Raw genomic sequence first — 48,374 nt, 5'->3', positions numbered from 1 at the left:
AGCGACCCATCGAACGTCAGCACCGTGCTCAAGTGATAAACCGCGCTGCCCGGATGCAACTGCTCGAAAAACCACAGCCTTTGCTGGGCAAAGGAAGTGGGAAAGAGAAATGCTTCGCTGTAGGCCATGCCAGGCTGCCGCCCTTCCCTTTCGATCATTACTGCTCCCTTGGGGAAAATGAGTGGGTCCTGCTCGTCTGTCTTATTGCTTCTCTAAGGATAGAGCAACAAATGCACGACGAAAAATGAGGCGACGAAATCTCGTGGGTGATTGCCTCCGTTTCAAGCAGAATGCCAGAAAAAATTTCGCCGGGGCATAAGCGACCAAACTTAGCGGCTGCCAACCTTGCCCTTAGCACCGCACACTTTACTTCCGGTAAGTTTGGTCTCATACAGCCTTGTGCTGTCCTAGGCTGCTTTAGCAAGCGATCAATCCTGCCTGCCAGCTTGAGCCTTCACCAGTGTACTTTTGGTATGCCAAGCAAATTAATTAATAGCCAGCGGATGAGGTGTTAGCCAACGATGATGGAAAGGTATAAAGCTGGTTCATTTGCATTGAAGTACTGATCTGGACTGGTTAATGTCGAGTGTCCCGGGTTGATCAGTTGATTCCAGCCGGTATCAGAACGAATCCTAGCTCTTGAACACGCTCAGCCTTGACCGCATCAAGCTCCGGTAGATTGCCGGGCTATAATGATTTTAGTAAAAATTGGACCAATTTAACGTTCAAATTCGGCTAGACCAGAACAGCTCAGATTCGACTGTGATAGTTTTTTTCGATATCGGTCGCAATCGCGCGGTACAGTGGCCGCAAATTGGATCGCATATTATTAATGATAGCGCTGATACCCATCATTGAAGGGACGCGTTTCCCGTGATGCTCAATCTGTTGGCCAATATATTGAAGTTGAAAGCCCAATTTATCAAAGTGATTCGCCAGCCGTTCCTCCGTCAGAACAAAAAGTGTGTCGATCCCATTCAGACGGGCCAATTCCGTAGTGCCCAGATATAAGCCAATTGGAATGAAGGGAAACCGCGGCTGTTTTGGCGTGCCAAAATCTTCGCTTGAGATGCCTACTGCACTATTTTCCTCGCCTTTGCGCCTGCGATACCCGGCGACAACCGCGAGCCGTGACACCTCGGCAATATGATGACGAGGCAATTTGGCTGGATCAACTATCGATCGGTCCAGTGCGGCCGCGCAGCTTTTTTCGAACGGTAATTGATAGTGGGGATCCCCTTGCCTGGGCCGGACAATGCGAGTGCAACCAACGAACTCGCCTGTCTTGACGTTGCGCATCAGCAGATGCAGTGAATTAGAATCATGCTCATCAGTTTCGCGTCTGTCCGGTCGAACCGGTTCAAACCCCAGGTCTTCACAATAAACCTGATGCCGCACGCGATAAACCTCGTCTTTGAGCGCGGTCGAAAACGCCGGTACAATTTCGAAGTACTGTTTAAAGGCATCGCCTAGAGTAAATCTTTCGGGTATAGACATGGCTCAGTCAACGGTAATTTTCCGCAACACTTTAGCGTCGAGCAAAATATTTTTACATTTTGCCAGCTGTCTTGCCGAGGCAGTTTCCGGAGTGTTTGACATTCACCCGAACAATGCTAACAACTGCAAGAAAAATCGAAACTCCTGTTCTTCTATTGATACGGCGCAAACAACACAACCATCAAACCCGGGAAACGGGTATTCAATGATGGGGAAGCGCCCATTTATTGTTGTTGCTCGGGTTAGATTCCGCCTCATCCCCGGGATGCCAAAATTCATGGGGCCAAATAACGTTATGAGCGCTTTTTTTCCGGTGGAGTTCGTTGTAGCTACTCCATTTTTTTCAAATAATCCTTGGTGAAAACCTTGTCTGGTAGATCCCGCAGTTTCATTGCTGAGTATTCGAGCACAGACTGCTCGCCCTTATGCAGCGCATCTTCCATGACCAGGCGGGTTGGCCGCTGCTGTCCGAGTACCAACTGATAGTTTTCATATCGAGCGGTTTTGAGCAGGCGATCGGATAACGAGTAGAACTCGGCACGGTAGGGCCAGAAATTCGATTGCCGTACCCAGTATAAGACCTTATGATATGTAACACCCCGATCAACACCAGTAAGTTCCAGCACATAGTATTTTTCGCTATCAATGGTGTCGGTGCGCAAAATTGTAGCATTATAGTCGCCGGCGAAGTTTGCTCGTGCCACATCGCCGTTTGCCACCTGGCCGGTCAGCCGTTGTGACATTGAAAGACGCACAGGTTGTGAGATATCCGGCATGAATATCCACAGATCGCGTCCTTTCATCAACAATATTTGGCCGCGTTCGGAAGCGGGCTCGGTGGTCATCACCAGGCCGTTTTCATTGCCCTTGGATAAAACCCTATATTGATGCATATCCGCTGGCTGGCCGGGGGCGGTAGTATGAATGGTGACGTCAACCTGGAAGCTCGCACGGGGAAAGCGTGTCTGATCAGACTTTTCTAGAATGCTTTGAGCCGATATGGTATCGCCGGACGCCGCAGACACCGTGGTGACGAATATGCAAATTACTGTTAACAATAAGTATCGCGAAGACTTTTTTTTCATTTCAGTTCCTGTTATGGAATGCCGTTTACACTGAAAGTGCATAACTAAGGGTCCCATGAGCATTGTACGCCTTGAGCATGTATTCAAAGACTACACCTTGGGTGAACAGGCGGTCCAGGCACTCAAGGATATTACTTTGAGTATTGACGATGGTGCCTTCCTTGCGATCGCGGGCCCATCGGGAAGCGGCAAATCGACCTTACTCAATCTGATCGGTTGTATCGATACCCCAACGCTGGGAAAAATATTAATTAACGGACAGGATGTCAGTGGGCGGACGCCCGATGAACTGGCCGATCTCAGGGCGCGAACCATCGGTTTTATATTTCAGACATTCAATTTGTTTCCCGTGCTCTCAGCTGAGGAGAACGTGGAGTACCCCTTGCTGCAACTCAAGGAGATAAGCGCCGCGGAACGCCGCAACCGGGTTTCCCAATATCTGGCCATTGTTGGGCTGTCGAAACTTGCAAGACATCGACCAAACCAGCTTAGCGGTGGCCAGCGACAGCGAGTCGCGATCGCGCGCGCGCTTGCGACACAACCAAAGATTGTACTGGCTGATGAGCCAACTGCCAATCTTGATCATAAGACGGGTGAAGGCATCCTGCAATTGATGAAGGAGATCAACGGCAATTTCAAGACAACCTTTATATTTTCTACGCATGATTCGCGTGTTATGGAAATGGCGGACAGATTGGTGCGTATCGAAGATGGCCAGATCGTGAGGCAGGACGTCGACGATAACGAAAATTGGACATCATGACTGAGCAACGCCGTACACGTAATGCTCAAGTCGAGGATACGGATTGAACAGGATGGATGGAACACCGGCGTAAATTATTTGGATATGTCGTATTTATTACGGCATCGATAGTGTTGCCGGCACGCAGTCTTGCAGAAACTGCGGCATCTAGTTACGCAGCCGTCGCCATCCCGGCATCATCCAGCTTGCTGCCTAATAATACCGATGAGCAGCCTTTATTTTTGTCCTTGTCTTTATCCCTGGCCCCGCTTTCTGCTCGCAAAGTGGTCGAACTTACGGGTAAAAGTAACCCTGCTGCGCTCGATGAAGCTGAAGATGAGTCCTTACTTATGCCTCTGTCTTTATCCCTTTCCTTGCTCTCAACCCGGTCATTAATCAACGGCAATAAAGATAATGCTGCGCAAAATAAAGATGACGATGAAATTGAAAGGGAGGCAGGTTTCCGCGAATCGCTATTCGGCAGTATTGAACCCGCGGCGGAAGTGTCACCATCTACGCCCATATGGAAGCAATTAGTAACAGGATGGAGAGGGTTTTCGCAGCTCGAACTTGCCGACAACTACAGCAGTCCCGAACACTTTTCCAAAGCAAAGCTTCGAACTGAACTTTCACGTACCGGACAATTCAACGAACACATAAAATGGAAAATCAGCGGCCGTTTCGATTATGACGCCGCCTATGATTTGTCCAATTTTTATCCGGAGGCGGTTCGCCAGAATCAGCGCGCTCAATTTTTCGTCCGGGAAAATTACCTGGATGTCTCTGCTGGTAATTTTGATTTCCGTCTCGGCCGTCAGCATGTCGTTTGGGGGGAAATGGTCGGATTGTTTTTTGCCGACGTTGTGTCGGCCAAAGATCTGCGGGAGTTTATCCTGCCTGCGTTTGACATACTGCGGATACCCCAATGGGCGATACGCGCCGAGTATTCCAAGAACGACACACATGCCGAGGTATTGTGGATACCGGTACCGACCCTTGATGAGATTGGCAAGCCCGGTGCTGATTTTTATCCTGGCCCATTGCGTGGAACGGCCAGTTTTCTGGGTGAAGACCGTTCCGGGCGGAATATTGGCAATTCCAATTATGGGTTCCGCTTATCGCAACTAAAAAACGGATGGGATATGACAGCCTTCTATTATCATAGCCTGGATGCCTCTTCCACATTTTATCGGGTCAGCGGGCCAGCCGATCCTCTTGTTTTCCAACCGCGGCATGACAAGATCGACCAGGCAGGCGGAACCGTTACCAAAGATTTTGGCTCGATTGTATTTAAGGGTGAACTGGTCTACACGGACGGGCGCAGTTTTAATGTCGCGCGGCCCTCCGCAGTGAATGGGCTGGTCAAGCAGAACACCCTCGATTACGCGTTAGGGCTGGACTTCAGCTTGCCCGCCGAAACCCGCCTGAATTTACAATTTTTCCAGCGGGTTTTTTTTGCACATGACCGGGACAGTTTTTCAGACGCGGTAGAGAGCGGTGGCAGTATATTGCTCGTCGGCAAGGTCTGGCGGAAACTGGAAGCGCAAACCCTGCTCATCCATAGTCTCAATCACAGCGACTGGATGTTTCGGCCGAGGCTGTCCTGGAATTTTGAGAGGAACTGGCGCTGGGCCGTGGGGGCGGACATTTTTGGCGGGAAACCAACGGGTTTGTTTGGCCGTTTCGATCATAATGATCGCGTTTATACTGAGCTGCGCTACTCATTCTGAAGCTTATGACCACGACTTTCCCCCAACTCAGTTAATATCTCGGCTCGTAAACTCCTCTAACGGAATCAGAAATTCTGCCTTAGCGCCTCGACGACGGGCATTCGAGAAATATGCCTTGCCGGAAGGACAGCTGCCAGAATCGTCGCGCCGGTACCAATCGCACAGGATATCAGCAATTCCGACGGGATAATCTGAATTTGGGCCGTATAGCCGAGGTTCGAATTCGGTAGCGGGGGCATAGGGATACCCATTGCAGAAATGACGAGCGCTAGTGCCACACCAAGTCCGAGCCCGAGGCTGCTGCCGATCACTCCGAGTAACATGTTTTCGATGAGGATTTGCCGAAACACCTGGCTACTGCGATTACCGAGCGCCATCATGGTGCCGAACTCCCCTACCCGTTCGAAGACGGTCATATTTACGCTGTTGGCAACACTCAGCACAACCATAATCAGGATGATCAGCTGGAGAAAACCGAATTGTCGTTTATAAAGCTCTACCGCTTTTTCGTAGAAGTCATTCAGCTCGACCCAGGTCTTGACCTCCAGGCTGGAAGCGCCGAGTTGTTCTTTTAGCCGGGCTGCGACACGATCTGTGTCATCGGTTTTTTTCAACGATACGACGAGCGCGTTCACATCTTGTGTGCCGAGCAATTCTTGAGTTGCGGCAAGCGGGATTTTTACGGCTCGGGCGTCGTAATCGCTGGAAAAGCTCTTGAATACGCCGATGACCTGCAGATCCATACTATTCAGCGCGCCGTCGAGCGTATTCACCAGCAAGGTTACATAATCGCCGGGTTTCAATTTCAGTCCTTGGGCGACGCCGTAACCGAGCATGATGCCAAACGCGTCCCCGTCCGCCAATTGACGTCCTGCGGTGATCGAGACAGAACTTCCTAGCAGGGTCTCTTGTCCCGGTTCCACTCCTTCGCCGATGATCGGCAAATCACTGCGGCCATTGTTGAGCAGGCCTGAAAAGTTCAGCCGCGCCATCACGTTGGCAACGCCCCCATCGGCGGCAACACGTTGTTTTACCGCACTGGGAAACGCTATCAGGTACTTCTCGGGGGCGCGTGAACCCGCAGCAAAGTATCCGGCTTTATAAACTTGCAGATGCCCTGATTGTGAGTGAATAAGGGCCTCCGATAGGGTCAAGAACATATTGTTCACCCAGCCGCCGGCAAGAATAAGGCCCGCCACACCGCCCATAATTGCTGCCAGCGTCATTGCAGTGTGCGATTTCTGTCTAAAAACGCTCCGCAGGGCAAGTTTTAGCATGGGATTTTTGATTACCGATTATGGCGCAGGGCATCAACAATTTGCATACGTGACGCTCTCCAGGCTGGATAGACGCTGGCGGCCAGAGTTGTGCCGACAGCAAGCGTCAGCGATTTAAGGGCTATGTCCCAAGTAACGAGAATCTGCCCTGTGTAGCCACGCGCCATCCCCGGGGGTGGCGGCATTGGGATGCCAACGCTGGAAATCGCATAAGCCAATATCAGCCCCAGCAGTAAACCGAGCAGACCGCCAAGGCAGCCGAGTAAGACGCCCTCACTCAGGAATCGCCGCATGACACCGGTGCGCCTTGCACCGAGTGCCATATAAGTGCCGATTTCACCAATCCGCTCCATCACACTCATCATCATGGTGTTGGAGATGCTGAGCAAGATGATCACGGCAATTATCAGTCGGACCCCATTGATTTGTCTGGTGTATAGCGCCACCGTTTTATTGTAGAAATCCGCCAGGTCATACCATGGAACAATTTCGAAATTATCTTTTTGTAGTTTCTCGCGCAACTCTGCGAGTACGATATCTGTCTGCGCGGTGTCGTTCAGCAACACTATCCCGACATGCGAGCCCTGTGTGCGAAGCAGTTGGCGCGCCGTTTCAATAGGCATACGCAGAGCTGAATCGTCATAAGACTTGGTGACAGTGGAGAAGAGGCCCCGAATGGTGACCTCCACCGCATTAATTCCTCTCGAGGCGGTGCTTGCCAGTAGTACGACTCGGTCACCAACATTGGCGCCGAGATTGCGTGCAAGTCCCTCACCGACTATGATTCCCAGCAGATCATCAGCAGCAAGATTACGGCCTTCGGAAATCTGAAGGGCGTCACCGAAGGCTTCTTGCTGTCTGGGGTCGTCACCATCGCCAATAAATGAAATGGTTGATTCACCGTAGCTGACAAGGCCGCTAAAAGAAAGGCGCGGAGCCACGGCTTTGATTTGCCGTGGTTCGTTTGGCGTTTCCAGTTCAGGTATGACGTCTGGCAGAAGAAAGGCATAAGGGTCCGCTTTTCCTGCGCCATGATAGCCGGGGCGGACGATTTGCAGGTGACCCAGTTGTGACTTGATTGTAGATTCCCTGAAATCCAGGAAAATCCATTCGATAAAACCATTCGCCAGAATGAGCGCGGTAATACCAAACCCAACAGCACCTACTGCGATGGCGCTACGGCGCCTTTGGCGCGCAATATTGCGGAACGCTAAATTAAAGTCGAGCCAAAATGTTCTCAACGGCAATAACCCTTCTACACATATCTCCCGCCGTCCCGCTCAAGCCAAGAAATCGATCGAGTAAGGGGATGGGTATTATTCATTCTTCCCGCGTTATCCCGGTACGCGCGATTGTGGTAATGTTGCCAGGGATTTTACCAGCCCTTTCGAGGCCGTATTGCTATTCTTCAGGATAGTTGGTCCCGCATGTCCCGAAAGTATCCCTACTGATGCCCAATAAATAAAAGGGACTGAAAGCTATTACGCCCAAATGGTGGCAAGTAGCGTAGTGTCTAAGCAGGCTGAATCGCTGATCCCTCGTAACGACCTTCGGTTATCATCACAGGCTATCAACCTGGGCGGAAGCGTCACGGCAGATTGTAGCGTCCCGGAGCGATGATGTTATCAGGGTCGAATACCTGCTTGAGAGCGCGGATTTTCTTCCAATAGTCCGGGTCCGACGCGACAATCTGATCCATCATATCGGCTCGCGCGCGATACGGTTCAAGTTCCTTGCTGCGTATGTAGGCTAGCAGAGCATCGGCACAATTGTGAGCGCGCTCCACTTCCTCCGGGGACGCCCGGTCGAACAGCAAATTGATTATTGCGACCAGAGAGGTTGTCGTTTCAATGTTAAGCGTCATGTAGAGTGTATGGCCGTAACGTGACGCGACCGATTTCATTCCTTCCACTATCTCAGCAGCAAACCGGCCCTCTAACGGCAGAGCCGGGTTGACGAACAGCAATCCACAACGTGACCGGTCAAGCTCGGCGGCGCGATTGTTTGAATGACCGAATTTCCAGAGCAGGTTCTCGATTGCAACGTCGGTTGGAACCCCCAGAGCGAGTTTGTGAAGCGGGCGCATGGCCGAAATCGCCGCAGCATTTGCGCGCGCAAAAGGAATGAAGCGTAGGAAGTGCGCGATGGCATAGCCCAGATCCAGGAACTTATCTGTAATAACCATCAGACGGGCAAGACTGCGGGTTCTGCGACGGATCTCCTGCAGCGCTGCCTTCACCTGTCCGCCGTTACCCGTTACGGATGCCAGACTCGTCCACTCGTCAGTGACAATGGCGTTTATTGCCTGGTCAGCTTCCTTGATGGCGCCCGCGCGGCTGAAGCCACACTCATTCTCCAGATAACGGGTGATGCCGAAACTCAGCGTAGAACGTGTCCTTGCGCGGTTCGCAATATGGGTCACCGAGGTGAGCAGGCCATCACGCTTGAGGTGCGCCAATTCGTTTATGAATTGAGGCAGATCAGAAGTTTTGTGAAGCGCGAGAGAAACCGCAACCTCTTTTGGGCGCCTTGGAGACAGGCGGAAACATGCGCTAGTGACGATGCCGAAATTGCCTTGAAAGAACAAACCGTCGAGAATCGGCCCTAGGCCAAACGGATGGTTGTGCGCAAGAGGAGATGAATCGCCGAGCCGGCGGAAGCCGGTACGAAGAATTTCCCCGGTGCCTGTAACAACTTCCAGACCGAAAAGATCATCCTTTCGCGGCCCCATGTATCCTACGCCGCGATCGAGTGCATTGCCGATGATGCTGGTATCCCGGCCCGAGCCGGTCACGTTAAAGGTTAAATCTGGGCAGCGTTTTTGCAGGAACTCGTAAAGCTGAATTTGAGTTACTCCTGGTTCGATCACCGCAATCGGATTATTCGCCGATATGCTTACCGCATTGAGAATCCGGTTCATTTTTCCGAGATCAAGCAATGCACAGTTCTCGATTACGGGAGATCGTGATCCGTAACCCCAGTTGAACCCTTTGGAAACCGGATACAAGGGAGTACATGACGACCGGGCGGAGTGGACAATCCCAACTATCTCCTCGACGCTCGTTGGCTCGTGAACGGCATAAATTGTTTTTGACCGTCCGGTTATGTTATCTGTTGGGTTGGATGCGATCACAAAGATTCTCCATTCCATTCGCGCTAATTCAAGCGTCATGCCAAAGCCGGTGCGGCCAGATTAATATGTTTGTCAGCGACTGGCGACGGATCGTTCCAGCCGGGCGCGCGCAAATCGACGTTCGCCACGAAAGGAGTCATCACTTGAAGCATTGTATTTGGGGTTTTTGCATGTGTGTTTAAAGTCTATAGGGCATCAGGGTGCGCTCCATAAATGGAAATACAGTTCTCCCAAATCTGTATCTGAGCTGTATCCGAGCCCGCTTTACTGTCGGAATTTCTTACACATAGGGCGGGTCTGAAAGCTGCTATTTTTGTAATCAATTGATACTATACGTTTATTGAAACGTGGCACAAATCCTGCTTCTTAACCAAGGAAAGCAAATTCGCTTTTCTGTACTTTAGTTTTACCAACTCATAGTTACTTGAGCAGTTCATATTCATTTAAGGGAGATCAACCATGAAACTACCGTCCACGTATAAGACATTACAAACAGCCGGTGCCGTAGCAATTCTAGCGCTGGGGGTCAGCTCACAGGCGTTCGCATTCCCGCTCTTTACCGTCGACCCGAATGCTGCTTTCGGGGCAGGTCACGGCACCGGCCCCTTCCAGGCCGATTTCATCACAGGTAACTCGTCCACCCTCGTAAGCACACCTGGCGCACCTAATCAACATGCGTCAGGATGGGTCAATTTTACAGCCTTCACAAATGGTGGCACTTCTGTGCTCGGTAGCGATAGTGGTCTAAATAACAATTGGCAGATGTGGGCTGAATTTAATTTTGATTTGCAGCTGGCTAGTGGTCCATATGCCCAACCCAATAGCACCTACACCGTTACCGCCCTGCATGTGGATTTCTGGGTCGATCCTTCTATAGGGTCTGCCACCACCTTCACTTCGGCAAACAACGCCGGTGGAGCGGCCACCGTTAGCCATGGTGCGGGCAGCTTTATGATTGCAACAGCAGATTTGATTACTGGTGTTGCGAACATTAACGCCTTGGGAGGGACTGGTTTTAACTCGACAAACACCTTCAACCTTCTCAATCCTGCGGGCACCAGCTTGTTTACGGCCCCGATCCCGTTTTACAACATACAGTTCGACGAATTCAATAATACCACCCAGGGCGTGTTCATTGATCCTGCCGGTCACTTTATAGTGATCAACCAAACGACTGGGGGCATCGATTTCAATAGGGTTCCAGAGCCCGCCACCTTAGCTCTGCTCGGTATCGGTCTGTTAGGTATCGGCGCTTCGAGACGCCGTAAAGCCTGATACGAAATCTAGAAAACATTATAAAAAAGCCCCTCTTGCTATGCAAGTGGGGCTTTTTTTATGCCCGGGAGGCGCTCGCTGGGCAGTGGAACCTCTGCTCGCCCAGCCATGAGAAGAGTTAGCTGAACGGCGAGATTGCGAAATTGGGGAGGAGTTGAAGGCAAAGCGTGTCGCAATAGGGGCAGCGGGGACATAAATACAGTTAATGAAGGCCCAGGGTTTGGGACAAGTCGCTCGCTCTTTTTTGGGCGATTGTCCGCTCGAAGCGACTCCTCAATGTATGCGCTCACGGGAGAATGCAGGAAAATCCGACAACCTTCCAGCCTATCCAACCTTTGCTGATATTCAACTTCAGTTAAGCTCGTGCTCATGCGCCACGTTTGATGGAGCCTCCTCCGATCATGGCAAGCTGAGTATGGCGTCGGATTCCTATCCCTTCTTGAGAGCGGTAAGCAGGTCAGTTATAACCTTCCCGTCATCCGATTCAAACCACCGGTTCGGGAGGAGTTGCAAATTACCTACAGGTATAGGGCAGCTGTTCTCGCCTCGTATCAAGGCTTGGAAAGATCTCTAATAAGCCCAGGTCTGCTCGCTTGTTGGCCAACTGCACAGCACGGCCGACTGGATTAAAAGTCGCTGTTCAGTTAATGTTCTGGCTGTTATTGGCTAACCATCCCTTTTGGTGAGCGGAACAGTAGGGGTAGATGGATCGTTCCCCAGGTTTTCGCGAACCAGCCAGGGAAGCAATCTGATCACCCACGTAATCCAGTTCCAGATGCAGTAACACAGCAGGTGCGCCCACACGCGGACAGGTGCGCATTTCACTAATCTGGCGGAATCCAAACATGCGTTCGTGAGATCTGGCATGGCGGGGATTAACCTCGCCAAATAAGTCAGTCGCGTTGTGAATGATGCGTCCATAGATATAAGCGAGGTGAAATAATGAGGCAATTATCTCTCTCGAACTGTGTTCCGGATCTATAGCGAATTTCGACAATTCACAGACCTTTCTCCCCTTCTCGCGAAAGGCATTGATCTCTCGCCCGTAAAGTTCATCGGCAAGCAAATACCCCTTCGAATCCAGCCCTAACGTTACTGTGCCGACAATATACTGAGCTCGGGTCGCTACAAACGTAAGTTGATTATGTAAAGAAACCGCGGCGCTCTCTGTATCATACCCGCGCCAGGAATACATTCGCTTGACGAGCGCGACCGCCTTATTGCGAATCTGGGAAGAATCAGCCAAGTAGATATTGTAGTCACCACGCTTCAGAATGTATTGTTCGCCAGAAATACTTTCCGAAACCTTTTTAGTTGGTAGTTCTCCTGGCATTGGCAGCTCGTATAACGTGGAAAAATTCCCAATTTTTCCGGAGGAGGAAGAATGAGCTTTGTCGAAGTTAAGGCTTTCATTGCTGTGTGATAACATATCGATAATTCCAAGAAGATTAAGGTAGGTAATTAATGTTTTTGGATAAGGATTAAGCTAAACTCCATGGACCTGCATAGGTAGCGCTTTATTGTTGTAGCTCTTCACAATAGCGCCGAGTAGTAGGGCAAATAGGCAGGTTGCCCGCCTTATTAACAGGCGGGCTGCGTGACCGCCTCGCGTGAGCTGATCAGGTCGAGAGAACGACATGGGTACTATTATCTAGATCGCGCTACATTAAAATGCATACAGCAAACTATTGCTCATCTTACAAACCTGCTTGCCCGTACCAAGCATAATTCATGCCAGGCTTGTCAGATGATGTTTAATCAAGCAATTAACAGGCACGCGCGAGCACTTTTGTCGCCAATTCTGACCCTTATATCTCATCAGTTCTATAACTAGCTGTTTATTTGTGTATTTTTATGTCGCTAAAAGGAGACATTTGAAAGCAATACTGCAAGGCGATCATGCTGGTCGATCGTTTTCTGCCTTGACAGATGACGTAGAAGGATAGTTAACTGTTTATATATACTTCTGTTTTTGTGTAAGAAAGATGTTCCCAGCTTGGCGGTAAGGCGCAATAAAGTGTCCGCCATCCGAACGGATGGAGCCCTCTATATCTCAATAAAAAGGAGCCTGAAATGAGAGTGATTAGCCGGTTGATTTTCGTAATGCTCGCCATGTGTGCGTCCACCTTAAACTGGGCTGCCTCTCCAAATCCCCCCGCTCTCTATGTGTTTGGCGATAGCTTGTCAGATATTGGCAATGACACTATTCTCACCAAGGCCCAAGGGATATCCCCGGCAATACCGCCATCTGTAAGCCCTAAGAGAACCTACTACCAAGGCCGCTTTTCCAACGGCCCGGTTGCGGTTGAGTACTTGTGGCAGCTATTAAAGAAAGATCCCAGCGCGTCTCTTGCCCCATTTTTATCCAAGCAAGGCCTTGTACTATATGGTGCCATTAACTTTGCCTTCGGCGGTTCAGCATCGGGATATGTAAGTCAAACACCAGGCAAGTTTTATGTGCCCGGGGTCCTCGGCCAGATAGAGATGTTCCGCACAGCCTTAAGGGGAAAAAAACCTCAAGCGGGCGCACTTTATGTAATTTGGACAGGAGGAAATGACTATATTGGGGGCTTGACAGATCAACCGGCCGAAGTCGTGGGGCACATCTCCAAGGCTGTGGAAACTCTCTATGCTCTTGGTGCGCGAAATTTCCTTATACCAAACCTGCCCGATTTAGGCACCGCGCCGATCGCTCAGGCAAGGGCACAGGAGCTTTCGCTGCTTACCGAAAGTCATAACGATCTATTGCTTGATGCTCGTGATGAATTGGCAACTCGACTACAAGGCGCTAGTATCACCCTCGTCGATATTTATGCGATAACGCAGAATTTATTCCAAACGGGTACCGTCTTTGGTTTACCTGCCTTGGAATCCATTGCTCCTGGAACAGGTGCTGTCAGCTGCCTCTTTACCAATCCCGCAACATGTCCGGATGTCAATCTCAATGTCACTATTACTCCCGGAACACCTACTTTTTATTTCTGGGATGTGCTGCACCCAACGACATTTGTTCATATCCACTATGGGAGAGCGATGTTTAATAGCCTGAATAGTCGCCCCTGACAAAGTTCGGTTTTAGCCGCGTGGATTAGCGGTTCAGCAGGTGTTAAGTATCTGTTATGTCTCTGTCTGCCGAAGTTATAGGTCATCAGAAAGGTTTGCTGCATGCCCCGAGGTCATCACGTGAGCTGTATAGAGGTATGGCTTCACGCAACTCCTTGATCGTGTCATACGTTGGAACTGGCCATTGGGCTACGGACGATTGACCTGGGTCGTGCGTTGCTCAATATCATGGTCACGGCAGCATAGACGGAACATCGGGGTAATATATCTGGCTGCCGGGCCGTTGCGGTAACACCGTCGAAAGCAGAACTGGACCTAGTTATCGGTCAGAACCATATATCTTCTGTGTTATTGCTTTGATCAGGCTGCATAAGAAGAGCGCCGCCGACGCTGCCCGGTCCCATTGTGCGTGCAGTTCGGCTAGGCGAACTTGCTTGAGATTAAGATGAGAAAGAATTTCTTGAGTAAACCATTGTGGAGTCGGAAAAATGTGCCTAGTAAGCGGAATTACCGATGTGCCCGCACCCAGTCCCGCCATTGTATGAATAAACCCCGGTCCAAAGCAGCGATGACGGAACGCTGCCAAATCGGCTCCGCCCAGAAATCATCCTGATCAAAGCCGCACATGTGGCCGCCGGCTTCTTCCAGAATCAGACAGCCGGCGGCATAATCCCATAGTTTCTGTCCGCCATGGAGGTAGAGGTCAAAACGGCCGGCCGCGGTGTAACACCATTCGAGCGAACATGCTCCGTAATTACGCTGGGATGAAAAAGGCCGGGAGGAGCAAATTCCCCCGGCCAGCTTGTGGCTGAGGCGCTTCAAATCCACATTGGCGATCGCGCTGCGTAACGCCGGGACATGTTCCTTGATGGGTAGTCTTTCACCATTGAGGTAAGCCCCTTTGCCTTGCTCAGCGTAAAACATTTCATCTGCAACCGGATTGTAGACTACCCCGAGCACGCTTCTGCCTTTTCGCATCAGCGCGACTGAAACGGCAAAATAGGGCAGGCCATTGACAAAATTGGAGGTGCCGTCTATGGGGTCCATACACCACAACCCGGCGTCACCTGCGCCCCAGCGGTCCACCTGCTCTTGCTCTGTCATTTCCTCACCCACCACAGGGCCCGGGAAAATCTTGCGCAATTCCCGCGATAGCACCTCCTGCGTGACGACATCGGCTTCCGTAAAAAGGCTGCCATCAGCTTTACGCTGGCGCGCAACCCGTAGGTAGCGGGGCAGAATTTCCTGTTGTGCAACTGCCTTAACGGTAGCGACGACTGCCTCGAGCACCTGTTATTCCGCCCGCCATTTAATGGAGCACCCGATACTTGGGACCTGCGTTTCAGGCCCGCGGCCCGTCTGAGCAACTTGGCGCATAGCCTCGAAGAGGTCGCGGCGTACGTCGGGCGGCGCGGCTTCCTTGCGGGAGGCATCCAACCGGCCGCGGTATTGTAATTCGAGATTATTATTAAATCCGAAGAAGTCCGGGGTGCATACCGCAGCATACGCTTTCGCAATTTCCTGTGTTTCATCCCATACATAGGGAAACGGGAAATGATATTCACGCGCCACACGCACCATATTATCGAATGAGTCCTCCGGATAATCGGCGGGATCATTTGACATGATAGCGACGGCACCTATGCCATATGTGTGCAGCTCGGCCACGTCGCGGACAATGCGATCGCGAACTGCCTTTACGTAAGGGCAATGATTGCAGATAAACATTACCAGCAATCCATTTTGACCTCTTACCGATGCGAGGTCGTATCGCCTTTTATCCACCCCAGGCAAATCGAAATTCACAGCTTTCCAGCCGAAGTCACAAATAGGTGTTTCCAGACTTGCCATGTCCCCTCCAGAACAATCAAAAATACGTCATTTAATACTCTTCCAGAACATCCTGAGCAAGACTAACGCCATGAAATATGCGAGTAGAGGATATAATCGGAAAAACAGGGATCCAGGAGTTTTCGATAGGATCAAAAACAGAATTCTTGGTCAGCCACCAATATTACCATGATAGCCGGGCTTAAATTGCGCTGCTCCTGAAACGATGGCGCTTCCTCGTTTTTACTGTCCCGAAGAAATGTCGGCTGGCAACATTGTCGAATTGCCCAGAGAGGCCGCTCACCATGCCATACGGGTATTGCGGCTTGAACCAGGCGCTCCGCTAATTTTATTCAACGGAAAAGGTGGCGAATTCCAGGGCGTTATCGAACGGATCGGTAAAAACGGGAGCGCGGCGTTAATTGAAAAATACGTGGATATCGAGCGTGAGTCTCCACTTGAGATTAGAGTGGCTCAAGCAGCATGCGCCAGCGATAAGATAGATTGGATTGTACAAAAAGGAGTTGAGCTTGGGGTAAGCAACATCCAGATTCTCACTACAAAACTCAGCGTGATAAAACTATCCGGCGAGCGAGCAGAGAAGCGCGTCAGGCATTGGCAGCAGGTGGCCGTTTCCGCGTGTGAGCAGTGCGGTCGAAATCGTGTTCCTCAAGTAGCGCCATTGACATCATTTTCCTGCTGGGTTGGCGCACAAATAAATGAACGTAAGCATTCGACCGTGAATACCTCGGCCGATTTGCGCTTTATGCTTTCACCCTGCGCAAAGAAGGGCTTGCGGGATTTTTCAGGGTCTTCCCCTATCTCCTCTATAACCTTGCTGGTTGGGCCGGAGGGCGGCTTTACGCCGGATGAAGGGGCTGCCGCGATGGCGGCAGGATTTGTCCCCCTGGGTCTGGGCCCTCGCATATTTCGTGCTGAAACTGCGGCGTTGGCAGCCGTTTCCGCAATACAGGCGCTATGGGGAGATTATTGATCTGCCGGCAATGTTTGACCGCTGTTTTCGGGCCAAGGGGTTGTCCGGAAAGCTTTCGGATTTTGGTTTTAATACTTGCGTACAGCGAGCCTTAAAAAATTAATAATAGTCATTAAATATACGTAACGTGAGACTCAACATCGATTTTGTAACCTGGTTCCGTTCCGTTGCGCCATATATTAACGCATTTCGCAACAAGACATTCGTCATTGCCTTTGGGGGCGAAGTAATAGCGGACGGAAAATTTGTTGAGTTTGTTCATGACCTCAATTTGCTGGCGAGCCTGGGTGTTCGGCTGGTACTGGTGCACGGCGCACGGCCACAAATTGAATCGCGGCTGATGGAACGCAACCTGCAAGCCTTATATGTCAAAGGGATGAGGGTCACGGATGCCGCCACACTGCAATGCGTGAAGGAATCCATAGGGCGGATTCGTGTTGAAATCGAAGCATTGCTGTCCATGGGACTGCCAAATTCCCCCATGGCAAACGCAGCTATTCGCGTGGCGAGCGGAAACTTCGTGACTGCGCGCCCCGTGGGTGTGATAGAAGGAATTGACTTAATGCACACCGGTGAAGTGCGTAGGGTGGATACGGTAGGGATTCGCTCGCGCCTGGAGCAAGGTGAACTGGCACTGCTTTCCCCGCTGGGTTATTCCCCGACCGGGGAAATCTTTAATCTGACTTTGGAAAACGTCGCGGCCGAAGCGGCAATCGCGCTCAAAGCGGAGAAACTCATCTTTCTTATGGATGACGAAGACATAGAAATGGAAGCTCTTTCCGCGCTCGGGGCAGCACTGATGCCTGAACTGACTGTAGCGGAGTGTAAGGCCTTGCTTGCGCGCTGTACGGATGATCGTCCCCCGAAGTTGAGCGACGATGCGCAGTTGTATTTGCCGTTTGCTGTGCATGCCTGTGAAAGCGGTGTCGCGCGCGTACACCTCATTAGCCGGCACGTGGACGGTGCGGTGCTACAGGAATTGTTCACCCATAGCGGTATCGGGACCATGATCTCGGAAGGCCCATTGCAAAATTTGCGAAATGCGAAGATAGAGGATGTCGGCGCAATTCTGCAATTGATTGAACCGCTGGAAGCTGACGGAACGCTGGTTCGCCGCAGCCGCGAATTACTCGAAATGGAAATCGACCGGTTTGTCGTAATCGAGCATGACTGCATGATAATCGGGTGCGCAGCGCTATATCCTTTTCCTGGTGACAAAGCAGGAGAGTTGGCGTGTCTTACGGTACATCCCGATTATCGCAGCACGGGTTGCGGTGACGCGTTACTCAAGAATATCGAATTAAGGGCCAAGGCGCAGGGAAGCACGAAATTATTCGTATTGACCACACGAACCGCGCACTGGTTTGTCGAGCGTGGTTTCCTGGAAGCCGATATCGGGGAATTACCGAAAGCCAAACAGGGATTATACAATTACCGCCGCCGTTCCAAGGTGTTCATGAAAAAACTGTAGAGATATATGGATGAGCTGTACTTGCGCTGGTCGATGCGGAAATCTGTACTGTTATAGCAATAGGTACAGGGTAACCGCAACTCGACTCATCATGATTTCATCTTACGGACTTTATTTGGGGAAGATTAATGGCCAGACGTGTTAGATGCATTAAACTCGGGCGGGAAATGGAAGGCCTGGATTTTCCACCCTATCCGGGCGAGCTGGGCAAGCGAATTTTTGAAAATGTATCGAAAGAGGCCTGGGCCGGATGGATCAGACATCAGACCATGCTGGTGAATGAATATCGCCTGAATCTGTCGGATATCAAGGCACGCAAATACCTCGCCGAACAGCTTGAGGCATATTTCTTTGGCAGCGGCGCGGAGCAACCCCTGGGCTACGTACCGCCGGCGAAATAAGCGTGTAAAAGATAAATTTCATATCGCCCCAATTCTTTCGCTTAGCCATGTAGGAAAATGGTTTTTTCATGACAAATAACCCAACTGGAAGCCAATTCCTCAACCGTGAAGTTGGCCAGATCGAATTCAATCGACGTGTGCTTGCTCAGGCCGCAACCAAGGATGTTCCGCTTCTTGAGCGCTTGAAATTTCTATGCATAGTCAGCAGTAATCTTGATGAGTTTTTCGAAGTTCGCGTCGCAGGAGTGAAGGAGCAAATCAATCTGGACACGCCGGGCTTTGGACCGGATGGGATGTTGCCGCATCAGGTATTCAAGCGAGTTTCCGAGCAGGCTCATGCCCTGGTGACGCTCCAGTACCAGTTATTGAATCAGGAAGTTCTGCCGGGGCTCGCAAAAGAGGGTATCCACTTCCTCCGTCGTTCCGCCTGGAGCGACACGCAACGTGAATGGATCAGGGCGTTTTTCTTCCGCGAACTCATGCCCGTGCTGACTCCGATTGGACTCGACATCGCACACCCCTTCCCTCGTGTGCTGAATAAGAGCTTGAATTTTGCGGTTGAGCTGGAAGGCAAGGATGCGTTTGGGAGGAGTTCCGGTACGGCCATCGTTCAGGCGCCGCGGGTATTGCCCCGCTTGATTCTGTTGCCACGTGAGATCAGCGACAGCGAATATAATTTCGTGTTTTTGTCATCCATTTTGCACGCCCATGTAGGCGAATTATTCTCAGGCATGAATGTACTGGGCTGCTATCAGTTCCGCGCAACCCGTAATAGCGAATTGTTCGTGGACGAGGAGGAAGTCAAGAACCTGCGCATCGCCTTGCAAGGCGAGTTACCTCAACGGCATCTAGGCAATGCCGTACGGCTGGAGGTGGCGGACAACTGCCCGAAACACATGTCGGATTTTTTACTTGAGCAGCTTGGTCTCTCCCATGATGATTTCTATCAGGTGGAAGGTCCGGTAAATCTGGTGCGGCTCATGCAGGTTCCCGATCTGATCGACCGCCCTGACCTGAAGTATCCGTCCTTTATTCCCGGCCTGCCCCAAACGCTTCAAAAGAAAAAAGCCGTCGATATCTTTCAGATGATACGCAATAATGACATTTTGTTACATCATCCGTATCAATCCTTCCAGCCCGTCATTCATTTCATCCAACAGGCGGCGGTCGATCCCGATGTTGTGGCAATCAAACAAACCGTCTATCGTACCGGAACCGATTCGTTGATAATGACGGCGCTCATCGCCGCCGCGGGTGCCGGAAAAGAAGTCACAGTAGTGGTGGAGTTGCTTGCACGTTTCGACGAAGAAGCAAACATAAACTGGGCAAGCCGGCTGGAAGAAGTGGGCGCGCATGTTGTGTATGGGGTAGTGGGTCACAAAACCCATGCAAAAATGGCCATGGTGGTACGGCGTGAGGAAGGCAAACTGCGGCGTTATATACACGTAGGAACGGGTAATTACCACGCCAGCACTGCACGGCTATATACCGATTTTGGCTTGTTCAGCTGCAATGAGGAAGTTTGCGCCGATGTGAACGAAGTGTTCATGCAGCTGACCGGCCTTGGCAAGGCCGGAAAATTAAAACATCTTTGGCAATCTCCGTTCAGCCTCCACAGTCAAATGCTGGCAACCATCAATAACGAGGCTCAGAACGCCATTGCAGGGAAACCCGCGCGCATTATTGCCAAAATGAACGCATTGCTTGAGCCGGAAATCATCAAGGCACTCTATGCTGCTTCAGGCGCGGGAGTAAAAATCGATCTCATCATCAGAGGCGTGTGCGCGTTGCGCCCCGGCATTAAGGGTTTATCGGAAAACATCCGGGTGCGCTCGGTAATTGGGCGTTTCCTTGAGCATAGCCGTATTTTTTATTTTCGCAGTGGCGGAGCCCACGCAATTTACCTATCCAGCGCGGACTGGATGGATCGGAATTTTTTTCGCCGTATCGAAATATGTTTTCCCGTCCTGGAAGAGAAGCTCAAAAAACGCGTACTGTCGGAAGGCTTAAGTATCTACCTCAAGGACAACAGGCAGGCTTGGGAAATGGATGGCGATGGTCATTATCATATCAAGACCGCTCGCAGGGCAAAAAGGCTCTGCGCCCAGGAAACACTGCTTACTCAGCTGGCGGCGGCAAAATAACGTTGGGGCTCGGGCCTCGCCTACAAGTCATGCCCACCGAGATCGAACCCAAATTGCGCCTGCCGCCGAACAGCGCTGCTCGATTGCGGCGCAATTCATTGCTAAAATCCTTGAGTATTTCTAGTCAGGGTAACCACAAGCTCTACAGTTTTAGGAACAATAAACGACACTGCCGCGGCCGAAGGCCTCCTGGGTGAAGCGCTATCGAAGTGAATCAATGCGGTGAGCGAGAACCAGCCGGAATCCTTCTGGGCTGGGTCACCGGCCCGGCATACATGAAAAAACGGGAACTGAGCAAAGCTTGGGCCGACTTCTATAAAAACAATCCCTTTTGGTAACTACAGTTGAATGTAGCCTGAGTTGATACAACCGAGCGAACAACTGAGCGCTAAAAATGAGAGATTTAAGCTGAAAGTCTCGCTTTTGCGTCCCAATTTTGGTGAACGAGAGGCCCTCGCAGAGGGGGCCTCCTGATTAGCCGGTGCCCCGGGTGAAAAATCCCCTGGGCCGTGCGTCGGGTTCTTACTTGATAACGGCCTTCAACTCGCCTTTGGCGTACTTGTTCGCCATGTCATCCAGTTTTGCAACCTTGATCTTGCTGGCCTGGCCGGCACTACCAAACGCCTCGAACCGTGCCTTGCAGATATCTTTCGCCGCCGCCGTGGCATCCTTGAGGTACTTGCGCGGGTCGAACTCGCTCTTGTTCTTGGCGAGATGTCGCCTGATGGCCCCGGTCATGGCAAGGCGAATGTCGGTATCGATATTGACTTTACGCACCCCGTGCTTGATACCTTCCTGAATCTCCTCCACGGGAACGCCGTAAGTTTCTTTCATTTCACCGCCATATTCACGGATAATGTCGAGCCATTCCTGAGGTACCGAACTGGAGCCGTGCATGACAAGATGTGTATTGGGAATACGCTGATGGATTTCCTTGATTCGCTGAATGGCAAGAATGTCACCGGTTGGCTTGCGTGTAAATTTATACGCGCCGTGGGAGGTTCCGATGGCGATTGCCAAGGCATCTACGCCGGTTTGTTTGACAAAATCCGCAGCCTGTTCGGGATCGGTCAATAATTGATCATGGGATAACTTGCCTTCGGCGCCGTGACCATCTTCCGCTTCCCCCATGCCGGATTCAAGCGAACCCAGGCAGCCCAGTTCGCCCTCCACGGAAACCCCGACCGCATGTGCCATTTCCACTACCTTGCCGGTGACTTCAACATTATATTCATACGACGAAGGGGTCTTCGCGTCCGCCTGCAGTGAGCCGTCCATCATTACACTGGAAAACCCGCTACGGATGGCATTGATGCAAACTGCAGGGGATGCGCCATGATCCTGATGCATAACGATAGGGATATGCGGATACGATTCCACCGCTGCCGAGATAAGGTGGCGTAAAAACGCTTCACCGGCATATTTGCGCGCGCCCGCTGACCCCTGCATGATCACAGCGCTGTCGCATTCATCGGCTGCCTGCATGATGGCATGGATCTGCTCCAGGTTGTTAACATTGAAAGCGGGCAGGCCATAGCCATTTTCCGCCGCATGGTCCAAAAGTTGACGCAGTGATACGAGTGCCATTTGAGCCTCCTCCAAGTTAGAATCAGTTGTGAACCATAAGTGGTGAGCTTAGGAAATCCTCAGAATAAGCGGTATCCGGTCGGGAGAGCAACTGTCGAAAGATTGTCACCATGAAAAACAGCATTTCTCCTTCAGGTTGATATGGCGTCATTCAAGCCTTTCTGTATTCCCCTACTTTAACGATCTTCATGGTATTGGTGCCACCCGCTTTGCCTACCGGCTCGCCGATAGTCATTATAATCAGGTCACCGTTACGCACCACGCCGCGCTTGAGTAATTCATTTTCCGCGTGATTAAGGATGATCTCGGGATCATTCGAGCCGCCGCCGAATTTCACCGGATAAACTCCCCGAAATAGGGTCATTTTCCGACGGGTGTCCTCCTGGGGACTCAACGCGAATATAGGAACGTTGGAGCTTCTGCGCGACATTAGCAATACTGTTCTGCCGCTCTGGGTGAGCGCGGCGATGGCCCGGATTTTTAAGCTCCCAGCGGTGAACATGGTTGCGCGCGCAATCGCTTCTTCTATGGTTTCCGGGAGGCCACCCTGCAGCCTGCGCAGTTCATTGCTCGCCAGATATTCCTTTTCTGCCTCAAGGCAAACCCTGGCCATGGCTGCGACCGCCTCCACGGGATACTGTCCTGTCGCAGATTCCGCCGATAGCATTACCGCATCCGTGCCATCCAGCACCGCATTCGCTACATCCGATACCTCTGCGCGGGTGGGAATCGGGCTGCTCACCATCGATTCCATCATTTGTGTAGCAGTCACCACCAGCTTATTGTTGGCGCGCGCGGTGCGGATCATGCGCTTTTGTAAAGCTGGTACCACTGCATCCCCCACCTCCACCGCCAGATCACCGCGGGCCACCATAATTGCGTCGGATGCCTGCAAGATATCATCCAGAGCCAGAATGGCTTCGGAACGCTCCATTTTCGCCATCAGCAGGCTTTTCCCCCCGGCTTCATGCATCACATCGCGTGCCCAGCGCATATCCTCGCCGGAACGCGGGAACGATACCGCGAGATAGTCCGCCTTGAGCGCTGCAGCGGTCCGGATGTCCTCTACGTCCTTATTAGTCAGCGCAGGCGCACTGAGTCCGCCACCTTTGCGGTTGATGCCCTTATTGTTGGACAGCACGCCGCCCTGCTCGACAACGCAAGAGATCTCCTGCCCTTTAACATTGGAAACACCAAGAACGATACGCCCATCATCCAGCATCAATGTCGCCCCGGTTTCGACGTCATTTGGCAGCTCTTTATAGTCCAGCCCTACTCGCTCCTGGTTGCCCAGGTTGCATTCCGCATCAAGAATGAATTTATCGCCGGTTTTGAGTACGATCTTGCCCGTTTCGAATTTACCGATGCGGATCTTGGGTCCCTGCAAGTCTGCCAGAACCCCCACGGCATGGCCCGCGGCGCGGGCCAACGAACGGGTCAATTCGGCATATTCAATATGCTCCTCCCGCGTACCGTGAGAGAAGTTGATCCGTACTACGTCTACTCCGGCATTTATCATGCGCTCCAAAACTTTGGGGTCGCGGCAAGCGGGCCCGAGTGTTGCCACAATTTTTGTTCTTCGAATCATACTAAGTAGTTAGAGCCGGATTGAGTCTATCAAACGCAGACAATTAACGTCCTCGCTGTTCAAGTATTTCCACTGCGGGAAGCTTCTTGCCTTCAAGAAACTCAAGAAATGCCCCACCCGCGGTGGAGATGTACGATACCTTGTCATAAATATCGTATTTCTGGATCGCAGCGATAGTGTCACCGCCACCGGCCAGCGTAAACGCTTTGGTATTGGCTATGGCCATAGCGATCGTTTTGGTCCCGGCACCGAATTGGTCAAACTCGAACACACCAACCGGTCCGTTCCACACAACGGTACCCGCTCGCATGATGATGTCTGCCAGCTCTTGCGCGCTCTTCGGGCCGATATCAAAAATCATGTCATCATCGGCAACCGCATCCGCATCTTTCAATACCGCTGGTTCGCTCGCATCGAATTTTTTCCCGACCACGACATCGACCGCAATAGGGATGGAAGCTTGGCGCTTCGTCATCTTTTCCATCAGCATTCTGGCTGTGGGCACCAGGTCATCTTCGCACAATGATTTCCCGACATTCTTGCCTGCGGCTTTGAGGAAAGTGTTGGCGATGCCACCGCCAACCACCAGTTGATCCACTTTCTCCGACAGAGACTCAAGGACGGTTAGCTTGGTTGAGACCTTGGAACCGCCGACGATTGCAACCATGGGATGCGCCGGATTCAGCAGGGCTTTGGTGAGCGCCTCCAGCTCTTCCATCAGAAGGATACCTGCACAGGCAATAGGAGCATATTTCGCAATCCCATGAGTCGAGGCCTCCGCACGGTGCGCTGTGCCGAAAGCATCCATTACAAAGACATCGCAAAGTCCGGCATATTTTTTTGCAGTCTCATCAGCGTTTTTTTTCTCACCTTTGTTGAAGCGGCAATTTTCCAAAACGACCAGTTCGCCCTCTTCGAGCTCGAAACCACCTTCAACCCAATTCTTGATCAAGCGGACAGGCTTCCCCAGACGTGCGGCGATATTATCCGCGACCGGCTTAAGCGAGTTCTCTTCCGACCACACGCCTTCCTCGGGGCGGCCGAGATGCGATGTCACCATCACCTTGGCCCCTTGGTTGAGGCAGTGATCGATCGTCGCCATGGAAGCAGTGATGCGCGCGTCCGAGGTAACCCTGCCATCTTTAACGGGAACGTTGAGATCAGCACGGATGAAGACACGCTTACCTTTAAGCTCGAGGTCGGTGACTTTAATGATTGACACGTGAAAACTCCAATTTTTTATGGCTTGAGGACGGCACACCCGATCCTTATGCCTCATCAAGATGGGAAGGGACGATCGAGGAAAAGGGGCGCGGAGCGTTATTCACACTCCGCAATCCCTGACATACTATTTATTGGCTACGACGCGGACCATCTCCAGAACCTTGCTGGAATAGCCCCATTCGTTGTCATACCAGGAAACGAGCTTGACGAAACTGTCGTCCAGAGCCATGCCAGCCTCCGAATCAAAGATGGAAGTACAACTTTCACCGCGAAAATCGGTGGAAACCACTTTCTCGTCCGTGTAGCCAAGTACACCCTTCATGGATCCTTCCGACGCTTGCTTCATGGCAGCACAAATTTCATCATAAGTCGCATCCTTTTCCAGCTCAACAGTGAGATCGACGACCGAAACATCGGAAGTTGGAACACGGAAAGCCATACCGGTCAGTTTCTTGTTCAGTTGGGGAATAACTTTACCCACGGCTTTAGCCGCACCAGTCGAAGATGGGATGATGTTTTCCAGAATACCGCGGCCACCGCGCCAATCCTTATTGGAAGGACCATCCACAGTCTTCTGTGTGGCAGTGGCGGCATGCACGGTAGTCATCAGGCCGCGCTTGATGCCCCACGTATCGTTCAATACCTTGGCGATAGGAGCTAGACAGTTGGTAGTACATGAGGCATTGGAAATGATGGATTCTCCGGCATACGTTACGTCATTCACGCCGTACACGAACATTGGAGTGTCGTCCTTGGAGGGGGCCGACATGATGACCTTTCTAGCGCCTGCGGCGATGTGTTTCTGGCAAGTCTCTTTCGTAAGAAAAAGACCAGTGGACTCAACCACGACGTCGGCACCCACCTCATTCCATTTTAATTCAGCAGGGTCCTTGATAGCAGTCAGACGGATTCTGCGACCATTAACGACCAGGGTATTGTCCTCAATAGAAACCTCGCCTTTGAAACGGCCATGCACCGAATCATGTTCCAGCATATAGGCCAGGTAGTCGGGCTCAAGCAGATCGTTGATAGCGACGACCTCGATGTCCGGAAAATTCTGTACCGCCGCCCGAAACACCATTCTTCCAATGCGACCAAATCCATTGATACCGACCTTGATTGTCATATTTTAACTCCTTGAAAAAATAAACCCGAGGCGGAGTAGAATCCCGCAGCGTAGGACCATCCGAGTGAGATTAAATAACGCTGTTCACCGTCTTTACGACATTCTCGACGGTGAATCCAAAATGCTTGAATAGCTCGCCAGCCGGCGCGGACTCGCCGAAAGTGTCTATGCCTACCACGGCACCTTCTAGTCCGACATACTTGCGCCAATAATCCGTAATGCCTGCTTCCACTGCCACGCGGCGTATGCCCTTTGGTAGCACTGAATCTTTGTAGTCCTGACTTTGGCGGTCGAACCGGTTCGTGCAGGGCATCGAAACCACGCGAACATGAACGCCTGTCTCGGCTAGTGCTTTTTGCGCCATCATTGCCAGCGAAACTTCGGAACCCGTGGCGATAATGACAGCGCTGGGTGCGCCTTCTGCTGCCTCTGACAGGATATAGCCGCCGTTGTCGATCAGCTTGATGGTGGCAGCGTCACGTTTCTGAAAGGGTAAATTCTGACGGCTGAAAATCAGTGTTGAAGGCCCATCCCGCCGTTCAATTGCGCGCGCCCAGGCCACCGTTGATTCGACCGTATCGCACGGACGCCACACATCCATGTGGGGAATGTAACGTAGCGTAGCGGTTTGTTCCACCGGTTGGTGTGTCGGCCCATCCTCACCCAGGCCGATCGAATCATGCGTGAACACGAACAAATTGCGAATTTTCATCAAGGCCGCCATGCGCAATGCATTGCGTGCATATTCCGAAAACATGAGGAAAGTGGCGCCGTACGGAATAATCCCACCGTGCAGCGACAGTCCATTCATGATCGCGCTCATGCCAAATTCACGCACGCCGTAATAAATATAATTACCCCCGTTGGTTCGTTCGACGCCTTTCGAACCCGACCAGAGGGTAAGATTTGACCCGGCCAGGTCCGCAGAGCCCCCGACCAGTTCGGGTAATTTTGGCGCCAGACCTTCAATGGCGTTTTGCGAAGCTTTGCGGCTGGCAATTGTTTCTTCCTTGGCGTTCACACGAGCGATCAGACCGTCCACGTGTTCCCGCCACGAATCCGGCAGGTCGCCCGACATCCGCCGCGTGAACTCGGCAGCTTCGGCGGGATACTTTGCCGAATATTCGGCAAATTTTCGATTCCACTCGTCTTCCAGTTTCTTGCCTTTCGCACGAGCATCCCACATCGAGTACACATCCTCCGGGATTTCGAATGGCAGATGGTTCCAGCCGATATGCGGGCGAGCAGCCGCTATTTCCGCATCGCCCAGCGCGGCACCGTGGACCTCGTGAGTGTCGGCCTTATTCGGGGACCCCAAGCCGATAATGGTCTTGCAGCAGATCATCGACGGTCTGTCGGTAGCCTGCTTGGCCGCCTCGATAGCTGCCTCGATCGCTACAGGATCGTGACCATTGACGTTGGGCACCACGTGCCAGCCGTACGCTTCGAAACGCTTGGGCGTATCATCCGTAAACCACCCTTCCACATGGCCGTCTATGGAAATACCATTATCGTCATAGAAGCAGATCAATTTGCCCAACCCCAGCGTTCCCGCCAGCGAACAAGCCTCATGAGAAATTCCCTCCATCAGGCAGCCGTCTCCGAGGAAAACGTAGGTGTAATGATTGACCACATCTAAACCGGGCCGGTTGAAATCCGCAGCCAGTATTTTTTCTGCAAGCGCCATGCCGACCGCGTTGGTGATACCCTGCCCCAACGGACCAGTAGTGGTTTCCACTCCGGGCGTGTAGCCATACTCGGGATGGCCTGGAGTTTTTGAATGTAGCTGGCGGAAGCGCTTGATTTCCTCCATGGGCAAGTCATACCCGGTGAGATGCAGCAGTGCGTATATCAACATCGACCCGTGGCCATTGGATAATACGAAACGGTCGCGGTCAGCCCACTTTGGGTTTGCAGGGTTGTGCCGTAGATGATGAATCCACAAAACTTCGGCTATCTCTGCCATGCCCATGGGCATACCGGGGTGACCGGAATTGGCTTTTTGCACAGCGTCCATCGCGAGCGCACGGACGGCGCTTGTCAGGTTTTTGAACACCGGCGCATCAAAATCTCTAAATGTTCCCATGAACACGAACTCCCTCGTTCAACAGAATATGGCACAAAAACACCGCTGCTCCAACACGAGTAGCGGTGCGGGTCGGCAAAGCCACTATTATCGCTTAAGATGCGAAGTCAGACAATATGACAAATCGCGAGTCGAGCCGAATCAGACGTAACGGCAAAGCATTTCTTTATGCAAAAAAGGTTTGACGCGAGTTTAATTCGATTTTGCGTTTGCCTTTTCCATTCGCCGTTGTGTCCAGTGCAAAGCTTCCGTTTACGCCTATGAAGGGTTTATTCGGAGGTTTGCTAGGTATTCCGCAGCTTGATACCCAGCAGTTTGAGCTTCCGGTAGAGATGGGTTCGTTCCAGCCCGGCCCGCTCGGCCACTCGGGTCATGTTGGCGTTTTCCTGGTCAATAAGCTGTTCAAAATAAATCTTCTCAAAGATATCGCGGGCTTCGCGTAAAGGAATGTTGAGCGGAACACCGGCGACTGCTTGTGCCGGCGATGAGGATGCCAATATTTGCTTCACATCGTCGGCTGATATTTCGTCGCCGGAGCAGGTTAGCGCCAAAGAATGCACTGCGCCGGTGAGTTGCGCGAGATTGCCGGGCCAGTCATGGTTGCGCAAGCAATTGAGCGCTGCGGTGCTGAATTGCCGTACTGCGACCTCTCCCGACTCGATATAGCGCGAGAGTACCTGGTTGGCAAGCTCGGGAATATCTTCCCTATGTTCCCTTAATGCGGGCACATTGATACATAAGCCGCTCAGAATTTCATATAGCCTGGGATCGTACGCGCCCTGTGCCGTCAATTCCGCCAAAGGCATTGAAGTGGCGCACACAAGCCTTACACTGTATTTCTCCAGCTTGCCCAGCAGGAGCATTAATCCCTTTTGCGCCAATCTGTTGAGATCACCGATTTCCTTGAGAAACAGCAGACCGCCTTTTGCCTGCTCCAATAAGGCAAATGGTCCATCTGCCAGCGCAGCGAGGTTATCCGGTTCTACCCATGGCGTATTTGGGCGGTGCAGAAAGCGCGCACACAGATCTGCTCCGGTTCCAGGTTCACTCATGAGTAGGAGGGGCGTTCGCAGATTGGCTACCTGCTCCAGGCGTTTTTTTAAATCGGCGATTAATGGGCCTCTGCCCAGGCTGGCAAGGGGAAGTGCCAAGGGCGGTTTGACTTGTCCTCCGCGCAATGCTCTTCCTACAGTATTCAACAGCTTCTGAAGCGGTACCGGTTTCTCCAGGTAGCCGGACGCGCCCATACGTGTCGCCTCTACCGCAGTGTCTATGGTGCCATGCCCCGACATCATTACGACCGGCATGGTGAGCAGTCCGCAACTGGCCCATTCTTTCAACAGAGTGATGCCATCGGTGTCTGGCATCCAGATATCGAGCAATACCAGATCTGGGCGCGCCTGCTTTCGCCAAGTGCGCGCCTGCCCGGCATTTTCCGCGAGCGCTACGCGATAGCCTTCGTCGCGTAGGATTTCGGACAACAGTTCACGTATGCCGACTTCATCATCAACGACAAGTATTGTGTTATTACTCATGATTTAAGAATCAGTTGTATTTAATTAACCTAAATTGACCTTGATTGCGTTAATCATCGGCATGCTCGGCCTTTAACAGGGCCTCTGGACACGTCCCGGTTTGCGGTGGCCCTCAGGGGTCATTCGAACCATTCCCACGCATGCACAATGGCTGACCATACTCATCGCCGCGCCGCTGTTACCGCCAAATCGTACTGAGGAATAATTGGCAGCGTGATCGAGATCCGCGCGCCGCTTGGCCGGATATTTTCTATCTGAATCGATCCGCTATGTTCTTCTATTATTTTTTTAACGATGGGTAGTCCCAATCCTGTGCCTCTGGATTTAGTAGTAACGTATGGTTCGAAAACCCGAGCTTTGACCTGTTCGCTAAATCCTTTGCCATTATCGCTCACGCTAAACTGAACCCCGCCCGGGACGGCTTCGGTTCGCACCATAATAGCGGGCTCCGCGATATCGATTACCGTATCCTGTGCATTCTGCAAGAGGTTGTGGATAACTTGACGGAGGCGGGCCGAATCCCCCCTTACCGGCGGCAGGTCGGAAGCCAGTGCCAGATAAATATGGGGTTGCCGATTTCCGCCCGCAGCCGTACTTGCGGCCTCATATAAGGCCAGCACCTCCCGCACCAGTCCGTTGAAGTCCAACTGGAGGAACTCGAGCTCTGGCGCGCGCGCATACTCGCTAAATTCATTAACCATTTTTTTAAGCGCTTCCACCTGATTGACGATGGTTTCGGTTGAGCGCTGCAGAATCTGCGCATCCTCCTTGCCGAGCTTTTGGGCAAGCTTATGCTGGACACGCTCGGCAGATAGCTGTATCGGCGTCAGCGGATTTTTGATTTCATGGGCCAGGCGCCGTGCCACTTCTCCCCATGCGGCCGTACGCTGTGCCTGCAATAAATTGGTAACATCATCAAACACGACGACCCCGCCACCGCCCGATATGTTTGGCAAACGGGTCCCGCGCAGCAGCAATACCTGGTTGGCGCCATCTCTCAAGCGTTCAACCTGGCATTGCCACTCCCCTTTTTCGGCCGAATCAAACCCTTCAAGAATCTCAGCCTTGAAAGACGCGAGCTGCGGTTCGCGTACGGCGCATTCTTCAATCGTAAGACCTTCCAGGCCCGATAGGGGAATCTTCAGAATTTGTTCGGCACTCGGATTCGCGTTGCGCATGTGAAAGCTTTCGTCGAATACCAGGACGCCGGAAGAAAGATTCGCCAGTATGTTTTCCAGATAAGCTCTGGCGCTTTCCACCTCTTGCTGATTGCGCTGCGCTGTCGTGCGCGCTTCTTCCAACTGTTGAGTCATCAAATTAAATGATTCGGTCAACACACCCAACTCATCCCGGCTTTGTACCGGATGGCGTCTGCTGAAGTCCCCCTGCGCCACTGCTCGGGTTCCTTCTGCCAGCATACCCAGCGGCGCGCTCAGCCGCTCGCTGATAAGAAACGCCGCAGCCAGGGCTGAAAAAAGTGAAAGCAGTAGCGCGAGTGTAAGCGTGACGCCATACAGGCTTTTAAGGCCCTCACGCGACAATAGCAATTCCTGATAATCACGATAAGCAGCTTGAACCAACTCCGCTTCTTCGGCTAGTTGTTTCGGCACCTGCTGCAATAATTGCAATACTTGAGTATCTTCCCCCGCCCCTTGTGGACCGATCGGCGTCAGCACTTTCAGGTACAGCCCCTCGCCGGGAATTGATTCGATCTCGCTATAAAATTTCTCTGACTTTAAGTGCCGAATTACTTCCTTGCTTAGCATTTCAGGCGCCGGAGTCGTGTCATCCGCACGCGAAACAGCTATCATCAAGCCGTTCTGATCAAATATCAAGGCTTCCTGTACCTGTGATTGATCAATGATCTGTTCCAGCACCGGTAGCGGCGGCCCGGATTGATCGGCTAACGTGAGCGCGGCGGTCTGTGTCTTCCTGCGTAATTCTTCCAGGAGATTGTCAAGAATCGTGCGCCCCAAGTCCAAGCCGCCCTCGAGCGCCCGATCGACCTTGACATCAAACCAGGACTCGATACTCTTGCTGAGAAACTGCACCGATACGCCATACACCAGTGCTCCCGGAAGAATCGCCATCAGTGAAAAAATCAGCAGCAGGCGTAATGCGAGCCTGGACCCGAACACGCCGGTCTTAAGCCTGCGCCTGAGCCTCCATAGCAGATAACCCACCACGGCCATGAGAAATAACACAAAACCGGCATTGAGCCGGATCAGGAGCCGATATTTACGTTCAAACAGCCCGGTATCGGCACCTGCGCTCGCAAGTAAAAACAGGAGAATGGCACCTAGCCCCGCAGCAATAATAATGACGAACTTCACGGGCGGTTATTGTCTTGAAGTTTTGGTAGTGGCAAGCGGGTGGTCCAATGCAGGATGCCGGTGCTCAGATCCCAGTCCCTTGAGCTAAGCGTTTCTACCTGGAAGGGCTTGGGTAATGCCGAGATGTCAAGGCGCATGCGTAGCTCCACGGTATATTCCATGTCGCGCCTTAGCTCGGAGATTGCAATAATGGGACGGTCGCGGACCCGCCCCAGAGCCTGTAAGGCCTCTTTCAGAGTGCTGAAATTCTGGGATAGCGCGCCGCGGCTCAAACGATATTGACGAGTCAGTGCGTTATAGCTTAGTCCCTCTCGCACCCTGCTTTGAGCTATCCTCTCGTCCAGCCAATACCAGCGTGAATTCACCAGATTGAGCTCGGTTACGAAATAAAGTACGATGCCTTTTTCGAGCGCGTATTCCAGCTTGGGGTTGAGGGTAATCTCGAAATCTGCATCGAACTGATAACCATCATCGACAGCTTCCAGCGTAACCGATTTTACGCGTATGCCGCCCTCCGCATGGGCTGTTGAGGTCAGCAACAGCATTGCAGCCAGTAGCATCGCCGCAGCTGCGTGCAACAGTCGCATGGGGAGATCAGACCTTATGCAGCAGGGCATAAAAAAAACCGTCGTGATGGGAATTCGGCAATAGTTGCCCTTCGATTGTTTCAATTCCGGAGAGGGGCAGCAGACGTGCGTCTGAATGATGGCGCAAAAAGCTGTCCACCTGCAGCTTGTTTTCTTCGGGAAATATGGAACAGGTGGTGTAGAGCAATTTACCACCTCTGCTCAGCGTCCGCCACAGCGAATCAAGAATCCCGCGCTGTTTTTCCGCGAACTGAAAAAGATCGCTTTCACGCCTTAGCCATTTAATATCGGGGTGACGTCGCGCCACTCCCGAAGCAGAGCAGGGAACGTCAGCCAGAATCCGATCGAAGTATTCTCCATTCCACCATTTTGAGGGCTGCGAGGCATCCCCTTGCGCGACGCGATGGGCTGCGAGGCTCAGTCGAGAGAGATTTTGCGTTATCTTCGTCACTCGTGCGACATCACTGTCGAGCGCGGTCAACTCAACTTCCGCCAATTCGAGCAGATGTGCGGTCTTGCCGCCTGGAGCCGCACAAGCGTCCAAAACGCGCATGCCGTCGCGCGCATCCAGGATTTGAGCTGCCAGTTGCGCACCCATATCCTGTACCGAGACCAATCCTTCGGTAAATCCGGGCAGTTTTTCCACCGCTGCCGGGCGCACCAATTCGAGCGCATCATTTGCCAGCAGTTGGGCACTCATGCCATTTTGATTGAGGAGATCCTGGTATTCCCGTATCGGGATTTTGCGCCGGTTGATTCTCAACGTCATGGGCGGCCGTTGATTGCTGGCGTCTAATACAGCTTGATAGTAATGCGGATATTGCGCGCGGAGTTTATCTATCCACCATTGTGGATGAGAATACCGTCCAACCTCGGTCTTGGTTGCCCGTTCGAGTAGTGAGGTCCGTTGGCGTAAAAAGTTGCGCAATACTGCATTGATCAGTCCCCGTACCATCTTGTTATTGTTCAGGTCCTGCGCGGCCGATACGGCGCTGTCCACAATGGCATGAGGAGCAGTCTTGCTATAAATCAATTGATAGAGGCCGACCAATAATAAACAGCGCAAATTCTCATCCCATAGGCGTTTGTTCAGCAATAATTCGAGCAAGATGTTGAGTTGCCCGTAAAAACGCAGTACGCCATAGCTTAAATCCTGAATTGCTCCGCGTTGTTGCGCCGAGAGATCGGCATGGGTGCGCCACACATCTTGCAAGGCTGCGGTCAGGCTTGCACCACCGAATACTTTGACTACAGTTGCGGCGGCAATTCGCTGTGTTTTGTTCATCCCTGCCATTCAAAGCGATCACCCGGCCGCAACGGGAATCCCGAGAGAAAATTTGCAGCGCTCAGCTTTTTTCCGCCGGATTTCTGCACGATTTCCAGTACGAGTGCGCCTATGCCGCAAGCAACGACGATGCCGCGGCTTTCTATAGCAATAACTTCCCCAGGTTCCCCCCCTCTACCCGTTTCGATGCTCGCCCGCCATACCTTGATCGGGGTTTCGCGAACACGGGAGTGTGCACCAGGATATGGATTGAATGCCCTTACTGCGCGGTTGATGTTTTTCGCGCTTGCTCGCCAGTCAATTGCAGCTTCATGCTTTTCCAATTTTGATGCGTAGGTCACGCCAAATTCATCTTGAGGAACCACGGGGATTATTCCTAGCTGCAAGCCTGCCAATGTCTCCACGATGCTAGTTGCGCCCAGCGAGGCTAACTTATCTCGCAGAGTCTGGGCTGTATCATCTTGCGCGATAGGGATATGTCGTTGCAATAGGATAGAGCCGGTATCCAGGCCCTGGTCCATTTGCATGATCGTAATCCCGGTTTCCCGGTCACCCGCCAATATTGCACGCTCGATTGGAGCAGCCCCCCGCCAGCGGGGCAGTAACGAAGCATGAATATTGAGGCAGCCAAATTTTGGAATATTTAAAACAGCCGAAGGTAAAATCAGCCCATAAGCCACGACGACCATGACATCGGCACCGATCGAGGCCAATACTGGGTATAACTCGGCTTGCTTGAGTGATTCCGGTTGTAACACGGCAAATTTATGCTCCAATGCAAGGAACTTAACGGCACTCATGGCGGTTTTCATTCCTCGCCCAGCCGGACGGTCAGGCTGAGTCAACACCAGCCCAATCTCATGCCCGGCGCGCGCCAGGGCCTCAAGCGCAGGGATGGAAAATGGCGGGGTGCCGGCGAAAATAATCTTCATTGGGAAATTTACCCAGGAGCCTGAAAAAGTTCCTGAGTCGGACAGCTAGGAGTCCGACAGCGTACATCGCTTGCGAAACACCTCAACATATCGTGGCGTAAACCCCCGGTTTATTGCGCTGCGCTTTTCAGCGTCATTATCTGGAACAAGCCCAACCTTGGGTCCCATGAAATGGGCTCGCGTTCATATCGGGCTTGCCGCTTGGTTATCACTGGCGTTATCAACTTGAGTTATCAACTGAACATTTGGGAGGGTTCAAGAACTTGTTCACGGGGTTAAACAGCAGGAATGCCTCGCGGGGAGCGGCAAGATCAGTACAAAAACTTCAATCACATCACCTTTTGCCGGTGTTTTTTCAGCTTGGTCTGAATGCGGGATTGTTTCAGCCACGACCAGTACTCGACAAATACCTTGCCCAGCAAATGATCCATTTCATGTTGAATGCATACTGCCAGCAAGCCGTCGGCCTCCAGCCTGAACGGCTTGCCGTCCTGATCCCAAGCTTTCACTGTAACGCGCTCGGCGCGGGGGACCTTACCGAACACACCGGGGACCGACAAGCAGCCTTCTTCGTAATCAGATTGACCGCTGCTCGCAACGATTTCCGGGTTGATCAGGACATTCAACTGATCATGGGTATCAGAAACGTCAATTATAATGACCCGTTTATGCACATTAACCTGAGTGGCCGCCAAGCCGATCCCGGGAGCGGCATACATTGTTTCCGCCATTTCTTGAACGAGGGAGCGGATTTCATCGTTAATTTCCGCTACCGGGGCTGCTACCGTATGCAGCCTTTCGTCCGGATATTGCAATATTTTTAACAGTGCCATAAAAGTGGCTTGTACGTTAAACTGGCTCAATGTGGGTTAAACCACATCATTACGACAAATTTGCCCCAAGCTTTGTAATGAAGCTCAGGCATTGTGTTTCGCGAGAAATGATTATTATATCCTGATTTTTTACACGACTTTTTCCATCCGCACCGCTACCTCACGCAATACCCATTCTGAGCATGCACGAGGAAAAGCCTCATTTTCATGAAAGACATATTGACAGTACGCTGCCTCGATCTCGAAAATCAAGGGCTCGGCAGTAAGCGGAGTGGTCGGACCGATTCTCGGCGCGAAGCAAAGACCGTGCTGTACGATATATTGTGAACTCGTTACAGGATAGCGAAAAGTGGCTTGCCCTCGGCTTGATTGACGGCCTCGGTGATGAATCAATACGACGGCTGCTCGCGGCTTTTGGAAGCCCCGCTGAAATTTTCTCGGCAAGCTCCACTTCGCTGGAGCGCGTGGTTAAAAAGCACGTAGCGTACAACATTACGAGAGGTGCGGACCCAGGAAAAATTTCGATAGCGCTCACATGGCTGGAAGATTCCGCAAATTCCATTGTCACGTTCGCTGATCCGGATTATCCCTCGCTGTTACTTAATATTCCGGATCCACCACCGATTCTTTATCTCAAAGGAAAGCGTGAGCTTCTGAATTCGTGCGCGCTCGCAGTTGTTGGCAGCCGCAGTGCCACGCCTGCAGGTCTTGCGAATGCCGAAGCTTTTTCTGAGGCAGCGAGTAATGCCGGGCTTTGCATTATTAGCGGAATGGCGCTCGGGGTAGACGCCGCGGCTCATCGTGGCGGCTTGCGTGGTAGCTCAGCCAGTATCGCAGTGGTGGGAACCGGGCTGGATATTGTTTATCCAGCTGTTAATCGCAAGCTTGCTCATGAACTTGCGGAAAAGGGCGCGCTTATTTCAGAGTTTTCACTGGGCACTCCCGCTCTTGGCAGCAATTTTCCGCGCCGCAACCGGATCATCAGCGGTATGAGCAGTGGCTGTCTCGTGGTGGAGGCCGCTTTGCAAAGCGGCTCTCTCATTACCGCGAGGCAGGCGTTGGAGCAGGGGAGAGACGTATTTGCCATCCCTGGCTCGATACACTCGCCGCTGTCGAAGGGATGCCACGCGCTCATCAAGCAGGGAGCAAAACTGGTGGAAAGCGCGGAGGATATCCTGGACGAGTTAGGGTATCCCGCCGTGCGGAAAGCGGCTCGCCAGGTCGATGAACCAAAGCGCGAAGAATCCTTGCTGTTCAGGCACCTCGGCCACGATGTCATCAGTATTGATTCGCTGTGCCAACGCAGTGGCTTGACGGTGGAAACGGTATCGGCGATGCTATTGGCGTTCGAGCTGGAAGGCACAGTCGCCAGTCTGCCCGGTGGATACTATCAGCGACTTCGGTAACTGCCGCTGAAATCGCATGCATCTTAATGAGGCATAGCCGGGATTGAATGGTTGCCGGACGGTTTCTAGTAGCATCCGGATCAATTTGGCCGCTGTTTTTTTTTTAAGTTCAGCAATTCTGTACGGAGTTTCATGGGTAAAACCTTAATCATTGCCGAGAAGCCGTCTGTCGCTGCGGACATTGCGCGTGCGTTGGGCGGATTCACCAAACATACGGATTACTTTGAGAGCAACCAATACGTTCTGTCGTCGGCTGTTGGTCACTTGCTTGAGCTGGCAGTGCCGGAACAATATGAAGTCAAGCGCGGGAAATGGAGCTTCTCCAATTTGCCTGTCATCCCTCCTCACTTCGATCTGAATCCCATCGAAAAAACTGAATCACGGTTGAAGCTTTTGACCAGGCTTATCAAGCGCAGGGATGTGGATGCTCTTATCAATGCTTGCGATGCCGGGCGCGAAGGGGAATTGATTTTTCATAACATCATACGTCACGCTGGAACAAAAAAGCCTGTTAAACGGCTTTGGTTGCAATCGATGACGCCTGCTTCAATACGCCAAGGGTTCACGAATTTGCTTGACGAGGGTGCTGTGCAACCACTGGCGGATGCAGCGGTAAGCCGTTCTGAAGCTGACTGGCTCGTGGGTATAAATGGCACGCGGGCCATGACGGCGTTCAACTCTCAGGAAGGCGGGTTCTATAAGACAACCGTTGGCCGGGTGCAGACCCCGACATTGGCAATTTTAATTGAGCGGGAAGATGTTATCAGGAATTTTATTTCCCGGAGCTACTGGGAAATCCATGCCACCTTTGCCGCCAACTCTGGAAAATATGATGGTCGCTGGTTCGACGAGAAGTTTTCCAAGGACAAAAAGGATGTAGAGAAAAAGGCCGAGCGGTTGTGGGACCTGGAAAATGCCGAGATTATTGGTAATAAATGCTGGAATAAGCTCGGGGTTGTCACCGAGGAAAGCAAACCGGCAACGGAGATTTGCCCACTGCTATACGATCTTACCAGTTTGCAGCGCGACGCCAACGGACGGTTTGGTTTTTCGGCGAAGACAACACTGGGGCTAGCTCAGGCATTATACGAAAAGCATAAAGTGTTGACTTATCCGCGCACTGATTCTCGTGCGCTGCCGGAAGATTATGTGGCAACGGTTAAGGATATCCTCAATTCCTTGCAAAAGACCGGCTACAGCACTTTTGCAAGACGGATTCTTCAGGCAGACTGGGTCAAACCGAACAAACGCATATTCAACAACGCAAAAATTTCTGATCATTTTGCCATTATTCCCACTTCTCTCGAGCCGAAGGGGCTGACCGAAGCCGAGGCAAAACTATATGATCTGGTAACCAAGCGCTTTTTGGCGATTTTTTACCCTCCCGCCGAATTTATGGTGACCACGCGCATTACTCGTGTCGAAGATGAGCCATTCAAAACTGAAGGTAAGGTTATGGTTAATCCGGGTTGGCAAGCCGTCTACGGCAAAGAGGCGCTAATTGACGGAGCTGGGAATGCCCCGACGCTGGTCCAGATAGATACGGGTCAGCGGGTCCTTGCGGAAGAAGTCAAGGTCATTGCCAACCAGACGCGGCCGCCAGCAAGATTAAATGAAGCGACCTTGCTGTCGGCCATGGAAAGCGCGGGTAAGCTTGTTGAAGACGAAGAGCTGCGGGAAGCGATGAGTGCCAAGGGATTGGGTACTCCCGCCACCCGTGCGTCAATTATTGAAGGCCTTATATCCGAGAATTATCTGCAGCGTGTAGGCCGGGAATTGCATCCGACCGCGAAAGCGTTTTCCCTGATTACCCTACTGAGAGGATTGAAGGTACCTGAACTCACCTCGCCGGAATTGACGGGGGACTGGGAATTCAAACTGCGCCAGATGGAGCAGAGAAAACTCCAACGCAGCCAATTCATGGAAGAAATTGCTGGCATGACCAGCCATATAGTGGAACAGGCGAAAAGCCATCGCGGCGAAACGATAAGCGGAAATTTTTCCACCCTTGAATCTCCCTGTCCTAAATGCGGCGGCGTGGTACACGAGACTTACAAAAAATTTCAGTGCCAAAACTGTGACTTCGGTTTATGGAAGATTCTTGCCGGGCGGCAATTCGAAACGGCTGAAATGGAGCAGCTGATTACTGACCGCGCGGTGGGTCCGCTACAGGGTTTTCGCAGCAAAATGGGACGGTTATTCAATGCGAACATCAAATTGACGGATGAATTTGAAATGAAGTTCGATTTCGGTGAAGGCAGTGAAGAAGATGCCGAAGAGGTTGATTTTACAGGGCAGGAATCGCTTGGACAATGTCCTCGCTGTGGCGGCGCGGTGTTTGAGCATGGGATGAATTATGCATGTGAAAAAGCCGTGGGATCGACGCGAACCTGTAATTTTAAGATAGCAAAAATAATACTTACGCGTCCGCTTGAACGGGAACAGGTTATCAAGCTATTACGCACGAAGAAAACCGATTTGCTATCAAAATTCATGTCCAAGAAGGGAAGGCCATTTTCCGCATATTTGGTAACTGGAGCGGACGGAAAAGTGGGGTTCGAGTTTGAGCCAAAAAAGGCGAAGACAAAAACAACAGAGGAACCATTTGAAGGCAAGACGCCAGAGCCAAAATCCAAGATCTCGCCACCAAAAAAATCACCATCCAGAAGACGCAATTCAGCATGACGCTCAGCACTAGGAGGGCAACGCCCAACTTGTCAGCAGTGATTCGGCACCAGCTACATTTCATATTTGAGATGCTCAACACTGCGTTTATTTATGGGGCTGCCGGTGCCTGATGCTTCTCGATATACGACACAATATCACCCACGCAGCTAAATCCTTTTGCTTCTTCACTATCGAAGCTCATCCCGAAGGCATCTTCCGCATCAAATAAAAGCTGAATCGTATCCATAGAATCAAGCCCGAGTTCTTCGAACTTTGAAGACCTGTTAATCGTTGAAGCATCCAGGTTCTCAACCTTCGTGGCAATAAACTGTATGACCTTTGCTTCAATATCTGCCGTATCCATCGTCTGGTCTCATTCCTTCATTCAAGGGTGGTGAAAAGAATACTTGCATTATTGCCCCCGAACCCAAAAGCATTACATAAGCCGACCCTGGGATTTTTCTGCTGGGCGTGGTTGGGCGTATAATCAAGATCGCACTCCGGATCAGCCTCATCAAGATTGATGGTCGGGTGTACCGTGCCGGTGTGTAGCGCCATGATGGTGGCAATGCTGCCAATGGCGGCCGACGCGCCGATAGAGTGTCCGATCATGGATTTCGTCGCGCTGATGGCAATATTTCCAGCCCGGTCCCCCAAAAGACTTTTAATAGCCCGAGTTTCAACGATATCGCCGAGAGGTGTGGAGGTTGCGTGCGCGTTGATATAATCAACGGTCTCAGGTTTCAAGCCAGCGTCTTCAAGTGCTCCCCGCATTGCTGCTACCTGGCCATTCATGTCCGGCATCACGATGTGTGCAGCGTCACATGCTTGGCCATAGCCTGCCAGCCGGGCGTACATTTTTGCCCCTCGATCCTTTGCCCGGTCTTCCCTTTCCAGGATGAGCATAGCCGCTCCTTCCGACATGACAAAGCCATCCCGGCCTTTGGCAAAGGGCCGGGATGCCCTTGCAGGACTGTCATTAGAGCTTGTCGTTAACGCGTGCAGTATCTCAAAACTGTTGATGGTCAGCGGTAATACGCAGGCCTCCGCGCCACCCGCAATAACTGCGTCGGCTCTTCCTGCCCGCAGGAGATCCAGCGCCACGCCAATAGCATTAGCTCCGGAGGAGCATGCCGTGCTGCAGGTCAAATTCACGCCTTTCAGCCGATGCTTGATCGCAATCCAGGCAGCCGCCGCATTTGCCATTATTCGCGGTACGGTAAAAGGAGGCACTGGCTGATTCCGGAACTTTCGCAAGGCGGAAGATTCGAACGTGCCGAACCCGCCCATTCCCGAACCCACGCTTACAGCCAAGCGCTGCGGTGTATAGGCATCCAGCCCTCCGGCATCTTCCAGGGCGAGACAGGTAGCCAGCAGGGCAAGTTGCGTAAATCTGTCTGTTTGCTCAATATACTTTGCGGAAAGAAAGGAGGCGGGATCAAATCCAACGACTTCCCCAGCGATTCTGGTGCGCAGACCAGACGAATCAAAGCTTGCGATATTTCGAATTCCGCTGGTTCCCTTGACAGCCGCTGCCCAAAATTCATCAGTGCCGATGCCAATCGGCGACACGACCCCCATTCCCGTGACAACTACTTGCATACACAACCAGGATTAGTAAAAAGAGATGAGAGGAAGCTCTGAAGGAATCCCCCCTGGAGTGCGCCAGTTGAAAAACCTCCGAACAGGTTTCTTCCGGAGCACGGTGTTAACAAGATCCCGGCGATCAGGCGCACGGGAGGCCCAGTTCGCGCATTGCCACTGCGAACGGCGCCAGTAAGCGGCAAGGCACCCAGCGCAGAGTGCTGCAGTAATGCTTTTCCTGCAATTTGCTTTCTCGTTTCCTTATCGTGTCTTTCAGATGGAACCCAACTCAAAATTAAAATTAAATTCAAAAGTCTTACCGTGCGTTAAATATCATGGGGAAGAAGTATCTCAAGATCCCTCCCATTATCCAAATGATGAGTATCAAGCTGGAAACCACGGCCCCTCCTTCTATAATGGCCGACAGAAGCGTTGCACCGAGACTATCAAATTCCTGGTGCCCAGCATCATTACGCCTTAGATGGCGGCGTTTTCTCACCCAATGCTGCAGCCAAAAGACAATAGGGATAAGGGCAAGAGCCATTAGCAGGTTATATTCAGGAGTTTCCATTAACGATCAACCTTTCATAATTATGGCCAGAACAAATTTCCCCAACATTTTTTCTTATTCCCTTTTTCTTGCTTCAGCGGATACCGGACTTATAGCCCCAGCGCCACCTGATGCTTAGCGGCACCGCAACAACATTGCCAAGTCCACTTGAGCCGTAAACCTATTATAATATCAACACGTCATCAGCGTGTCACGAGTTACGCACGTCGACCATTCCACCATACAGGGAATCTCTGCAGGTACACCGGAAAAAGGCATATCCTCCAGCCGAAGCGGAGTTTGCGATCCTGCCGACAGTATCTGCTCAGGATTTCAATAGCCGGCCGGTGGTTGGCGCCTTTTAACGGAACATCAACCCGACAATATGTTATGCAGCAGTTAGAGCCATCGTCAGTCGTGGTTGAAGCCGCCGAGTCCCAATCCGGAAGAGTTGTCGTACGCCCGGTCACAAATCGGCGCGAGCTGGGCGTATTTATCGATGTCCCATGGCATGTTTATGCGGATGATCCGCTGTGGGTGCCACCGTTACGTCTGGAACGGCGCTTGCACTTTTCCAAATTCAATCCTTTTTTCGAGCATGGAGAATGGCAGGCATGGGTTGCGTACCGGGATAATCGGCCGGTAGGCAGGATCAGCGCGCAAATTGATCAGTTGCACCGGGGACGCTATGGTTCCGATACCGGACATTTCGGTTTACTGGAAGCCATCGAAGATGCGGAGGTATTCAAATGGCTGGTGAACGCGGCTGAAAAATGGCTGGTTGCCCGGCATGCCAGGCAAATAAGCGGACCGTTCAATTTATCCATCAACCAGGAGTGCGGCATTCTGGTAGAGGGGTTTGATACCCCTCCGGTGGTGATGATGCCCCATTCGCGCAGTTGGTATGGACGCATGCTCGAAGAGCAAGGCTTTCGCCCGCAAAAGGATCTGCTTGCCTACTGGGTGGACGCGGACTTCGAGGCTCCCCGACTGATGAGTGCGCTCGCCGAGAGATTTTCCCGGCAGATACGGCTAAGGGCCTTGAATCGCGGCAAATTCAGCGAAGAGATCGAAGTGCTGCGCGATATATTTAACGATGCCTGGTCCGGTAACTGGGGGTTCGTTCCCTTTACCAAGGCCGAGTTTGCGGAGCTTGGAAATAGCCTCCGCCTGCTTGTACCCGATGAGGCTATTGCGATTGCCGAGGTGGATGGCATTCCGGCTGCTTTCATGGTGGGGTTACCCAATCTCAACGAGATTTTTTCCGAGCTTGACGGAAAGCTGTTCCCATTTGGCTGGGCCCGGCTGATCAAGCACCTTAGATCCAGGAAAGTTCATACTGCCCGAATCCCTCTGATGGGAGTGCGCAGGCAATTCCAGAATACGCCCCTCGGGGCGGCGCTGGCGTTCATGGCGATCGACGCGTTGAGAAAAACGGGGAGAGACTGGGGCATTCGAGCGGTTGAATTATCGTGGATTCTTGAGGATAACAAACCCATGCGCAGAATGCTTGATAGCATAGGCTGCAGAGAGTATAAGCGTTACCGCATTTACGGAAAAACGCTGTAGCCGGGCCCATCCGGCAGGCAACCTGGTAACCACCAATGAGCGAAAAAGATCAGTTTACCGCTATCGTCCTTGCGGCGGATCGCACGGCACACGACCCCATCGCAAGTAAGACAGGGGTGGCCTGTAAGGCAATTGCACCGGTCGGCGGCACGCCCATGATTATTCGCGTCCTCGATGCGCTGGAAGCCAGCGGTATGGTGCGCAAAATTGTAGTATGCGGTCCACCCAAGCACGTGCTTTCCGATTGTCCAGAGCTGGAAAAGCGCATCGAAAGCGGACGGATCATTTGGATCCCCAATCTAGATTCGCCTAGCCGCAGCGCGAACAGCGCCCTGAGCGGAATTGATCGGGATGCGCCTGTATTATTGACGACGGCCGATCATGCACTATTGACGCCTTCGATAGTGCAGTATTTTTTAAGCAAATCGCAAACGTCGGAAGCCGACGCTACGGTTGGGGTGGTCAAACATGAAGATGTAATGGCTGCGTTTCCGGGCACAAAGCGAACCGTAATACGGCTGCGAGATGGGGGCTTCTGTGGTTGCAACCTCTACGCTTTTCTCAATCACCGCGGCCGCGGCCTTGTTTCGTTCTGGCAGCGAGCGGAGGATTTGCGCAAGCGCCCATGGTTATTGATTGCGCAAGTGTTTAATCCTCTGGTGGTTCTTTTATATTTGCTCGGATTGTTGACAATCGACCGGGGATTGAAGGCGGTCTCGGCCAAAACTGGCATCAAAGTTCGGCCAGTGTTTCTGCCTTATCCGCAAGCAGGTGTGGACGTTGATAAAGTTGAAGATTTATTGCTTGTGGAATCCGTGCTGAGCGCTACCCCATCTATTACCGGAGAGTGAACCGGACTCTCGGATTCATCCGATAACCATCAATCCCGGTTTCACGCAGCGGCAGAAAATCCTTGAAAATAATAGAACGATATATTGCAACGGAATTGTTGATGCCGTTTACAGTGGTGGTCACCATCCTGGCGGTATTATATTCAAGCTTCATCAGCGCCAGTCTTCTGTCTGGGGCGGTGACGGAGTCGCTTGGCATCGCCGCTACGCTGAAGCTCATACTGCTGAAAACGACAATCGCCTTGGATGTGCTGATGTCGATTTCGCTATACGTAGCGGTCGTCATGGGACTCAGCCGGATGAACAAGGATCAGGAAATAAGTGTTTTGCGTTCCGCCGGCGTGAGCGACCACCGCATAACCTTTGTGGTATTGGTGGTTGCCATTCCTATAGGAATCGTCAGCGGCGTGCTTTCTATCTTCATTCGCCCATGGGCCTATGAAGAGAGTTATACGCTGAATGCTCAGGCGGAGGCTGAACTAAATACCGATCGATTCCAGGCAGGACGATTCTATGGAAGTGAGCGCAAAGGCAGAGTGGTTTATATTCAGACCAAAGACGCTTCCGGTAAGCAGATGGAGAACGTATTTCATTACACTAACAAGAACGGCGTCAGCGAGATCATCCTGGCCAAAGAGGCTCGCCAGCAGGAACTGGCAGCCGGCCAGCGACCCCAGATACATCTCACGGACGGCTTCATTTATCGGCTCATGCATTCGGGAGCAAAAGATACTGTTGCTCAATTTGAAAAACTGGTTTATTTCACCGATAGCGGTAACGTACAAAATTTCAGACGGCGAGCGGCACCCATTGGAGTCTTAATGCAATCCGATAAGCCGCGCGATATTGCTGAATTACAATGGCGGTTTTCCCGCCCCATCGCTACAGTCCTGCTTGCTTTGATTGCCGTGCCGTTCAGCCGCTCCCCGCCTCGCAAGGATAAAGGTGAGAGGACAATATTTGCTGCAGCACTGGTTTTCGCTATCTACTATATTCTGAGCGGATTAGCTCAAACATGGGTAGAGCAGGGAACGATAGGCAGGGTTCCGGGCGTCTGGTGGCTCTATATTCTTATGTTTGTTGCAGCCCTGGCCTCCTTGTCATCTGCTTTCCGGCAGAAGCGAGTTGTGCGTCGATGACGACAATTAGTCGCTATCTGGCCGTACAGGTAATTATAGGTCTTGCAATCGCTACGGCCATATTATTGCCTTTATTCAGCTTTCTTGACTTGCTGGATCAGCTCCACGATGTGGGGAAGGGCACTTATGCCGTTAAAGACGCGTTTCTGAGCACCGCGTTGCTGCTGCCGAGAAGATTTATCCAGCTTGCACCTTTTGTTGCGTTGCTGGGGAATGTCATCGCGTTGGGGCGGCTGGCTGTCGGGTCAGAATTAACGGTAATGCGAGCGGCAGGCGTGTCGCCCGTTCGTATTAGTCTTATTCCTATCGCAGTAGGGTTAATCCTATTAGTTTTTAATCTCATACTGGATCAGTTTGTCGCTGCCCAGCTCCAGCAGCAGGCTATTTCAACCCGGGCCGCCGCGCTCGAAAAGAGTGCAGAACTTGGGAAGGGCCTGGGGATCTGGACTCGTGATGAACGGAATATATTGCGTATTGGGGAGATGCTGCACGCGGGCAAGGCGGCGGATATCGAGGTGATGCATTTCGACGACAATGGTTTTTTGCAAACATACATTCACGCTAAATATGCTGATTTCATCGATGGCGATCTGTGGGAGCTAAGCGATGTCACGACCAAGACATTCACGGGAAACCGGATAGAATCCGTAAACACAAACTCGATGAAGTGGAAATCATTCCTCAATCCGGACGACATTTCGACTTTAACCAAGCCACCGGAGAGCCTGACGCCGATCGAGTTATTTCAGCACGTTCGGTTTTTACGCGCCACGGGTCAGGAAGCGGACGCCTATGCACTCGCCTTGTGGCGCAAGGCGGGGGGAGCATTGACTACAATTGCGATGTTATTATTTTCGATACCCTTCGTTTTTGGGTCAGTACGAACAGGGCTTGCCAACAGACTGATTCTTGCCTCCATGCTTGGCATGAGCGTCTATTTGCTCGATCAAATTATTGCGAACGCTGGTTTGCTGCTGCGTTTGAATCCGGCTCTCATCGCACTTTTCCCAGGGTTGATGCTGATTTTACTTGCGAGCCTCTGGCTTAGGCGGATTTTTTAGCTCCTCCCAACTTTTTCTGGAAAGTGAAAAGCCCATAGCCCGCCAGATGGTAATTATCTGTAACGTGGCAGATAAGAGCGGGACAGTATATAGCCTGAGTTCGCGGATGACGGGGCCACTGCCGGTGGAACGGTATGACTTCTACCTCAATCTCTATCGAACAAGCGGCCATAACCCTACATCCGGCAATTGCCCCCTTTTTTTAATTTAGCGAATCCATCGTAAATGCCACCGACCACTTATGTTTTTATCATCGGCGATAGCGAAACGAACATCTGGGGCTTGAGCGGGCGCGAGCGTCTGCAACGGATGCTAGAGCCGTTCAAGCAAACCAGGCTGACCGACGACCCCGGGGAGATTCCTGTGCAGTGTCCCGCGCTGCTGTTACGGGCGGATCATCTGTTTGATGCCAGCGTATTGGAAGCATTGATCAACGCGCAAACGAGCTTCATCCTGATCACTGACAGCCGTCAGCCGGTTGCTCTACGGATTGCCGAAGGCAATGTGCAGCACGTGCTGGCAGACTTCATAGCGGGCGGAAGAGGACAGGCTTGCGCTGACTTACCTTGTCATTCCCTCAGAGATTTGAATTTGTTGGGCCTCCGGCAGAACCTTAAGAAAAGAGACCTCCCCTACATATTGCCGATCAGTAGTAAAACCCGCGAAACGCTCGAATCAGAATTATTTGCCCGATCATACAAAGGTGTGACCGATCTTGTGACGAAATGGCTCTGGCCTGTCCCGGCATTCTGGGCTGCGCGTTTTTGCGTGCGCTTCGGATTACGGCCGAATCATGTCACACTGCTCAGTCTTTTATTTGCCGTTCTGGCCGGAATCGCCTTCTGGTATGGCCACTACGGTATAGGTCTGCTGATGGGATGGCTGATGACCTTCCTCGACACCGTCGACGGAAAACTGGCGAGGGTAACGGTTACGTCAAGCCGTATTGGAGATGTGCTTGATCACGGTCTGGATATTATTCATCCACCACTCTGGTATATTGCCTGGGGGGTCGGCCTGCCAGCAGGGTTAACGGCGACACCTGATTTGCCGGTACTGATCGTGCTTATACTTGTCGGATATATTGGTGGCCGATTATGTGAAGGCGCATTTCAATTCTGGCTGGCATCATTTGATATCTTCATCTGGCGTCCTATTGATTCTTTTAACCGGCTCATCACTGCCCGGCGCAATCCCAACCTGATCCTGCTGACAAGTGGCTGGCTTATAGGCAGGCCGGACATCGGGCTCGGGTCCGTCGTGGTCTGGCATCTGCTTTCAACCGTTTTTCTGGCTGGGCGGGTACTGATGGGCTGGCAAGCACGGCGGTCCGGCGGACCGTTACACTCGTGGTTTGAGGAGATCGTTCCTGGCCGCGACGATGGGAAATTGGCTGTTCGTATTTTTGTTCCTCTAATGATTACGACAAATGGCAGAGAAGTCACGGATAGATAGACTGGGTTCCGGAACAGCTTCAATCGGCTTGCTTTTCAATCCGCTTAGCGGACGTATTCGCAAGCGCAAGGAGTCAGTAAGGCAAGCGCTGTCCGGAATACCGGGTGCCACCTGCAGGGAAGTAACGAATGCGCTTGAGATTAACGCTTCGGTTGATGCCTTCATCGGTGCCGGTATTGATTTGTTGGTCGTTGTTGGCGGAGACGGTACGGTTCAAGGAGTATTGTGTCATTTATTCGCAACGCATCCACGCGCCGAGTGGCCGTTGCTGGCAGTCGTGCCGGGCGGTACCACCAACATGACAGCGCTCGACCTGGGTGTTTGTGGCAGCCCC

General features: G+C 52.0%; 38 protein-coding genes (1 of these 38 only partly in view). 17 read left to right on the top strand and 21 right to left on the bottom strand.

The features are described from left to right. Positions 1-750: 750 nt before the first annotated feature. Complete coding sequence (locus BMX00_RS11200; RefSeq protein ID WP_090829104.1) at positions 751-1,497, bottom strand: PEP-CTERM/exosortase system-associated acyltransferase; 747 nt, start codon at positions 1,495-1,497, stop codon at positions 751-753. Between BMX00_RS11200 and BMX00_RS14405 the strand changes: the two genes are divergently transcribed. Next, positions 1,496-1,858 (top strand): hypothetical protein, encoded by a 363-nt coding sequence (locus tag BMX00_RS14405; RefSeq protein ID WP_143053095.1) that lies wholly within the window; start codon positions 1,496-1,498, stop codon positions 1,856-1,858. The two genes, BMX00_RS11200 and BMX00_RS14405, sit on opposite strands and share 2 nt — an antisense overlap. Here BMX00_RS14405 and BMX00_RS11195 read toward each other — a convergent pair. Continuing rightward, entirely contained in the window at positions 1,827-2,582 is a 756-nt protein-coding gene (locus tag BMX00_RS11195) for an outer membrane lipoprotein-sorting protein (protein ID WP_090829103.1), read from the bottom strand. The two genes, BMX00_RS14405 and BMX00_RS11195, sit on opposite strands and share 32 nt — an antisense overlap. 55 nt (positions 2,583-2,637) lie before the next feature. Here BMX00_RS11195 and BMX00_RS11190 point away from each other — a divergent pair, with 55 nt between their 5' ends. Both BMX00_RS11190 and BMX00_RS11185 read left to right on the top strand, forming a co-directional pair. Further along, a complete protein-coding gene (locus BMX00_RS11190; RefSeq protein ID WP_090829102.1) occupies positions 2,638-3,345 on the top strand; it encodes an ABC transporter ATP-binding protein in 708 nt (235 codons plus the stop codon). Between the two features lie 56 nt (positions 3,346-3,401). Beyond that, positions 3,402-5,054: a DUF1302 family protein gene (locus BMX00_RS11185; protein WP_090829101.1), complete on the top strand. Its 1,653-nt coding sequence runs from the start codon at positions 3,402-3,404 to the stop codon at positions 5,052-5,054. A gap of 65 nt (positions 5,055-5,119) precedes the next feature. On the opposite strand, the gene BMX00_RS11180 is transcribed toward BMX00_RS11185, so the two are convergent. The 3 genes from BMX00_RS11180 to BMX00_RS11170 form a co-directional block, all read right to left on the bottom strand. Beyond that, positions 5,120-6,331, bottom strand: a complete 1,212-nt coding sequence (locus BMX00_RS11180; RefSeq protein ID WP_090829100.1) for an ABC transporter permease — start codon at positions 6,329-6,331, stop codon at positions 5,120-5,122. A gap of 11 nt (positions 6,332-6,342) precedes the next feature. After that, positions 6,343-7,572, bottom strand: coding sequence for an ABC transporter permease (locus BMX00_RS11175; RefSeq protein ID WP_090829099.1), 1,230 nt, complete (start codon positions 7,570-7,572; stop codon positions 6,343-6,345). 347 nt (positions 7,573-7,919) lie between these two features. Continuing rightward, a complete protein-coding gene (locus BMX00_RS11170; RefSeq protein ID WP_177171850.1) occupies positions 7,920-9,464 on the bottom strand; it encodes an FAD-binding oxidoreductase in 1,545 nt (514 codons plus the stop codon). 459 nt (positions 9,465-9,923) lie between these two features. Here BMX00_RS11170 and pepA point away from each other — a divergent pair, with 459 nt between their 5' ends. Next, positions 9,924-10,739 carry a flocculation-associated PEP-CTERM protein PepA gene (gene pepA / locus BMX00_RS11165; protein WP_090829097.1) on the top strand — a complete coding sequence of 272 codons (816 nt, stop codon included), beginning with the start codon at positions 9,924-9,926 and terminating at the stop codon, positions 10,737-10,739. A gap of 640 nt (positions 10,740-11,379) precedes the next feature. Here the strand turns inward: pepA and BMX00_RS11160 are convergent. Further along, positions 11,380-12,072: an N-acyl amino acid synthase FeeM domain-containing protein gene (locus tag BMX00_RS11160; RefSeq protein ID WP_218141544.1), complete on the bottom strand. Its 693-nt coding sequence runs from the start codon at positions 12,070-12,072 to the stop codon at positions 11,380-11,382. 740 nt (positions 12,073-12,812) lie between these two features. Here BMX00_RS11160 and BMX00_RS11155 point away from each other — a divergent pair. Then, positions 12,813-13,802 (top strand): SGNH/GDSL hydrolase family protein, encoded by a 990-nt coding sequence (locus BMX00_RS11155; protein WP_090829096.1) that lies wholly within the window; start codon positions 12,813-12,815, stop codon positions 13,800-13,802. A 507-nt stretch (positions 13,803-14,309) separates the two neighbouring features. Here BMX00_RS11155 and BMX00_RS11150 read toward each other — a convergent pair. Both BMX00_RS11150 and BMX00_RS11145 read right to left on the bottom strand, forming a co-directional pair. Then, positions 14,310-15,092 carry an inositol monophosphatase family protein gene (locus tag BMX00_RS11150; RefSeq protein WP_090829095.1) on the bottom strand — a complete coding sequence of 261 codons (783 nt, stop codon included), beginning with the start codon at positions 15,090-15,092 and terminating at the stop codon, positions 14,310-14,312. A 3-nt stretch (positions 15,093-15,095) separates the two neighbouring features. Beyond that, complete coding sequence (locus BMX00_RS11145; RefSeq protein ID WP_090829094.1) at positions 15,096-15,653, bottom strand: thioredoxin family protein; 558 nt, start codon at positions 15,651-15,653, stop codon at positions 15,096-15,098. 238 nt (positions 15,654-15,891) lie between these two features. Here BMX00_RS11145 and BMX00_RS11140 point away from each other — a divergent pair, with 238 nt between their 5' ends. The 4 genes from BMX00_RS11140 (at position 15,892) to ppk1 (ending at position 20,642) form a co-directional block, all read left to right on the top strand. Beyond that, the gene (locus tag BMX00_RS11140) at positions 15,892-16,626 is read left to right on the top strand and encodes a 16S rRNA (uracil(1498)-N(3))-methyltransferase (protein ID WP_245728020.1); all 735 of its coding nucleotides are present in this window, start codon (positions 15,892-15,894) and stop codon (positions 16,624-16,626) included. A 127-nt stretch (positions 16,627-16,753) separates the two neighbouring features. Next, positions 16,754-18,097, top strand: a complete 1,344-nt coding sequence (gene argA, locus BMX00_RS11135) for an amino-acid N-acetyltransferase (protein ID WP_090829092.1) — start codon at positions 16,754-16,756, stop codon at positions 18,095-18,097. Positions 18,098-18,225: 128 nt separating this feature from the next. Continuing rightward, on the top strand, positions 18,226-18,498 hold the full coding sequence (locus BMX00_RS11130) for an oxidative damage protection protein (protein ID WP_090829091.1): 273 nt from the start codon (positions 18,226-18,228) through the stop codon (positions 18,496-18,498). 68 nt (positions 18,499-18,566) lie between these two features. Then, positions 18,567-20,642, top strand: coding sequence for a polyphosphate kinase 1 (gene ppk1, locus BMX00_RS11125; RefSeq protein WP_090829090.1), 2,076 nt, complete (start codon positions 18,567-18,569; stop codon positions 20,640-20,642). Positions 20,643-21,164: 522 nt separating this feature from the next. On the opposite strand, the gene fba is transcribed toward ppk1, so the two are convergent. The 11 genes from fba to def form a co-directional block, all read right to left on the bottom strand. Then, positions 21,165-22,229 (bottom strand): class II fructose-bisphosphate aldolase, encoded by a 1,065-nt coding sequence (gene fba, locus BMX00_RS11120; RefSeq protein ID WP_090829089.1) that lies wholly within the window; start codon positions 22,227-22,229, stop codon positions 21,165-21,167. 151 nt (positions 22,230-22,380) lie between these two features. Beyond that, positions 22,381-23,817 carry a pyruvate kinase gene (gene pyk / locus BMX00_RS11115; RefSeq protein ID WP_090829088.1) on the bottom strand — a complete coding sequence of 479 codons (1,437 nt, stop codon included), beginning with the start codon at positions 23,815-23,817 and terminating at the stop codon, positions 22,381-22,383. 43 nt (positions 23,818-23,860) lie between these two features. Continuing rightward, positions 23,861-25,039, bottom strand: coding sequence for a phosphoglycerate kinase (locus BMX00_RS11110; RefSeq protein ID WP_090829087.1), 1,179 nt, complete (start codon positions 25,037-25,039; stop codon positions 23,861-23,863). Between the two features lie 126 nt (positions 25,040-25,165). Further along, entirely contained in the window at positions 25,166-26,167 is a 1,002-nt protein-coding gene (gene gap, locus BMX00_RS11105; RefSeq protein WP_090829086.1) for a type I glyceraldehyde-3-phosphate dehydrogenase, read from the bottom strand. A 70-nt stretch (positions 26,168-26,237) separates the two neighbouring features. Next, a complete protein-coding gene (gene tkt / locus BMX00_RS11100) occupies positions 26,238-28,253 on the bottom strand; it encodes a transketolase (protein WP_090829085.1) in 2,016 nt (671 codons plus the stop codon). A 284-nt stretch (positions 28,254-28,537) separates the two neighbouring features. Then, positions 28,538-29,788 carry a sigma-54-dependent transcriptional regulator gene (locus tag BMX00_RS11095; protein ID WP_090829084.1) on the bottom strand — a complete coding sequence of 417 codons (1,251 nt, stop codon included), beginning with the start codon at positions 29,786-29,788 and terminating at the stop codon, positions 28,538-28,540. Between the two features lie 161 nt (positions 29,789-29,949). Continuing rightward, the gene (locus tag BMX00_RS11090) at positions 29,950-32,121 is read right to left on the bottom strand and encodes a sensor histidine kinase (RefSeq protein ID WP_090829083.1); all 2,172 of its coding nucleotides are present in this window, start codon (positions 32,119-32,121) and stop codon (positions 29,950-29,952) included. Beyond that, the gene (locus tag BMX00_RS11085) at positions 32,118-32,708 is read right to left on the bottom strand and encodes a DUF4390 domain-containing protein (protein ID WP_177171849.1); all 591 of its coding nucleotides are present in this window, start codon (positions 32,706-32,708) and stop codon (positions 32,118-32,120) included. Before BMX00_RS11085 ends, BMX00_RS11090 begins: the two co-directional genes overlap by 4 nt. A 7-nt stretch (positions 32,709-32,715) precedes the next feature. Beyond that, a complete protein-coding gene (gene rsmB / locus BMX00_RS11080; RefSeq protein WP_090829082.1) occupies positions 32,716-33,993 on the bottom strand; it encodes a 16S rRNA (cytosine(967)-C(5))-methyltransferase RsmB in 1,278 nt (425 codons plus the stop codon). Next, positions 33,990-34,925, bottom strand: a complete 936-nt coding sequence (gene fmt, locus BMX00_RS11075; RefSeq protein ID WP_090829081.1) for a methionyl-tRNA formyltransferase — start codon at positions 34,923-34,925, stop codon at positions 33,990-33,992. The genes rsmB and fmt overlap by 4 nt, the downstream gene beginning before the upstream one ends. Before the next feature lie 329 nt (positions 34,926-35,254). Continuing rightward, positions 35,255-35,758 (bottom strand): peptide deformylase, encoded by a 504-nt coding sequence (def, locus tag BMX00_RS11070; RefSeq protein ID WP_090829114.1) that lies wholly within the window; start codon positions 35,756-35,758, stop codon positions 35,255-35,257. A gap of 323 nt (positions 35,759-36,081) precedes the next feature. Between def and dprA the strand changes: the two genes are divergently transcribed. Further along, positions 36,082-37,164 (top strand): DNA-processing protein DprA, encoded by a 1,083-nt coding sequence (dprA, locus tag BMX00_RS11065; RefSeq protein ID WP_090829080.1) that lies wholly within the window; start codon positions 36,082-36,084, stop codon positions 37,162-37,164. Between the two features lie 132 nt (positions 37,165-37,296). Next, complete coding sequence (locus tag BMX00_RS11060) at positions 37,297-39,849, top strand: DNA topoisomerase III (RefSeq protein ID WP_090829079.1); 2,553 nt, start codon at positions 37,297-37,299, stop codon at positions 39,847-39,849. A 91-nt stretch (positions 39,850-39,940) separates the two neighbouring features. On the opposite strand, the gene BMX00_RS11055 is transcribed toward BMX00_RS11060, so the two are convergent. Together BMX00_RS11055 and fabF are read right to left on the bottom strand one after the other, a co-directional pair. Next, positions 39,941-40,195, bottom strand: coding sequence for an acyl carrier protein (locus tag BMX00_RS11055; RefSeq protein ID WP_090829078.1), 255 nt, complete (start codon positions 40,193-40,195; stop codon positions 39,941-39,943). Positions 40,196-40,212: 17 nt separating this feature from the next. Further along, on the bottom strand, positions 40,213-41,433 hold the full coding sequence (gene fabF, locus BMX00_RS11050) for a beta-ketoacyl-ACP synthase II (protein WP_090829077.1): 1,221 nt from the start codon (positions 41,431-41,433) through the stop codon (positions 40,213-40,215). A 922-nt stretch (positions 41,434-42,355) separates the two neighbouring features. On the opposite strand from fabF, the gene BMX00_RS11040 reads away from it, so the two are divergent. The 6 genes from BMX00_RS11040 to BMX00_RS14900 form a co-directional block, all read left to right on the top strand. Then, positions 42,356-43,534, top strand: a complete 1,179-nt coding sequence (locus BMX00_RS11040) for an N-acetyltransferase (protein WP_177171848.1) — start codon at positions 42,356-42,358, stop codon at positions 43,532-43,534. Between the two features lie 35 nt (positions 43,535-43,569). Next, positions 43,570-44,385, top strand: a complete 816-nt coding sequence (locus tag BMX00_RS11035; protein ID WP_090829075.1) for a nucleotidyltransferase family protein — start codon at positions 43,570-43,572, stop codon at positions 44,383-44,385. A 62-nt stretch (positions 44,386-44,447) separates the two neighbouring features. Next, a complete protein-coding gene (lptF, locus tag BMX00_RS11030; RefSeq protein ID WP_090829074.1) occupies positions 44,448-45,524 on the top strand; it encodes an LPS export ABC transporter permease LptF in 1,077 nt (358 codons plus the stop codon). After that, on the top strand, positions 45,521-46,585 hold the full coding sequence (gene lptG, locus BMX00_RS11025) for an LPS export ABC transporter permease LptG (RefSeq protein WP_090829073.1): 1,065 nt from the start codon (positions 45,521-45,523) through the stop codon (positions 46,583-46,585). Before lptF ends, lptG begins: the two co-directional genes overlap by 4 nt. A gap of 225 nt (positions 46,586-46,810) precedes the next feature. Continuing rightward, complete coding sequence (locus BMX00_RS11020; RefSeq protein WP_090829072.1) at positions 46,811-48,040, top strand: CDP-alcohol phosphatidyltransferase family protein; 1,230 nt, start codon at positions 46,811-46,813, stop codon at positions 48,038-48,040. After that, positions 48,015-48,374, top strand: the 5' end (the start) of a protein-coding gene (locus BMX00_RS14900) for a diacylglycerol/lipid kinase family protein (RefSeq protein ID WP_245728019.1). It continues 654 nt past the right edge of the window; the window shows 360 of its 1,014 coding nt (coding positions 1-360); its start codon is at positions 48,015-48,017; the stop codon falls past the right edge of the window. The genes BMX00_RS11020 and BMX00_RS14900 overlap by 26 nt, the downstream gene beginning before the upstream one ends.

The sequence above is a fragment of the Nitrosovibrio tenuis genome (genome assembly GCF_900109785.1).
Lineage (GTDB): Bacteria > Pseudomonadota > Gammaproteobacteria > Burkholderiales > Nitrosomonadaceae > Nitrosospira > Nitrosospira tenuis_A.
Note: the sequence above shows the minus strand (reverse complement) of the source record. Positions and strands in the feature narration are given on the sequence as shown.

Bases quoted from the DNA above. Each gene is read 5' to 3' on its own strand.
- BMX00_RS14405 (WP_143053095.1), top strand. From the start codon at position 1,496: ATGGCTCAGTCAACGGTAATTTTCCGCAACACTTTAGCGTCGAGCAAA.
- BMX00_RS11200 (WP_090829104.1), bottom strand. From the start codon at position 1,497: ATGTCTATACCCGAAAGATTTACTCTAGGCGATGCCTTTAAACAGTAC.
- BMX00_RS11195 (WP_090829103.1), bottom strand. From the start codon at position 2,582: ATGAAAAAAAAGTCTTCGCGATACTTATTGTTAACAGTAATTTGCATA.
- BMX00_RS11190 (WP_090829102.1), top strand. From the start codon at position 2,638: ATGAGCATTGTACGCCTTGAGCATGTATTCAAAGACTACACCTTGGGT.
- BMX00_RS11185 (WP_090829101.1), top strand. From the start codon at position 3,402: ATGGAACACCGGCGTAAATTATTTGGATATGTCGTATTTATTACGGCA.
- BMX00_RS11180 (WP_090829100.1), bottom strand. From the start codon at position 6,331: ATGCTAAAACTTGCCCTGCGGAGCGTTTTTAGACAGAAATCGCACACT.
- pepA (WP_090829097.1), top strand. From the start codon at position 9,924: ATGAAACTACCGTCCACGTATAAGACATTACAAACAGCCGGTGCCGTA.
- BMX00_RS11160 (WP_218141544.1), bottom strand. From the start codon at position 12,072: ATGCCAGGAGAACTACCAACTAAAAAGGTTTCGGAAAGTATTTCTGGC.
- BMX00_RS11155 (WP_090829096.1), top strand. From the start codon at position 12,813: ATGAGAGTGATTAGCCGGTTGATTTTCGTAATGCTCGCCATGTGTGCG.
- BMX00_RS11145 (WP_090829094.1), bottom strand. From the start codon at position 15,653: ATGGCAAGTCTGGAAACACCTATTTGTGACTTCGGCTGGAAAGCTGTG.
- BMX00_RS11140 (WP_245728020.1), top strand. From the start codon at position 15,892: ATGTCGGCTGGCAACATTGTCGAATTGCCCAGAGAGGCCGCTCACCAT.
- BMX00_RS11130 (WP_090829091.1), top strand. From the start codon at position 18,226: ATGGCCAGACGTGTTAGATGCATTAAACTCGGGCGGGAAATGGAAGGC.
- ppk1 (WP_090829090.1), top strand. From the start codon at position 18,567: ATGACAAATAACCCAACTGGAAGCCAATTCCTCAACCGTGAAGTTGGC.
- fba (WP_090829089.1), bottom strand. From the start codon at position 22,229: ATGGCACTCGTATCACTGCGTCAACTTTTGGACCATGCGGCGGAAAAT.
- pyk (WP_090829088.1), bottom strand. From the start codon at position 23,817: ATGATTCGAAGAACAAAAATTGTGGCAACACTCGGGCCCGCTTGCCGC.
- gap (WP_090829086.1), bottom strand. From the start codon at position 26,167: ATGACAATCAAGGTCGGTATCAATGGATTTGGTCGCATTGGAAGAATG.
- tkt (WP_090829085.1), bottom strand. From the start codon at position 28,253: ATGGGAACATTTAGAGATTTTGATGCGCCGGTGTTCAAAAACCTGACA.
- BMX00_RS11095 (WP_090829084.1), bottom strand. From the start codon at position 29,788: ATGAGTAATAACACAATACTTGTCGTTGATGATGAAGTCGGCATACGT.
- BMX00_RS11085 (WP_177171849.1), bottom strand. From the start codon at position 32,708: ATGCGACTGTTGCACGCAGCTGCGGCGATGCTACTGGCTGCAATGCTG.
- rsmB (WP_090829082.1), bottom strand. From the start codon at position 33,993: ATGAACAAAACACAGCGAATTGCCGCCGCAACTGTAGTCAAAGTATTC.
- fmt (WP_090829081.1), bottom strand. From the start codon at position 34,925: ATGAAGATTATTTTCGCCGGCACCCCGCCATTTTCCATCCCTGCGCTT.
- def (WP_090829114.1), bottom strand. From the start codon at position 35,758: ATGGCACTGTTAAAAATATTGCAATATCCGGACGAAAGGCTGCATACG.
- BMX00_RS11060 (WP_090829079.1), top strand. From the start codon at position 37,297: ATGGGTAAAACCTTAATCATTGCCGAGAAGCCGTCTGTCGCTGCGGAC.
- BMX00_RS11055 (WP_090829078.1), bottom strand. From the start codon at position 40,195: ATGGATACGGCAGATATTGAAGCAAAGGTCATACAGTTTATTGCCACG.
- fabF (WP_090829077.1), bottom strand. From the start codon at position 41,433: ATGCAAGTAGTTGTCACGGGAATGGGGGTCGTGTCGCCGATTGGCATC.
- BMX00_RS11040 (WP_177171848.1), top strand. From the start codon at position 42,356: ATGCAGCAGTTAGAGCCATCGTCAGTCGTGGTTGAAGCCGCCGAGTCC.
- BMX00_RS11035 (WP_090829075.1), top strand. From the start codon at position 43,570: ATGAGCGAAAAAGATCAGTTTACCGCTATCGTCCTTGCGGCGGATCGC.
- lptG (WP_090829073.1), top strand. From the start codon at position 45,521: ATGACGACAATTAGTCGCTATCTGGCCGTACAGGTAATTATAGGTCTT.
- BMX00_RS11020 (WP_090829072.1), top strand. From the start codon at position 46,811: ATGCCACCGACCACTTATGTTTTTATCATCGGCGATAGCGAAACGAAC.